55 protein-coding genes and 1 riboswitch (2 of these 56 running past the window's edge) are annotated in these 56,364 nt (G+C 58.5%); of the genes, 39 read left to right on the forward strand and 16 right to left on the reverse strand.

What is annotated here, in order from left to right; genetic code table 11:
- The 4 genes in view from fabZ to lpxB are tightly spaced (at most 3 nt apart) and all read left to right on the forward strand, a layout consistent with a single transcriptional unit that may run on beyond the window.
- On the forward strand, positions 1–234 hold the final stretch of the coding sequence (fabZ, locus tag N7578_RS15485) for a 3-hydroxyacyl-ACP dehydratase FabZ (RefSeq protein WP_311111178.1). Its footprint begins 234 nt before the window's first position; 234 of the gene's 468 nt are visible here — the last part of the coding sequence; its start codon lies beyond the left edge, outside the window; its stop codon occupies positions 232–234.
- On the forward strand, positions 231–1,046 hold the full coding sequence (lpxA, locus tag N7578_RS15490) for an acyl-ACP--UDP-N-acetylglucosamine O-acyltransferase (protein ID WP_311111179.1): 816 nt from the start codon (positions 231–233) through the stop codon (positions 1,044–1,046). Before fabZ ends, lpxA begins: the two co-directional genes overlap by 4 nt.
- 3 nt (positions 1,047–1,049) lie before the next feature.
- A complete protein-coding gene (locus tag N7578_RS15495; RefSeq protein WP_311111180.1) occupies positions 1,050–1,913 on the forward strand; it encodes an LpxI family protein in 864 nt (287 codons plus the stop codon).
- Positions 1,913–3,094 carry a lipid-A-disaccharide synthase gene (gene lpxB, locus N7578_RS15500; RefSeq protein ID WP_311111181.1) on the forward strand — a complete coding sequence of 394 codons (1,182 nt, stop codon included), beginning with the start codon at positions 1,913–1,915 and terminating at the stop codon, positions 3,092–3,094. Before N7578_RS15495 ends, lpxB begins: the two co-directional genes overlap by 1 nt.
- Positions 3,095–3,223: 129 nt before the next feature.
- Here the strand turns inward: lpxB and gltA are convergent, their stop codons facing one another.
- Entirely contained in the window at positions 3,224–4,513 is a 1,290-nt protein-coding gene (gene gltA / locus N7578_RS15505; RefSeq protein WP_138795469.1) for a citrate synthase, read from the reverse strand.
- 306 nt (positions 4,514–4,819) lie between these two features.
- On the opposite strand from gltA, the gene N7578_RS15510 reads away from it, so the two are divergent.
- Positions 4,820–7,240, forward strand: coding sequence for a ComEC/Rec2 family competence protein (locus tag N7578_RS15510; protein WP_311111182.1), 2,421 nt, complete (start codon positions 4,820–4,822; stop codon positions 7,238–7,240).
- A gap of 19 nt (positions 7,241–7,259) precedes the next feature.
- Here the strand turns inward: N7578_RS15510 and N7578_RS15515 are convergent, their stop codons facing one another.
- A complete protein-coding gene (locus N7578_RS15515) occupies positions 7,260–7,937 on the reverse strand; it encodes a glutathione S-transferase family protein (protein WP_311111183.1) in 678 nt (225 codons plus the stop codon).
- Between the two features lie 329 nt (positions 7,938–8,266).
- Positions 8,267–8,989, reverse strand: a complete 723-nt coding sequence (gene lexA, locus N7578_RS15520) for a transcriptional repressor LexA (protein ID WP_311111184.1) — start codon at positions 8,987–8,989, stop codon at positions 8,267–8,269.
- A gap of 212 nt (positions 8,990–9,201) precedes the next feature.
- Here lexA and N7578_RS15525 point away from each other — a divergent pair, with 212 nt between their 5' ends.
- From N7578_RS15525 to lipA, 11 genes are all read left to right on the forward strand, one after another.
- Positions 9,202–10,083 (forward strand): VOC family protein, encoded by an 882-nt coding sequence (locus tag N7578_RS15525; protein WP_311111185.1) that lies wholly within the window; start codon positions 9,202–9,204, stop codon positions 10,081–10,083.
- A complete protein-coding gene (kdsA, locus tag N7578_RS15530) occupies positions 10,083–10,928 on the forward strand; it encodes a 3-deoxy-8-phosphooctulonate synthase (RefSeq protein ID WP_311111186.1) in 846 nt (281 codons plus the stop codon). The genes N7578_RS15525 and kdsA overlap by 1 nt, the downstream gene beginning before the upstream one ends.
- A 150-nt stretch (positions 10,929–11,078) precedes the next feature.
- Positions 11,079–12,353, forward strand: a complete 1,275-nt coding sequence (eno, locus tag N7578_RS15535) for a phosphopyruvate hydratase (protein ID WP_311111187.1) — start codon at positions 11,079–11,081, stop codon at positions 12,351–12,353.
- 306 nt (positions 12,354–12,659) lie between these two features.
- Positions 12,660–12,977 (forward strand): septum formation initiator family protein, encoded by a 318-nt coding sequence (locus N7578_RS15540; protein WP_311111188.1) that lies wholly within the window; start codon positions 12,660–12,662, stop codon positions 12,975–12,977.
- Positions 12,978–13,130: 153 nt separating this feature from the next.
- Positions 13,131–14,174: a pyruvate dehydrogenase (acetyl-transferring) E1 component subunit alpha gene (gene pdhA / locus N7578_RS15545; RefSeq protein WP_311111189.1), complete on the forward strand. Its 1,044-nt coding sequence runs from the start codon at positions 13,131–13,133 to the stop codon at positions 14,172–14,174.
- A 17-nt stretch (positions 14,175–14,191) separates the two neighbouring features.
- Positions 14,192–15,580: a pyruvate dehydrogenase complex E1 component subunit beta gene (locus N7578_RS15550; RefSeq protein ID WP_311111190.1), complete on the forward strand. Its 1,389-nt coding sequence runs from the start codon at positions 14,192–14,194 to the stop codon at positions 15,578–15,580.
- 14 nt (positions 15,581–15,594) lie between these two features.
- Positions 15,595–16,953, forward strand: coding sequence for a pyruvate dehydrogenase complex dihydrolipoamide acetyltransferase (locus N7578_RS15555; RefSeq protein ID WP_311111191.1), 1,359 nt, complete (start codon positions 15,595–15,597; stop codon positions 16,951–16,953).
- Between the two features lie 61 nt (positions 16,954–17,014).
- Complete coding sequence (locus N7578_RS15560) at positions 17,015–17,662, forward strand: SGNH/GDSL hydrolase family protein (RefSeq protein ID WP_311111192.1); 648 nt, start codon at positions 17,015–17,017, stop codon at positions 17,660–17,662.
- 64 nt (positions 17,663–17,726) lie between these two features.
- Complete coding sequence (lpdA, locus tag N7578_RS15565; RefSeq protein WP_311111193.1) at positions 17,727–19,172, forward strand: dihydrolipoyl dehydrogenase; 1,446 nt, start codon at positions 17,727–17,729, stop codon at positions 19,170–19,172.
- 81 nt (positions 19,173–19,253) lie between these two features.
- On the forward strand, positions 19,254–19,502 hold the full coding sequence (locus N7578_RS15570) for a GlsB/YeaQ/YmgE family stress response membrane protein (protein ID WP_138795454.1): 249 nt from the start codon (positions 19,254–19,256) through the stop codon (positions 19,500–19,502).
- Positions 19,503–19,642: 140 nt separating this feature from the next.
- A complete protein-coding gene (lipA, locus tag N7578_RS15575) occupies positions 19,643–20,614 on the forward strand; it encodes a lipoyl synthase (protein WP_311111194.1) in 972 nt (323 codons plus the stop codon).
- 278 nt (positions 20,615–20,892) lie between these two features.
- On the opposite strand, the gene N7578_RS15580 is transcribed toward lipA, so the two are convergent.
- The 3 genes from N7578_RS15580 to N7578_RS15590 all read right to left on the reverse strand — a co-directional run bounded on the left by N7578_RS15580 (position 20,893) and on the right by N7578_RS15590 (position 22,947).
- Positions 20,893–21,825 (reverse strand): DMT family transporter, encoded by a 933-nt coding sequence (locus tag N7578_RS15580; RefSeq protein ID WP_311111195.1) that lies wholly within the window; start codon positions 21,823–21,825, stop codon positions 20,893–20,895.
- A 94-nt stretch (positions 21,826–21,919) separates the two neighbouring features.
- Positions 21,920–22,660: an AraC family transcriptional regulator gene (locus N7578_RS15585; protein ID WP_311111196.1), complete on the reverse strand. Its 741-nt coding sequence runs from the start codon at positions 22,658–22,660 to the stop codon at positions 21,920–21,922.
- Between the two features lie 110 nt (positions 22,661–22,770).
- Positions 22,771–22,947: a hypothetical protein gene (locus N7578_RS15590; protein ID WP_311111197.1), complete on the reverse strand. Its 177-nt coding sequence runs from the start codon at positions 22,945–22,947 to the stop codon at positions 22,771–22,773.
- Positions 22,948–23,182: 235 nt separating this feature from the next.
- Here N7578_RS15590 and N7578_RS15595 point away from each other — a divergent pair, with 235 nt between their 5' ends.
- A complete protein-coding gene (locus tag N7578_RS15595; protein ID WP_311111198.1) occupies positions 23,183–23,755 on the forward strand; it encodes an AAA family ATPase in 573 nt (190 codons plus the stop codon).
- Positions 23,756–23,764: 9 nt separating this feature from the next.
- Complete coding sequence (locus tag N7578_RS15600; protein WP_311111199.1) at positions 23,765–24,220, forward strand: type II toxin-antitoxin system RatA family toxin; 456 nt, start codon at positions 23,765–23,767, stop codon at positions 24,218–24,220.
- On the opposite strand, the gene N7578_RS15605 is transcribed toward N7578_RS15600, so the two are convergent.
- Positions 24,202–24,711 carry a CinA family protein gene (locus tag N7578_RS15605; protein WP_311111200.1) on the reverse strand — a complete coding sequence of 170 codons (510 nt, stop codon included), beginning with the start codon at positions 24,709–24,711 and terminating at the stop codon, positions 24,202–24,204. The two genes, N7578_RS15600 and N7578_RS15605, sit on opposite strands and share 19 nt — an antisense overlap.
- On the reverse strand, positions 24,708–25,895 hold the full coding sequence (locus tag N7578_RS15610; protein ID WP_311111201.1) for a bifunctional 2-C-methyl-D-erythritol 4-phosphate cytidylyltransferase/2-C-methyl-D-erythritol 2,4-cyclodiphosphate synthase: 1,188 nt from the start codon (positions 25,893–25,895) through the stop codon (positions 24,708–24,710). Before N7578_RS15610 ends, N7578_RS15605 begins: the two co-directional genes overlap by 4 nt.
- 275 nt (positions 25,896–26,170) lie before the next feature.
- Between N7578_RS15610 and dusB the strand changes: the two genes are divergently transcribed.
- The 9 genes from dusB (at position 26,171) to N7578_RS15655 (ending at position 38,277) form a co-directional block, all read left to right on the forward strand.
- Entirely contained in the window at positions 26,171–27,187 is a 1,017-nt protein-coding gene (gene dusB, locus N7578_RS15615; RefSeq protein WP_311111202.1) for a tRNA dihydrouridine synthase DusB, read from the forward strand.
- A complete protein-coding gene (locus tag N7578_RS15620) occupies positions 27,184–28,332 on the forward strand; it encodes a nitrogen regulation protein NR(II) (RefSeq protein WP_311111203.1) in 1,149 nt (382 codons plus the stop codon). Before dusB ends, N7578_RS15620 begins: the two co-directional genes overlap by 4 nt.
- Positions 28,329–29,780 carry a nitrogen regulation protein NR(I) gene (gene ntrC, locus N7578_RS15625; RefSeq protein WP_311111204.1) on the forward strand — a complete coding sequence of 484 codons (1,452 nt, stop codon included), beginning with the start codon at positions 28,329–28,331 and terminating at the stop codon, positions 29,778–29,780. Before N7578_RS15620 ends, ntrC begins: the two co-directional genes overlap by 4 nt.
- Positions 29,781–29,932: 152 nt before the next feature.
- Complete coding sequence (locus tag N7578_RS15630; protein WP_311111205.1) at positions 29,933–32,197, forward strand: PAS domain-containing sensor histidine kinase; 2,265 nt, start codon at positions 29,933–29,935, stop codon at positions 32,195–32,197.
- Positions 32,187–33,551: a sigma-54 dependent transcriptional regulator gene (locus N7578_RS15635; protein ID WP_311111206.1), complete on the forward strand. Its 1,365-nt coding sequence runs from the start codon at positions 32,187–32,189 to the stop codon at positions 33,549–33,551. Before N7578_RS15630 ends, N7578_RS15635 begins: the two co-directional genes overlap by 11 nt.
- Before the next feature lie 50 nt (positions 33,552–33,601).
- Complete coding sequence (trkA, locus tag N7578_RS15640) at positions 33,602–34,978, forward strand: Trk system potassium transporter TrkA (protein ID WP_311111207.1); 1,377 nt, start codon at positions 33,602–33,604, stop codon at positions 34,976–34,978.
- 185 nt (positions 34,979–35,163) lie between these two features.
- Positions 35,164–35,406 (forward strand): RNA chaperone Hfq, encoded by a 243-nt coding sequence (hfq, locus tag N7578_RS15645; protein WP_037155370.1) that lies wholly within the window; start codon positions 35,164–35,166, stop codon positions 35,404–35,406.
- A gap of 193 nt (positions 35,407–35,599) precedes the next feature.
- Positions 35,600–36,934, forward strand: coding sequence for a GTPase HflX (gene hflX / locus N7578_RS15650; RefSeq protein ID WP_311112524.1), 1,335 nt, complete (start codon positions 35,600–35,602; stop codon positions 36,932–36,934).
- 161 nt (positions 36,935–37,095) lie between these two features.
- Complete coding sequence (locus N7578_RS15655; protein WP_311111208.1) at positions 37,096–38,277, forward strand: GGDEF domain-containing protein; 1,182 nt, start codon at positions 37,096–37,098, stop codon at positions 38,275–38,277.
- A gap of 14 nt (positions 38,278–38,291) precedes the next feature.
- Here the strand turns inward: N7578_RS15655 and mazG are convergent, their stop codons facing one another.
- On the reverse strand, positions 38,292–39,128 hold the full coding sequence (gene mazG / locus N7578_RS15660) for a nucleoside triphosphate pyrophosphohydrolase (RefSeq protein ID WP_311112525.1): 837 nt from the start codon (positions 39,126–39,128) through the stop codon (positions 38,292–38,294).
- 22 nt (positions 39,129–39,150) lie between these two features.
- Entirely contained in the window at positions 39,151–39,738 is a 588-nt protein-coding gene (locus tag N7578_RS15665; protein WP_311111209.1) for a nucleoside deaminase, read from the reverse strand.
- A 249-nt stretch (positions 39,739–39,987) separates the two neighbouring features.
- Between N7578_RS15665 and cysG the strand changes: the two genes are divergently transcribed.
- The 6 genes from cysG (at position 39,988) to N7578_RS15695 (ending at position 45,592) form a co-directional block, all read left to right on the forward strand.
- Entirely contained in the window at positions 39,988–41,451 is a 1,464-nt protein-coding gene (cysG, locus tag N7578_RS15670) for a siroheme synthase CysG (RefSeq protein ID WP_311111210.1), read from the forward strand.
- The gene (locus N7578_RS15675; protein ID WP_311111211.1) at positions 41,444–41,758 is read left to right on the forward strand and encodes a DUF2849 domain-containing protein; all 315 of its coding nucleotides are present in this window, start codon (positions 41,444–41,446) and stop codon (positions 41,756–41,758) included. The genes cysG and N7578_RS15675 overlap by 8 nt, the downstream gene beginning before the upstream one ends.
- A gap of 8 nt (positions 41,759–41,766) precedes the next feature.
- Positions 41,767–43,437, forward strand: a complete 1,671-nt coding sequence (locus N7578_RS15680) for a nitrite/sulfite reductase (RefSeq protein ID WP_311111212.1) — start codon at positions 41,767–41,769, stop codon at positions 43,435–43,437.
- Positions 43,438–43,450: 13 nt separating this feature from the next.
- Positions 43,451–43,957: a DUF934 domain-containing protein gene (locus tag N7578_RS15685; protein WP_311111213.1), complete on the forward strand. Its 507-nt coding sequence runs from the start codon at positions 43,451–43,453 to the stop codon at positions 43,955–43,957.
- 149 nt (positions 43,958–44,106) lie between these two features.
- Positions 44,107–44,919: a ferredoxin--NADP reductase gene (locus tag N7578_RS15690; protein WP_311111214.1), complete on the forward strand. Its 813-nt coding sequence runs from the start codon at positions 44,107–44,109 to the stop codon at positions 44,917–44,919.
- Between the two features lie 214 nt (positions 44,920–45,133).
- Positions 45,134–45,592: a hypothetical protein gene (locus N7578_RS15695; RefSeq protein WP_311111215.1), complete on the forward strand. Its 459-nt coding sequence runs from the start codon at positions 45,134–45,136 to the stop codon at positions 45,590–45,592.
- Positions 45,593–45,623: 31 nt separating this feature from the next.
- Here the strand turns inward: N7578_RS15695 and N7578_RS15700 are convergent, their stop codons facing one another.
- The 5 genes from N7578_RS15700 to N7578_RS15720 all read right to left on the reverse strand — a co-directional run bounded on the left by N7578_RS15700 (position 45,624) and on the right by N7578_RS15720 (position 51,910).
- A complete protein-coding gene (locus N7578_RS15700) occupies positions 45,624–46,763 on the reverse strand; it encodes a GGDEF domain-containing protein (RefSeq protein ID WP_311111216.1) in 1,140 nt (379 codons plus the stop codon).
- A 201-nt stretch (positions 46,764–46,964) separates the two neighbouring features.
- Entirely contained in the window at positions 46,965–49,829 is a 2,865-nt protein-coding gene (gene gcvP / locus N7578_RS15705) for an aminomethyl-transferring glycine dehydrogenase (RefSeq protein WP_311111217.1), read from the reverse strand.
- Entirely contained in the window at positions 49,829–50,191 is a 363-nt protein-coding gene (gene gcvH, locus N7578_RS15710) for a glycine cleavage system protein GcvH (protein ID WP_311111218.1), read from the reverse strand. Before gcvH ends, gcvP begins: the two co-directional genes overlap by 1 nt.
- A 30-nt stretch (positions 50,192–50,221) precedes the next feature.
- Positions 50,222–51,361: a glycine cleavage system aminomethyltransferase GcvT gene (gene gcvT, locus N7578_RS15715; RefSeq protein WP_311111219.1), complete on the reverse strand. Its 1,140-nt coding sequence runs from the start codon at positions 51,359–51,361 to the stop codon at positions 50,222–50,224.
- A 150-nt stretch (positions 51,362–51,511) separates the two neighbouring features.
- Positions 51,512–51,599, reverse strand: a riboswitch (glycine riboswitch).
- Between the two features lie 125 nt (positions 51,600–51,724).
- Entirely contained in the window at positions 51,725–51,910 is a 186-nt protein-coding gene (locus N7578_RS15720) for a DUF3008 family protein (RefSeq protein WP_311111220.1), read from the reverse strand.
- 175 nt (positions 51,911–52,085) lie between these two features.
- On the opposite strand from N7578_RS15720, the gene N7578_RS15725 reads away from it, so the two are divergent.
- On the forward strand, positions 52,086–52,469 hold the full coding sequence (locus N7578_RS15725) for a hypothetical protein (protein ID WP_311112526.1): 384 nt from the start codon (positions 52,086–52,088) through the stop codon (positions 52,467–52,469).
- An 89-nt stretch (positions 52,470–52,558) separates the two neighbouring features.
- Positions 52,559–53,542 (forward strand): copper chaperone PCu(A)C, encoded by a 984-nt coding sequence (locus N7578_RS15730; RefSeq protein ID WP_311111221.1) that lies wholly within the window; start codon positions 52,559–52,561, stop codon positions 53,540–53,542.
- 184 nt (positions 53,543–53,726) lie between these two features.
- Here the strand turns inward: N7578_RS15730 and N7578_RS15735 are convergent, their stop codons facing one another.
- The gene (locus N7578_RS15735; protein ID WP_311111222.1) at positions 53,727–54,005 is read right to left on the reverse strand and encodes a hypothetical protein; all 279 of its coding nucleotides are present in this window, start codon (positions 54,003–54,005) and stop codon (positions 53,727–53,729) included.
- A gap of 224 nt (positions 54,006–54,229) precedes the next feature.
- On the opposite strand from N7578_RS15735, the gene crcB reads away from it, so the two are divergent.
- The 4 genes from crcB to N7578_RS15755 all read left to right on the forward strand — a co-directional run.
- On the forward strand, positions 54,230–54,607 hold the full coding sequence (crcB, locus tag N7578_RS15740; protein WP_311111223.1) for a fluoride efflux transporter CrcB: 378 nt from the start codon (positions 54,230–54,232) through the stop codon (positions 54,605–54,607).
- Between the two features lie 65 nt (positions 54,608–54,672).
- Positions 54,673–55,665, forward strand: coding sequence for an RluA family pseudouridine synthase (locus N7578_RS15745; protein WP_311111224.1), 993 nt, complete (start codon positions 54,673–54,675; stop codon positions 55,663–55,665).
- Entirely contained in the window at positions 55,662–56,318 is a 657-nt protein-coding gene (locus N7578_RS15750; protein WP_311111225.1) for an HAD family hydrolase, read from the forward strand. The genes N7578_RS15745 and N7578_RS15750 overlap by 4 nt, the downstream gene beginning before the upstream one ends.
- 30 nt (positions 56,319–56,348) lie before the next feature.
- On the forward strand, positions 56,349–56,364 hold the 5' portion of the coding sequence (locus tag N7578_RS15755) for an ATP12 family chaperone protein (protein ID WP_311111226.1). It continues 779 nt past the right edge of the window; 16 of the gene's 795 nt are visible here — the first part of the coding sequence; the start codon lies at positions 56,349–56,351; its stop codon lies off the right edge, out of view.

The raw sequence follows: 56,364 nt of genomic DNA on the forward strand, positions 1-56,364 counted from the left end.
GGCGCAATCTGTGCCCGCAATCAGGGTGATGGGGGCTATCTCGTCTATTTCATGACGATCGACAATGCCCGGTTCCGCAAGCCTGTCGTTCCGGGCGATCGTCTGGAAATTCATGTCGTGAAGCAGCGCCAGCGTGGTAATGTATGGAAGTTCCATTGCGAGGCGAAAGTCGACGGCGCACTGGTTGCCGAGGCGGATGTCGGCGCGATGATGATCCCTGAGGATCAGCAATGAGCAAGATCGCGGCTTCGGCCACAATTCATCCAAGCGCGGTTGTCGAAGACGGCGCCGTGATCGGAGAAAATGTTTCCATCGGTCCTTTCAGCTATGTCGGACCGAAAGTGACTTTGCGCGATGGCGTCAAGCTGCTGAACCACGCTGTCGTAACCGGCAACACGGTGATCGGTGAGAACTCGGTCGTTTATCCCATGGCCGTCATTGGCGGCCCGCCGCAGGCAATCCGCCATGACGGTTCTGAAACGACGCTGACAATCGGCGCGCGCTGCACGATGCGCGAAGGCGTGACGATGAATGCCGGCAGCTCGGATGGCGGAAGCAAGACCGTCGTTGGCGATGACAATCTGTTCCTTGCCAATTCGCATGTCGCGCATGATTGTATTCTTGGTGACCACATTGTTCTGTCGAACAATGTCATGCTGGCCGGTCACGTTGTCGTCGGAGATCGTGCTATTCTCGGTGGCGGTTGCGCCGTGCACCAGTTCACGCGCATCGGCCGTCAGGCGTTTATCGGCGGGCTCTCCGCCGTCAATTACGATGTCATCCCTTACGGCATGCTGAATGGCAATCCGGGTATTCTCGGTGGCCTCAACGTTGTTGGCATGACGCGCGCGGGCATTGAACGGGCGGATATCCACAAGGTACGCCGTATCTTCAAGCAGGTCTTCGAAAACGAAGGCGCAATCCGCGTCAATGCGGCCGCCATCGAACGCGCAGACTACGCCGATTGCCCGCAGGCGCTTGAGGTTCTCGACTTCATCCTCGCAGCGACCGACCGGCCTATTTCTTCGCCGAACCGGGGCAAGTAAGCCGTGGAGAACCGCGGGCGCCTCGCCATCATTGCGGGCAGCGGGCAGTTGCCGCTGTACGTGGCTGGCGCGGCGCGCGACATGGGCGAAAACCCGTTCGTTGTCCGCCTGCGTGATGATTCGAATCTTGATTGGCAGGGCTTCGACAGCGCCGTCATCAGTGTCGGCGATGTCGCAGGCCTTGGCAGGTTGCTCAAGGAGAAGGGCATAGATCGTGTCGTTCTCTCCGGCGCCGTGGCGCGCCGCCCTGAATGGCGTGAAATTCGCCCTGCTGCGAAGATATTGCTTCGGCTGCCGTCAATCGTCCGGACGTTGTTGTCCGGCGGTGATGACACCGTGCTGCAGATGGTCATCAAGATCATCGAAACGCTGGGTGCGCGGGTAATCGGTGCGCACGAGATCGCGCCCGGTCTTCTCGCCACCACTGGTCCGTTTGGTCTTCACAAACCGCAGGAAGAAGACCTGCGCGATATCCGCAAGGCGGCTAAGGCTGCGCTTGCGCTCGGCACCCTCGATGTCGGGCAAGGTGCCGTCTCCGTGGGCGGACGAATCGTGGCGCTGGAGGGCGTTGAAGGGACGGACGCGATGCTCGGACGAGTTGCTACGCTTCGGGCCGAAGGACGCATTTCTGCCCGTCGCAAGGGCGTTCTCGTCAAGCTCTGCAAACCGCAGCAGGACATCAGGGCCGATTTGCCGACCATCGGTATCGAGACGGTCCAGAATGCCGCGAGAGCAGGCCTTGCGGGCATTGCGGTCGAAGCGGGCAGGGCGCTTGTTCTCGATCGGGATGCCATGTTGAAAGCAGCCGATGCACACGGCATTTTCGTTTGCGGCATCGATACGTCACTTGATGGGGATATGATCTGATGGCTGAAACGCTGAAGGTTGCCGTGATCGCCGGTGAAGTATCCGGCGATCTTCTTGGGGCGGACCTGATACGGGCGCTGAAGACACAATATGCGGGCGAGGTCCAGCTTGTCGGCGTGGGGGGAGAAGCGCTGGAGGCGGAGGGCCTGGCGTCGTTTTTCGACTATTCGGAACTCTCCATCATGGGGTTCACGCAGGTTCTGAAGAAGCTGCCGAAACTCATCGCGCGGATAAAACAGACGGCGCTCGGGATTATTGCGGAAAAGCCCGATGTTCTGCTCATCATCGATAGCCCGGATTTCACCCATCGTGTCGCCAGGAAGGTACGGCAGGCGTTACCGGATCTGCCGGTGGTCAATTATGTTTGCCCCAGTGTCTGGGCCTGGAAGGAATACCGGGCCAAAGCGATGCTGTCCTATGTCGATCACGTTCTCGCATTATTGCCGTTCGAGCCGGATGCGATGAAACGGCTGGGCGGACCGCCCACGACCTTTGTCGGCCATCGCCTGAGCGTCGATCCGGATTTGCTGGCGGTGCGAAAAAAGCGGGCCGAGCGCGCTTTGCCAGAGGCTGGCGAAGCTCGCACAATTCTCCTGTTGCCCGGCTCAAGGTCGACGGAAACGACGCGGCTGATGGAGCCTTTTCAGGAGGCGGCGAAGGCGTTTGTGGAGCGTAACGGACCAGCGCGTTTTGTCTTGCCGACAGTATCCCGCCAGGAAAAGCGTATTCGTGAAATGGCAGCAGGCTGGCCGGAAAACATCAGGCCGGAAATCGGTGTTGGCGCTGATTTCAAATGGCAGGCCTTTGCCGAAGCTGACGCGGCCATCGCTGCCTCGGGCACGGTCATTCTTGAGCTTGCGCTGGCGACGGTTCCGACCATCTCCGTCTACAAGACCGACTGGATTTTCACCATGCTCAGCAAGCGCGTCAAAACCTGGACGGGAGCATTGCCGAATCTTATCGCCGATTATGTGGTAGTACCTGAGTATTTCAACGAGGTTGTCCGCGCCGGCTCCATGTTGCGCTGGGCCGAGCGTCTTTCGTCGGACACGCTTCAGCGGCGTGCGATGCTGGAAGGGTACGCGGTGGTGCAGGAGCGTTTGCACACCGACGTGCCTCCGGGTGAAACCGGCGCTCGCATTCTCCTCGAAGTGGCACGCAAGCGCGGTCAACGCGGATAGGATTGCGATAGAGCGGGTACCGGGCTTTCCAATATCGCGCCGCGCATACGTCCAGTTCTGAAACTCTTCAATGAAAAAAAGGCCGGCGGGTTTCCCCGTCGGCCTTTTTGGTGGGCTGGTTGCCGGCGCTTAGCGCTTGGAAACCGGAACATAGTCGCGCTTGCCTGCGCCCGTGTAGAGCTGGCGCGGACGGCCGATGCGCTGCTGCGGATCTTCGATCATCTCGTTCCACTGTGCGATCCAGCCGACGGTACGGGCAAGAGCGAACAGAACAGTGAACATGGTCGTGGGGAAGCCGAGAGCCTTCAGCGTAATGCCGGAGTAGAAGTCGACGTTCGGATACAGTTTCTTTTCGACGAAGTACGGATCGGAAAGAGCGATCTTTTCCAGTTCCAGCGCGACCTGCATGATCGGATCGTCGGAGTTGCCGGTTGCTTCCAGCACTTCGTACATCGTCTTCTGCATGATCTTGGCGCGCGGGTCGTAGTTCTTGTAGACGCGGTGGCCAAAGCCCATCAGGCGGAACGGATCGTTCTTGTCCTTGGCGCGGGCGATGTACTCAGGAATGCGGTCAACCGAACCGATTTCGTTGAGCATGTTGAGCGCAGCTTCGTTCGCGCCGCCATGTGCCGGACCCCAGAGGCAGGCGATGCCAGCAGCGATACAGGCGAACGGGTTTGCACCCGAAGAACCGGCAAGACGCACCGTCGAGGTGGAAGCGTTCTGCTCGTGATCGGCGTGCAGGATGAAGATGCGATCCATGGCGCGGGCCAGAACCGGATCGACCTTGTACTCTTCGCACGGTACGGCAAAGCACATGTGCAGGAAGTTGGAGGCGTAATCCAGATCGTTCTTGGGGTAAACGAAGGGCTGGCCGATGTGGTACTTGTAGGCCATCGCGGCGATCGTCGGCATCTTGGCGATCATGCGCAGCGAAGCGACCATGCGCTGGTGCGGATCGGTGATGTCGGTCGAGTCGTGGTAGAAGGCGGAAAGCGCGCCGACGGTACCGCACATGACGGCCATCGGGTGTGCGTCGCGACGGTAGCCGGTGAAGAATCGGCTCATCTGCTCATGCACCATGGTGTGGCGCGTAACGCGGGTGTCGAAGTCCTTCTTCTGCGCAGAGGTAGGCAGTTCGCCGTAGAGCAGCAGGTAGCAGGTTTCGAGGAAGTCGCCCTGTTCGGCGAGCTGCTCGATCGGATAGCCCCGGTGAAGCAGAACGCCTTCGTCGCCGTCGATGTAGGTGATCTTGGATTCACAGGAGGCGGTGGACGTGAAACCAGGGTCGTAGGTGAAAGACCCTGTGTGTTTGTACAGCGTGCCGATATCGACGACGTTTGGTCCGATCGTGCCTTCCCGTACCGGGAGTTCGACCTGTTTATCGCCAAGTGTCACTGTAGCGCTTTTTTCCGTCATACTGATCCTCCGAAAACATGCGGGTGGGGGCGCTGGGACGCGCCCCGCGGTTAAGCGTCTGATGATTAGCTATATGATCCTTGCGCCGATGCCAAGCTATTCAAAGGTCAAATTGTGCATTGCGATAAGCCTGTTGCGCGCCTTCGTGAAGTTCGGTGAAGAGCCGATTAAATATCGGTCAACGGCCGGTTAAAGGAAAGGATTGCAATCCTCGGCATTGAATTGCAAACTTCTTTTTGGTCCGGCAGGGGGCAGCGCGGATTGGTCAGTCAAGGGGAAAGGCAGCATTTCAGTCATGCTGAAACGATGCAGGGTTCTTTACCCGGCACGGCTGAAATTATATGGCCCTTGCGAAGGTCCTCCGACACCATTGAGGCCAATGTGGCCACGTCTCTTGCGCCTCAGACGCACCGGCGCACGATCTCGCAGGTTCTGGCCGCCTCCGTGCCGCATGAGCGTGCCTTCGGCCACGATTTTCTTTTCATTCCGGTGTTTGTCGGGGCCGGAGCAGTTTTATGGTTTTCTCTGGAAAAGACGCCGCCATCGTCTGTCTTGTCTGTCCTTTTCCTGATGACGGTTGGGCTGGCGCTGTTATTTCGATATCGCAGTGGTCTTGCGGCGACGGTTTTTGCGGCAGCCGCATTCATGTTGCTCGGTATGGGCCTCGCAGACATTGAAACGCGGCGTGCGGGAACGATCATGCTGGATACGCCGGTGGTGACGACGATAACCGGCACGATCGGGCGACGCGAAGTCGATGCGCGCGGACAATGGCGCTACATCATCGACGTATCGGCGACGCAGGAGCCACGATTGTCGCGTCCTCCGGAGCGCGTTTCGATTCTGTCACGCGGCGGGGCGGAGGGAATTGCCGTTGGCGATATCATCCAGGGGAAGGCGCGCCTTTCGCCTCCATCCGGGCCAGCCTTGCCCGGACTGAACGATTTCGCCTTCGCATCCTATTTTCGCGGTATTGGCGCAACGGGCTTTTTTTATGCGGCGCCGAAAGCATTATCATCGACGCCAGAGGGTGTGAACGAACGGGGGAGCTGGCTGCAGCAGGCCGACCGCTGGCTTTATCTGCTCAGAAGCGCGATAGCCGACCGGATCCGCTCGGTCATTGGTGGGGATGCCGGAGCCTTTGCTGCATCCATTGTCACCGACGAAAGACATGCGATATCCGCAGCCACCATGGAGGCTTTGCGCGTCTCCGGGCTTGCCCATATCGTCGCCATATCCGGTCTGAACATGGCTCTGGCATCCGGAATATTTTTTGTTGGCCTGCGCATCGGCTTCAGCCTGTTTCCCGCCTTTGCGCAGCGGTGGCCGGTCAAGAAGATCGCTGCCTTCATGGCGCTGCTGATGACACTTGCTTATTACCTTATTTCGGGTTTCGCCGTTTCAGCAGAGCGGGCCTGGCTGATGATGTCGGTGATGCTCATCGCGATTCTTTTCGACAAGCCGTCGCTTAGCTTGCGCAATGTTGCTCTGTCCGCGTTCATCATTCTGGCGGTATCGCCTTCAGAGGTGATGGGGCCGAGTTTTCAGATGTCGTTTGCCGCTACCATAGCGCTGGTATCTGCCTATGCCTTCTGGAGCCGGTGGAGAGTGGACCGGGAACGCCTTTTTGTCGGAGCAAAACCGGCTTGGATGAGCGTTGTCGCCGCGGCGGCGACGGTCGTCGGTGGCGTGGTTGTCACGTCACTGATTGGTGGTCTGTCGACGGCTGTCTATTCCATCGAGCATTTTCATCGTGTCACCACCTACGGACTTGCCGCAAATCTAGCTGCGATGCCCGTCATGTCGCTGATCGTAATGCCGTTTGCGCTGATAGGCATGCTGCTCATGCCGTTCGGGCTCGACGCGCCGTTTCTGAAAGTCATGGGGTACGGCATGGCCCTTGTGATCGAAATCGCCAACGGCGTCGCCTCATGGGGCGGAAGCGCTGCCATTGGCCGTCAGCAAGGCTGGTTTCTGATAATAGCGACGGCGGGATTTCTCCTGCTTGCACTTCTGCGTACGCGTCTTGCTTTGGCGGGTGTTCCGTTTGTTGTCGTGGCTATTGCCATGACGATTGCCGAGTACCATCGACCGAAGCCGGATCTGTTGATCTTTGAGGATGGCGGCTTGGTGGCGCTGGTTGAAGACAATGCCGTCGCGGCAACGAAAGCGAGGCCGACCGGATTTGTATACGAACAGTGGAAGCGAGCCCTGCTTCTGCCCGACAGGACCGTATCGCCGAAATTCCTGCCACTAAGCGAAAATGCAGGCTCTTCAGGGAATAGCCGCCGTCTGAGCGAGGAAGAAAGGTCGGAGGCGTTTAGAGATATTGCTGCAGCTGTAGCACATAGAGGCGAAGGCTTTACGTGCCAGAGAGGCATCTGGTGCGCAGTTCATAGTGGAAAAGGACAGCGCATCGTCGTGCTGGAAGATCCAACCCTTGCCGGAGGAAGTTGCGACATTGCCGACATCATCGTCACGTCGCGAGGGACGTCGTTTCAGGACTGCCGTTCCGGCGCCATTCTTTTCAGTCAGAACATCCTGCGTCGGTTAGGTTCGGTCGAAATCACGCTGGGCGAGGGGAACAGCAGGCCAATTGCGAACCTGCGTAGCGCCATGGCCGGAACAGACCGACCATGGAGCGAGCATCGTTTTTATGAATGGAAAAGCCGGGCGTTCCACCGCGCTACATCGCAAACCATCGAGAAGCTGATGGCCGCTCGATGATTGCTGCCGGAGTGTCTGTTCATGCCTTAGCGCGAAGATCGGCGGTTATGGTGGCAATTTCACCAATTTCCTGCTCATGCGGCTCGTCGCGCCAGATTTCCGTCACGCCAGCCGCATACCACTCGCGCATGGTGGGAAGTGCCAGAAGGCGTTCGCAATAGGTCTTCGCGGCGGGTGAGAGATCAACGCCATAAGACTGAAAACGGAATGCGACGGGGCAGAAAAAAGCGTCGACTGCCGTAAATTTCGCGCCGGCCAGATAGGGGCCGCCAAAACGGGAAAGTCCTTCGCTCCAGAGCGCATCGATACGGCTGATATCTGCTGCAAGGGCGGCGTTTCCGGTCTTCAGCGTTGCGCGTATCCCGACGCACATGGGATAAAGATTACGAAGCGTGGAAAACCCCGCATGCATTTCGCTTGCAGCCGAACGGGACCATGCGCGTGCAACACTGTCTGCCGCCCACACGCCATCATGTCTTTCGGCAAGATATTCGACGATTGCCAGCGATTCCCAGACGGTTGTCTCGCCATCGACAAGGCACGGCACCTTGCCCGTCGGAGAAAATGTCGTGAACGGCACGTCCTGTCCAAATGGAACGAGCTTTTCATTGAAGTCGATACCGAGCGTCCGCATCAACACCCACGGCCTCAATGACCATGAAGAGTAGTTCTTGTTGGCGATAAAAAGATCGTACATGGCGTTTCTCCCGATATGACTGGCGCTTATTAGAACGAACGAGAGCACCTCGAATATCGAAAATAATCCATGGCTCCCATAAGCTGTATTGATGGATATCGTGGTGATGTTCGTAAAATCGCGTCCTACACGATCCATCGCCAGATCGAAACTTGCTCAATGCCCGGCTCTTCGTCGCCGCGGATCGATATGGGCCAATCGGGCAGATATTCGCCTGGATGGCAGGACATGACGGGCCTGATTGCGCAAACGCAAAAAGTCACGCTCCCCGACAGATCAAATCCGGGAGCGCTGTTTTGAAACTGGTCTTCGCCCTGAAGCCCAAGCCGTCAGTGATAACGTCGGATGAGCCCCACCAGCTTGCCCTGGATTTTCACCCGGTCAGGTCCGAAGATGCGCGTTTCATAGGCCGGGTTTGCAGCCTCAAGAGCGATGGAGGCACCCTTGCGTCGGAAGCGCTTGAGTGTCGCTTCTTCGTCGTCGACCAGCGCCACGACGATATCGCCCGGGTTAGCCGTGCTGCCATCGCGGATAATGACCGTATCGCCGTCGAAAATCCCGGCCTCGATCATCGAGTCGCCCTTGACCTCCAGCGCATAGTGTTCACCTGAACCAAGCATGTCGACAGGCACAGCCACATCGTGCGTATTGTTCTGGATCGCTGAAATCGGCACACCGGCCGCGATACGCCCCATTACCGGAACGTTGACGGCACCGGCGAGATCGTTGCTGGCGGGCTTAAGCGACGGGGCTGGTTCCGGCGCCTTCGGTTTCCCGAGACTTCCTTCGATAATGCTAGGCGAGAAACCGCGCTGCGGCTTCAGCCCGGGCGAATAAGCCTCCGGCAGCTTGATGACTTCGAGCGCACGCGCTCTGTTCGGTAGCCGGCGAATGAATCCGCGCTCCTCAAGGGCCGTTATCAGCCTGTGAATGCCGGATTTGGAAGCAAGATCGAGTGCATCCTTCATCTCATCGAAGGATGGCGGCACGCCGGATTCCTTCATTCGCTCATGAATGAAGAGAAGCAGTTCCTGTTGTTTGCGCGTCAGCATGAGGAAACACCCTTGAGAATCGCATTGAAAAGTTGCGAAACAAATACAGAACGAACACTATATGTTCCATATGTGTTCTGCAATCCCCTAAAATTTCGTGAAGTGGCGATGCGTTGTGTTGATGATTTGCCAGCAATGCCCTGAACGTGCTTTGTTTCGTCTCGTGGACGTGGGGCATGCCGCCTGCCACGTGAGAGAGGGGCTAGTGTGTGATGGCAAAACCTTGTGATGTCGACCATCTTGTTCTGCCGGTCGACGGTCTGGAAACGGCCGTGAGGCGGCTGGCGAGCCTCGGCTTTACCGTTGCACCCACGGCACTTCACCCCTTTGGCACACACAACGCCTGCATCTTTTTCAAGGACGGCACCTATCTCGAGCCGTTAGCCGTTGCTGATCCGGATAAGTATTCGGCGTCGATAAACGCTGGAAACACGTTTGCCGGCAGGGACCGCTTTTTTCGGCAAGTTAATGGCGATAATGGTTTTTCGGCGCTCGTCGCCAGGACGGATGACGCGCTGGCGGATCATCAGCGCTTCGTTGACGCGGGAGTTTCGGCTGGCGATGTTGTCGATTTTTCGCGACCGGTGACATTGCCGGATGGGTCGCAGAGCGAAGCGGCGTTCCGGCTGGCCTTTGCCGCGACAGGCAAGGCGTCCGATTTCTTTTTCTTTGCCTGCCAGCGGGTCAAGGCTCTGCCCGGCGATCGATCAGCCCTCGAAAGCCACGCGAATGGCGTGATCGGCCTCAGTGAAGTCCATCTGATTTCACCTGATCCGGCGGCGGTAACAGCTCTGATCGAGGCGGTTTTTCATGTTGCCGGAAGAGTGTCTCCAGGTGGAGGTATTGTGTTTGAGGCCGGAAATGTCGCCATATGTGTTGCGTCAGACCCCGCATCGCCGGAAGCCTTTCCTAAGGCCGGATCTGACGAAGGAAATGGCCTGTGCGGCGCGGCGATCGTATTTTCGTCGGCGGATATCGCCGTGACAGAAGCCGTGCTTGCTGCTAATGGCGTTCCCCATATGAGAGAGGGTGCCCGTCTGATGGTGCCCGCAGCACCCGGTCAGGGCGTCGCATTCGCCTTCGAGGAACAATGATGAGCGTTACCAATAATCTCAAAGTTACCGCCGGAGACGGCGCCACCAAGGTTTCCTTCTGCAACACGGAACGTTTTGCGCTGATTGCCGGCCCCTGCCAGATGGAGAGCCGCGACCATGCCTTCATGATCGCTGGCGTTCTGAAGGAGCTGTGTGAAAAACTCGGGATCGGTCTGGTCTATAAATCCTCCTTCGACAAGGCAAATCGTACTTCTCTGTCGGGCAAGCGCGGTATCGGCCTCGACAACGCCATGGAAATCTTTGCCGATCTGAAAAAGGAATTCGGCTTTCCGGTTCTGACGGACATCCATACCGAAGAGCAGTGCGCCGTTGTTTCCGAGGTCGTGGATGTGCTTCAGATCCCAGCCTTCCTCAGCCGCCAGACGGATCTTCTGGTGGCGGCCGCCAGGACCGGCCGCGTCATCAACGTCAAGAAGGGTCAGTTTCTGGCGCCGTGGGACATGAAGAACGTTCTGGCCAAGTTGAACGATACGGGCAATCCCAACGTGCTTCTTTGCGAGCGCGGCGCATCCTTCGGTTACAACACGCTGGTGTCCGACATGCGTTCGCTGCCAATCATGGCCTCGCTGGGCGCGCCCGTTGTTTTTGACGCCACGCATTCCGTGCAACAGCCGGGGGGGCAGGGCGGCTCCTCGGGCGGGCAGCGTGAATTCGTGGAAACGCTGGCGCGTGCTGCGGTCGCCGTCGGTGTGGCTGGTCTGTTCATCGAAACCCATGAAGATCCCGACAATGCCCCGTCCGATGGCCCGAATATGGTTCATCTGAAGGACATGCCGAAGCTTCTGGAAAAGCTTCTCGCATTCGACGCAATCGCCAAGGGCTGAGCTACGGATCGTTCTGCCCGGCGCGATTCGCCGCAATCGATTTAAATGGCGGACGGGTCGTTTCTGCCGCCCGCCGTCATTGTAATTTCTTCGCCATCGTCTAAGACATGCGACTGAACACACATCTGTTCCATTCCCAAGGGAGAGACCATGACTGCCATTACCGATATCATCGCGCGCGAAATTCTCGACAGCCGCGGCAATCCGACCGTTGAAGTCGATGTTTATCTCGAAGACGGCTCCATGGGCCGTGCGGCCGTCCCATCGGGCGCGTCGACCGGTGCGCATGAAGCTGTAGAGCTTCGCGATGGTGGCAAGCGTTATCTCGGCAAGGGCGTTGAAAAGGCTGTCGAAGCCGTCAACACGGAAATCTTCGATGCTCTCGGCGGTTTTGACGCTGAAAGCCAGATCCACATCGACAAGACGCTGATCGCGCTGGACGGTACGCCGAACAAGTCGCGTCTCGGCGCCAACGCCATTCTGGGCGTTTCTCTCGCTGTTGCCAAGGCTGCCGCCGAAACCACCGGCCTGCCGCTTTACCGTTACGTCGGTGGCCCGAATGCCCACGTTCTGCCGGTTCCGATGATGAACATCATCAACGGCGGCGCGCATGCCGACAACCCGATCGATTTTCAGGAATTCATGATCATGCCGGTCGGCGCGGAAGACATCCGTGACGCCGTGCGTATCGGTTCGGAAATCTTCCACGTCCTCAAGAAGGAACTGGCGGCACAGGGCCACAACACCAACGTTGGTGACGAGGGTGGTTTTGCTCCGGGCCTCAAGAGCGCGCCGGAAGCACTCGATTTCATCATGAAGTCTGTCGAGAAGGCTGGTTACAGACCGGGCGACGATGTTTTCCTCGCTCTCGACTGTGCGTCGACCGAGTTCTTCAAGAACGGCAAATACGAGATGGAAGGCGAAGGCCGCACGCTGGAGCCGGAAGCCATGGCGGATTACCTCGCCGAACTGGTTGGCAAATATCCGATCATCTCCATCGAAGACGGTATGGCAGAAGACGACTGGGACGGCTGGAAGTACCTGACGGACAAGGTCGGCTCCAAGGTGCAGCTGGTCGGCGACGATCTTTTCGTCACAAACTCCGCGCGTCTTCGCGATGGTATCAAGATGGGCGTTGCCAACTCCATCCTCGTCAAGGTCAACCAGATCGGGTCACTGACGGAAACGCTCGACGCCGTTGAAACGGCTCACAAGGCCCGTTACACCGCCGTTATGTCGCACCGTTCCGGCGAAACCGAGGATTCGACCATTGCCGATTTGGCTGTCGCGACGAACTGCGGTCAGATCAAGACCGGATCGCTGTCGCGTTCGGACCGTCTTGCAAAGTACAACCAGCTTATCCGCATCGAGGAAATGCTGGGTCCGCAGGCCGTTTACGCCGGCCGCTCGATCCTGCGCGGCTAATTTGTTTTCGATCTTTTGATAAGCAGCCCGCCCTTCGGCGGGCTGTTTTGTTTTTGGAGCAGGCGCGGCCAGCCACCTTTTCACATAAGGTCTTTCGAGGGCGCTTTACTTCCCGTTACCGTGGGCACGGCCAAGGTCATTGCGACTAAATCCATGGTCGCCAAAGTTTCTAATCCTGATCTTTCCGTCCGGAATCTCGTGGTTTTTTTGTGCTTTGCAACCGGTGAATTTTTAAGGTCAACGGATAGTTAAACAATCCGCCGTAGTCTTGGAATCATGTTACGCGTTTGAAGGCTTCTATCCGGCATGTGGACCAGACATCACAAAAAGAGACGATTCGGCCGCCTTGTTGTTCCGGCAATCACCATCGCTTTTCTTTCTTATTTCGGGTATCATTCCATTCATGGCGATTTTGGCCTTCAGGCAACGGAACGGCTGGAACGTCAGCGTCTGGCGCGGACGACGGAACTTGCCAGGCTGACGGAAGCGCGCGTTGCGCTGGAGCGGCAAGTGGAACTGCTGAGCGATGGTTCTCTTGAGCGTGACATGATAGACGAGATTTCGAGATATCAGCTCAATATGTCCCGTTCGGACGAAATCGTGATCATGAACGGATATTTCTGATTAACCGTAATGCGGTTAATTCGTCTTTTATGATTTATTCACAGCGCGTTAGCGTGAATATGTGCCATGCGTTTAAAGCATTGCTGCATGGCGCTTTCTTGAATATGGTACGGCCCACTCTATCCATTCTAATGGCAACTCAGGGAGGGATGAATGGCGCCGCGAAAATCCGCGTCCGTATCCGGCCGAAAGACCACGGCGAAAGCCGCCAGCGAATTTACCGGCAAGAACAGCCCGGACTTCTCTAAGGAGGAGGAGCTTCACGCGTATCGCGAGATGCTGCTGATCCGTCGTTTTGAAGAAAAGGCCGGCCAGCTTTATGGCATGGGCTTCATCGGCGGTTTCTGTCACCTTTACATTGGTCAGGAAGCTGTCGTCGTCGGCATGCAGATGGCGCAGAAGGAAGGCGATCAGGTCATTACCGCGTATCGCGATCACGGCCACATGCTGGCCTGCGGCATGAGCGCCCGTGGCGTCATGGCCGAGCTGACCGGCCGCAAGGGCGGTCTGTCCAAGGGCAAGGGCGGCTCCATGCACATGTTCTCGAAAGAGAAGCATTTCTATGGTGGCCACGGCATCGTCGGTGCGCAGGTTTCTCTCGGAACCGGCCTTGCTTTCGCCAACAGGTATCGCGGCAACGACAATGTGTCTGTCACCTATTTCGGCGATGGCGCTGCGAACCAGGGTCAGGTCTACGAGAGCTTCAATATGGCTGCTCTCTGGAAACTGCCGATCATCTATATCGTCGAAAACAACCGTTATGCCATGGGCACGTCCACGGCTCGCGCCACGGCGCAGTCGAACTACTCGCTGCGTGGCCAGTCCTTCGGCATTCCTGGTATCCAGGTTGACGGCATGGACGTTCGCGCCGTGAAGGCTGCGGCCGATCAGGCGCTGGAACACTGCCGTTCCGGCAAGGGTCCGATCATTCTCGAAATGCTGACCTACCGTTACCGTGGTCACTCCATGTCCGACCCGGCAAAGTACCGTTCCAAGGACGAAGTGCAGAAGATGCGCTCCGAACACGACCCCATCGAGCAGGTGAAGGCACGCCTTCTGGAGCAGGGCTGGGCGAGCGAAGATGAACTCAAGGCAATCGACAAGGATGTCCGTGACATCGTGGCCGACAGCGCCGACTTCGCCCAGAACGACCCAGAGCCGGATGCATCTGAGCTTTACACCGACATTCTGCTCTGATCGGGAAAGGGAAAACAATGCCAGTAGAAATTCTTATGCCCGCCCTTTCCCCCACCATGGAGGAAGGCACGCTTTCCAAGTGGCTTAAAAAGGAAGGCGACAAGGTAACGTCCGGCGACGTGATCGCCGAGATCGAAACCGACAAGGCAACCATGGAAGTGGAAGCCGTTGATGAAGGCGTTATCGGCAAGCTGCTCATCGACGCAGGTACTGAAGGCGTCAAGGTCAACACGGCAATTGCCATCCTGATCCAGGAAGGCGAAAGCGCCGACGACATTTCCGCCCCTGCCAAGAAGGAAGAGCCGAAGGCTGAAGCGCCTGCTGCCGCTGCTTCCGAGCCGGCTGCTGCAACCGAAGCCGCCAAGGTTCCTGCTACGCCGAAGATCGAAGTTGCTGCCGATCCGGATATTCCGGCTGGCACCGAATTCGTGACTCAGACGGTGCGTGAAGCGCTGCGCGATGCGATGGCCGAAGAAATGCGCTCCGACGAAAAAGTGTTCGTCATGGGCGAAGAAGTTGCCGAATATCAGGGCGCCTACAAGGTCACCCAGGGTCTTCTGCAGGAATTCGGTTCGGCTCGCGTGATCGACACGCCGATCACCGAGCACGGCTTTGCCGGTATCGGCGTCGGCGCAGCAATGACGGGCCTCAAGCCTATCGTTGAATTCATGACCTTCAACTTCGCGATGCAGGCAATCGACCAGATCGTCAACTCCGCTGCCAAGACGCTTTATATGTCTGGCGGTCAGATGGGCGCTCCTATGGTCTTCCGCGGTCCCTCGGGCGCGGCTGCCCGTGTGGCGGCTCAGCACTCGCAGTGCTATGCCGCCTGGTACAGCCATATTCCGGGCCTCAAGGTCGTCATGCCGTACACGGCAGCCGACGCCAAGGGTCTTCTGAAGGCTGCTATCCGCGATCCGAATCCGGTCATCTTCCTTGAGAATGAAATTCTCTACGGTCAGCAGTTCGAAGTTCCGAAGCTCGATGATTTCGTCCTGCCGATCGGCAAGGCACGCATTCACCGCAAGGGCAAGGATGCCACGATCGTTTCCTTCGGTATCGGCATGACCTATGCGGTCAAGGCTGTTGCCGAACTCGAAAAGCTCGGCATCGACGCTGAACTGATCGACCTGCGCACAATCCGTCCGATGGACCTGCCGACGGTTATCGAATCGGTCAAGAAGACCGGCCGTCTGGTTACCGTCGAGGAAGGTTTCCCGCAGTCATCGGTCGGTGACTTCATCTCCAACCAGGTTCAGCGCGCTGCATTCGACTACCTCGATGCGCCGATCCTGACGGTTGCCGGCAAGGACGTTCCGATGCCTTACGCGGCAAACCTCGAGAAGCTGGCTCTGCCGAACGTCGATGAAGTCGTTCAGGCCGTCAAAACCGTCTGCTACAAGTAAGGGGAGGCGTTTCGATGCCTATCAACATTACCATGCCTGCCCTTTCCCCAACCATGGAAGAGGGCAACCTCGCTAAGTGGCTGGTGAAGGAAGGCGACAAGGTTGCGCCCGGCGACGTGATCGCAGAGATCGAAACCGACAAGGCGACCATGGAAGTGGAAGCCGTTGACGAAGGTACGGTTGCAAAGCTCGTCGTTCCCGCCGGTACGGATGGGGTCAAGGTCAACGCCCTGATCGCAATTCTGGCGGGCGAAGATGAAGACGTTGCTGCTGCTGCAAAGGGTGGCGATGCCGCCCCTGCAAAGGCTGAGGCACCGAAGGCGGAGGCCGCAAAGGCTGAACCTGTTCCGGCCAAGGCTGAGAAACCGGTTGCCGATCAGGCCGCAGCGCCGTCCACGCCTGCACCGGTCGCAAAATCCGGCGAGCGGATTTTTGCATCGCCGCTGGCACGCCGTCTGGCCAAGGAAGCTGGCCTCGATCTCGGTAATGTCACCGGTTCGGGACCACATGGCCGCGTCGTCAAGACCGACGTTGAAAAGGCTGTTGCCTCCGGTGGTGCAAAGGCTGCTCCGGCAGCTGCCGCGGCATCTGCGGGCGCTGCTGCTCCGGCACTTGCCAAGGGTCCGTCCGACGAAAACGTGCTCAAGCTGTTTGCAGAAGGCTCGTATGAGCTTCTTCCGCACGATGGCATGCGCAAGACGATTGCTTTGCGCCTCACGGAATCGACGCAGACGGTACCGTCCTACACCGTTTCGATGGAGTGCGAACTCGATACGATGCTGAAGCTGCGTGCCGAGATCAATGCTTCGGCGCCGGTAAAGAAGACGGAGAAGGGCGATGTTCCGGCCTTCAAGCTGTCCGTCAACGACTTCATCATCAAGGCGATGGCTCTTGCGCTGCGCGACGTTCCTATGGCGAATGCCTCTTGGACCTCGACGGCTCGCGTTCTGCACAAGCACGCTGACGTCGGCGTCGCCGTGTCGATCCCGGACGGTCTCATCACGCCAATCGTGCGCAAGGCCGAGGAAAAGGCTCTGTCGGTCATCTCGAACGAGGTCAAGGATCTCGCCAAGCGTGCCCGTGACAAGAAGCTGAAGCCGGAAGAATACCAGGGCGGCACCACATCGGTGTCCAACCTCGGCATGTTCGGCGTGTCCTCGTTCACCTCGATCGTCAATCTGCCGCAGGCTTCGATCGTCTCGATCGGCGCTGGCGTCGAGAAGCCGGTCGTCCGCAATGGCAAGATCGAAGTCGGTACGGTCATGACCGCAACCTTCGCCTTCGATCACCGGGTCATCGACGGCGCTCTCGGTGCGGAACTTGCGTCCGCCTTCAAGCGCTATATCGAAAACCCGATGTCGATGCTGGTCTAATGAAAACGGTCGAGCCGGAAGCTGTTGACAGCCTTCGGCTCTTCTCGTTCGGGAGACGGATGTGACGAAAACCGTTCTTTGCTACGGCGACAGCCTGACGTGGGGATATGACGCCGGAAACCTCGGTCGTCATGCCTTCGAGGACCGCTGGCCGAGCGTGCTGCAAAAGGCGCTGGGTGGCAATGTTAATGTCATCGCCGAAGGGCTGAACGGTCGCACCACCGCTTACGACGATCATCTCGCGGATTGCGACCGCAATGGCGCAAAGCTCCTGCCGACGATCCTGCATAGCCATGCGCCACTCGATCTCGTCATCATCATGCTTGGCACGAACGACCTGAAGCGGGGCATCGGTTCCGGTTCTGCGGTCGGCGCGGTCAAGGGTATGGAACGGCTGGTCAGCCTGGTCCGGCATCATGCATGGTCCTTCGATGATCAGGAGCAGCCGGAAATCCTTGTCGTTTCTCCGCCGCATATCTGCGAGACGGGCAACGAGATATTTGCTGCCATGTACGCGGGCGCCATCGAGCAATCGCAGATGATGGGCTCGCTCTATCGCGATCTGGCGGATGACAAGGGATGCGCTTTCTTTGATGCGGCATCCGTCGCGGTGACGACGCCATTGGATGGCGTTCATCTGGATGCCGAAAATACGCGTGCGCTCGGGCGCGGGCTGGAGCCCGTGGTGCGCATGCTGCTTGGAATTTGAAGATAGATTCGATTGACGCAGCGGCGCGGAAGCCGCCGTCAAAAAGATAAAGGCAGGAAACACAATGGCTCAATCATATGACGTCATCATCATCGGTTCGGGTCCCGGCGGTTATGTTACCGCTATTCGTGCCGCTCAGCTGGGTCTGAAGACGGCCATCGTCGAGCGCGAGCACCTGGGCGGCATCTGCCTCAACTGGGGCTGCATTCCCACCAAGGCGCTGCTTCGCTCTGCTGAAGTCCTCGACAATGCCAGCCATGCCAAGAATTATGGCCTGAAGCTCGAAGGCACGATCACGCCTGACGTCAAGGAAGTCGTGGCGCGGTCACGCGGCGTTTCCGCTCGCCTGAACGGCGGCGTTGCCTTCCTGATGAAGAAGAACAAGATCGACGTCATCTGGGGCGAAGCCAAGCTCACCAAGCCGAACGAGATCGTTGTCGGAAAGTCCTCCAAACCGGTCGTCGAGCCGCAGAACCCGGTTCCGAAGGGCGTTCTGGGTGAGGGCACCTACACCGCCAAGCACATCATCGTCGCCACTGGCGCACGTCCGCGTGCACTGCCGGGCATCGAGCCGGACGGCAAGCTGATCTGGACCTATTTCGAAGCCATGAAGCCGGATTTCCTGCCAAAGTCTCTGGTCGTCATGGGTTCCGGCGCCATCGGTATCGAATTCGCATCCTTCTATCGCTCCATGGGCGTGGACGTCACGGTTGTTGAACTGATGGCCAACGTCATGCCGGTGGAAGACGCGGAAATCTCCGCATTCGCCCGCAAGCAGCTTGAAAAGCGCGGCCTCAAGATCATCACCGAAGCCAAGGTTTCCAAGGTCGAGAAGGGTGCCAACTCCATCACCGCCCATGTCGAGACCAAGGACGGCAAGGTCCAGCAGATCACGGCAGACCGTCTGATTTCGGCTGTGGGCGTTCAGGGCAACATCGAAAATCTCGGTCTGGAAGCGCTTGGCGTCAAGACGGATCGCGGCTGCATCGTCATCGACGGTTATGGCAAGACCAACGTGCCCGGCCTCTACGCGATCGGCGACGTCGCTGGTCCGCCGATGCTGGCACACAAGGCCGAGCACGAAGGCGTCATCTGCGTTGAAAAGATTGCAGGTCTGCCTAACGTTCACCCGATGGACAAGAACAAGATCCCGGGCTGCACCTATTGCAACCCGCAGGTCGCTTCCGTTGGTCTGACCGAAGCCAAGGCAAAAGAACAGGGCCGCGAAATCCGCGTTGGCCGTTATTCCTTCGCAGCCAACGGCAAGGCGATTGCGCTCGGCGAAGATCAGGGCATGGTCAAGACCATCTTCGACAAGAAGACCGGCGAACTGCTCGGCGCGCACATGGTTGGCGCGGAAGTCACCGAACTTATCCAGGGCTTTGTCGTTGCGATGAACCTTGAGACGACCGAAGAAGAGCTGATGCACACCATCTTCCCGCATCCGACCCTTTCCGAAATGATGAAGGAAAGTGTTCTGGACGCCTACGGACGTGTGCTGAACGCATAATAGAGACACGGTGCCCGGCATTGCCTGACGATGCCGGGTATCCCATATGTCTGATTGGAAATTCTTTCAGGGAGCGTGGGAATGGAAAGTGTTGGCTGGATAGCCGCAATCATCATCGGCGGATTGGCGGGATGGCTCGCCGGCAAGCTCATGGATATGCGTTTCGGCATCATCATGAACATCATTCTCGGCATCGTCGGTTCGGTTGTTGCGGTCGCAGTGCTGCGCACCTTCGATGTGTTTGTGCAGGATAGCCGGCTCGGTTATTTCGTCACGTCCTTCATTGGCGCAAGCCTGCTGTTGTTCCTGGCGAAACTCGTCCGGCGCTGAAAGCTCAGGGAAGAAACGTTCAGGTTTTCGATAACCGAACGCTGTAGAATCCAGATTTCATACAGTTCCAGATGAAAATGCTTACACTTTTTCTGGAATTGTTCTAAAGGGCCGCAGTAAGCGACAGAAGCAGGTTTCTTATGGTCACTATTCTCGACAGGACATCCTCGGACGAAAAGCGCGTTCGTCACCCGGAAAAGGCGCACCGCCCCGATACCGAGGTTCAGCGCAAGCCGGAGTGGATCCGTGTCAAGGCTCCGACCTCGAAGGGTTATCACGAGACGCGTGAGCTCGTTCGCTCGCACAAGCTGGTAACGGTGTGCGAGGAAGCCGGCTGTCCAAACATCGGCGAATGCTGGGACAAGAAGCACGCGACCTTCATGATTATGGGTGAGATCTGCACCCGAGCCTGCGCCTTCTGTAACGTGTCTACCGGCAAGCCAAACCCGTTGGATATGTCCGAGCCGGAAAACGTCGCAAAGGCCGTCAAGCAGATGGGCCTTTCGCACGTCGTCATAACCTCGGTCGACCGCGACGATCTGGCAGACGGCGGTGCAGAACACTTCGAGAAGGTCATCTGGGCGATCCGTGCTGCTTCGCCGAACACGACGATTGAAATCCTGACCCCGGACTTCCTCAAGAAGCCGGGTGCGCTGGAGCGTGTCGTGGCTGCCAAGCCTGACGTCTTCAACCACAACATGGAAACGGTTCCGGGCAATTACCTGACGGTTCGTCCGGGCGCACGTTATTTCCACTCCGTCCGCCTGTTGCAGCGTGTGAAGGAATTGGACCCGACCATGTTCACCAAGTCGGGCATCATGGTTGGTCTTGGCGAAGAGCGCAACGAAGTGCTGCAGCTGATGGACGATCTGCGCAGCGCCGATGTCGACTTCCTGACCATCGGCCAATACCTGCAGCCGACCCGCAAGCACCACAAGGTCGAGAAGTTCGTCACGCCGGAAGAGTTCAAGTCCTACGAGACCATTGCCTACACCAAGGGCTTCCTGATGGTGTCGTCGAGCCCGCTGACCCGCTCCTCGCATCACGCCGGCGACGATTTCGAGCGCCTGCGCGCCAACCGCGAAAAGAAGCTTCTGGCAGCCGCCGAGTAAGCACCAGACATCGCCAGCGTTCTCCACGCTGGCGATTTTGTTTTGGGCGCCGGTCCAAGCGCCAACGAATTCCCCAACCGGCAACCTCGGTTTCCTGTCATTCCGGCCTTGAACCGGAATAGAGCGGCGGCGCGTCTGCGGCGCGAAAGAGGTCGCCAGCGATCAGGGACCTGATCATGCTGGAGCCTCGTGACGAGGGACAGGGCCACGGCCATACAGCGCCGAGTGGAAGAAGAGCGGTCATGACCATGCCGCCGAACGCAACACATCCTCCAAAATTACCCATGCGCCTTCGCCGGTCGATGCGCCTGCATGCACAGCAGTACGCTGAGCACGACGGAAACAATTGCCGCACTTTCGATCAGCGTCGGACCGCGTTGTTCCCAGACAAAACCATAGAGCAGGGCGAACAGCGTTTCGAACAGGATCATCTGGCCGACCATCGTCAGCGGCAGAAGGCGGCTCATGCGGTTCCAGAAGGCATTGCCGAGGATCGACGCCGAAATACCGAGCGCGATGGCGACGGAGGTGAATTGCAGCCAGTCCTCACTGCTATGCGCCGTCACGGCAAAACCAAAGGCGGGAATGGCAAGGGCCAGCGCTAGCCCGCCTGTAACCACGCCCGTCATCAGGTTCCATTCGTCGGCGCTCACATCATGCAAACGCGTAAGCCAGCGCGCATTGCCAACGGCGAAAGCTGTCCATGACGCCAACGCACCGAGTGCGCAGGCAAGGCCGATAATTTTGTTGATGTCGAGTGGTCCCTGACCTTCGTTCAGCGATTGCCAGGAGATGCCGATTATTCCGATGGCACCAAGCAGCAACGAAGGCCACAGGCGCTTGAGGGAAACGGCGCCATGATCCCTGCTGCCGATGATCGTGACCGCCACGGGCAGGAAGCCGATGATGATCGAGGTGAAGGCAACGCCGCTCAGCTGCACGGCTGTCGAGATGAAAACGTAATAGACGATGTTGCCGATCAGGCTCAGCCAGGCAAGCGCGATCCATTCCTGCGTGCCGAAGCGGGAAGCGACACGCCGGATTTTTGGCCCGATCAGGACAAGCGCGATAATGCCATAGGTCAGGTATCGCGCCGTCGAGAGCTGAAGCGGCGTAAATCCTGCCGGAATGAGTTTGGGCGCGAGAAAGATGCCGCCCCATAATGCGCCTGCGAGCATGCCGTAAAAGACGCCTAGACCTGTCTTGTTCATGTCATTTCAATTCCGCATTCATGATCGCGGCGGTGTGACATGATCTGTGGCGGCTGTCTTGACAAAAACTCCTGCGAGACGTGTGGGGCTGCCGTCAGTGAGCGTCGTTCTGATGAGTGCGGCGGTAGGCGGCCGGTGTCTGCCCCATCGTGTTGCGCATGGCGCGCGTCAACGCCGTCTGATCGGAAAAACCGGCCTTTAAGGCGATTTCCGCGATCGGCATCGCCGTTTCCCGCAACATCCGGCAGACTTTTTCCATCCTAAGAGCGGCCAGCCATTGATGCGGTGAGGTTTCGAACTCCTCGATGAACAGTGCATGAAGGCGGCTGTCGCTGATATCGACATGCTTCGCCATCGTCTCCACTGTCCACGGGTGAAAGGGATCAACGGAAACGATCGCCCGCAAGGCTTCGAGGCGGGAGCGGACCGCCGGTTTTTCGCGGGAGAAGCTGTCGATCAGCAGCGGTGCCCACAGCCCGGTCGTTTCTTTCTCCAGTCCCTCGGCCGTCATGCAATGACGCATCCAGCTGACAAGCTGTCTGGTCGTTTTACTGACGTCGAAATAGGGGGAGGTGGAGAACCTGTCGAGAATGCTTTCGCTGACTGCGTTTTCATCGACATCGATCACCAGCGAGTGATTGATCGCAGTTGCTTCCTGCGTGTGAAGTCTACCACTTTCGATAAAGACACCACGCGCCGAAGACAGCTCGTTTTCCCGCCCGGCCACGTCCATGCGCAGGCTTCCGGAAACGGGCAACACGATCTGGACGAAGCCGTGGCGTTCGCTCGGCCTTTCCTTCGTGTAGGTCCTCAAATCTACGACTGGCGTTTTCATCGAACCGATATCCCGGTGCAAAAGCAAATGGCCGCATGATGAAGCGGCCATTTTCATTTTGCTATTGTCGCACACGCCGGCCGACAGAGCCAGCGTGCGAAGTAAAAGGTTCAAACTTCACTTTTGACCGTCGATTCGCCACGCTTGCGCTTGCGAAGCACGGGCTTGTTCTCGCGTGCCTCACACTTGGCGACGTCGATGAGGTATGCCAGTACCGGCATGCCGTTCATCGAAGCAAGCTGCTTGGCGGATTCGAGAAGATTGATGATATTGGAGAAATCGTCCATCGGCTCACTCGGTAGCTCAAAGCATTTTGTTGTGTTGTGACTTTAAGGTGAATACGAACCGGCCAATTGGGAGTTTCCGGCGCATTTGCACCTCATGGGTGTAATCTCGATTGCGACTAAATAGCAATCCCTGTCTACACGTTGCAATAGTCAATTTTCCGAGACTGCCATGCTCGTAGGGCATGCATGTCGCATGTGAGGGTAAGCATCCCTCTGTAGCTGGAGAAAAGAAGCGATGCCGAACTACCTCAGGCGTGTTGAAGATGCCGCAGCAATCGTCGCACAGGCAAGGCGCGTCATGGTCGTCGGTTGCTCTGGCAGCGGTAAAACCACATTGTCCCGCAAGTTGGCGTCGCATCTGGATGTCAGCTACTTTTCCATCGACCGCGACGTTCGCTGGCTTGAGAACTGGAGCCAGCGCGACAGGCAGGAGCAACACCGGATCTTGAAGGATATCGTCGCGCAGGATCGCTGGGTGCTGGATGGCAGCAACCCGTCGACGTTCGATCTGAGGTTGCCCCGCACGGATATCGTTATCTGGATACGACTGCCGCGTTTGTCATGTCTGGCTGGCGTAGCGCGACGTGTGACGAGATATTACGGAACGGTCCGGCCGGACATGGCGGAAGGCTGCAGAGAGCCCATACCGGATCGTGAATTCTTGACCTACATCTGGACCTTCGAGAAACGGCATGCTCCGATTTTCAACCAAAATTTCGATCTCCATGGACCCGAAGTACCGGTGTACCAGATCAAAAGTCGAAAACAGACACGCCAGCTTCTTGATCTTCTGCGCATCGAGGATTAACTGCGGCCCATGCCTCAGTTCGAAACGCATCGCCACGTAAAACACTCGCCTGACAGGATGTATGCCCTTGTCGCCGATGTGGAGAAATACCCGCAATTCCTGCCGCTGTGCGAGGGGCTGACGATTCGCTCCCGCAAGGAGCGCGATGGCAAGACGCTGCTGGTTGCCGATATGACGGTGGGCTACAAGGCCATCCGCGAGACGTTCACAACGCAGGTGCTGCTTAATCCGGGCGAACGTGCCATCGACGTGAAGTATATCGACGGCCCGTTCCGTTATCTGGAAAACCGCTGGCGCTTCGAGGCGGCGGAGGATGGCGGATGCTCCGTCCACTTCTTCATCGATTACGAGTTCAAGAGCAGGATTCTGGGGGCGGTGATGGGCTCGATGTTCGATCGTGCCTTCCGCATGTTCACGGAAGCCTTCGAGACACGCGCCGACAAGATTTACTCCGCGCCAGCCTGAGACAGCAAGATCAGCATCTCCAGCGCGGTCGCGACGGTCGCAAGACGAATGTCCGTTCGGCCGATGTCGCCGTAACGCATTTCATGATGAACGATTGCGCCATTGCGCCGCCTTGCTGCCAGATGCACGAGGCCGACCGGTTTTTCCGCGGAGCCGCCACCCGGTCCTGCTATGCCCGTTACGGCCACCGCGAAATCTGCGCGGGACCGAAACAGGGCGCCATGCGCCATCTGCAACGCCGTCTCTTTTGAAACGGCGCCAAAATCCGCGATCGTCCGCGCACCAACGCCCAGCATGTCGACCTTTGCCGCGTTGGTGTAGGTGACGAAGCCGCGATCCACCACCGCCGATGATCCCGCAATCTCCGTCAGCGCTCCGGCAATAAGTCCACCTGTGCAGCTTTCGGCCGTCGCAATCATATGCCCGCGTGCTGAAAACTCCTCAATGATTTGCCGCGCCAGCGTTTCGATCTCTGCAGGAAACAGGCTCATGCCGGCCGGCCCGTATACACCACGGTCGCCGTTGCGATCGCGGCAATGCCTTCCCGGCGACCGACGAAGCCAATCGTCTCGTTGGTGGTCGCCTTCACGGAGCAGCGCTCCAGCGCGATGCCGAGGATTTCTGACAGCATTTCCCGCATGGCCTGCCGGTGCGGGCCGATGCGTGGCGCTTCCGCGATCAGCGAGACATCGGCGTTCATGATGGTGCCGCCGTTACCGCGCACCACCCTGGCGGCGTGTTCGAGGAAGATTCGCGAGGCTGCGCCTTTCCATTGCGGATCAGACGGCGGGAAGTGGTCGCCGATATCGCCAGCACCGCAGGTGGCGAGAAGCGCGTCGGTCAATGCGTGCAGTGCCACGTCGGCATCCGAGTGGCCTTTCAGCTTCTGGTCGTGTTCGATGAAGACGCCGCAGAGCGTCACGCCATCTCCGGCTTCCAGCTGGTGAACATCGTAACCATTGCCGGTGCGCACATCCGGCAATCCGTGTGAGAGCTTTTCGTCGGCCATGGCAATATCCCGTTTCAGTGTGAGTTTTACGTTGTCGACCGAACCTTCGGTCAGCGTGACCTTGATGCCCGCCCACTCGGCGATGGAGGCGTCGTCGGTGAAATCCGTGCGGTTGGAGGCTGCGGCTGCCCGGTGCGCCTCGACAATATCCGTATAGCGGAAGCTTTGCGGTGTCTGTGCTGCGTAAAGTCCCTGCCTGGAGACAGTCTCAACAACAGCGCCTTGCCCACCGCGCTTCAGTGTGTCCGTGACCGCGAGCGCCGGTAGAACAGCGGTTGCGCTATTATCGAGAAGGGTCGCGATTCGGTCGAGGACGTCCAGCGAGATGAACGGGCGCACGGCATCATGGATCATCACATGCGTCACACCCGCAGCGGCCAGCGCTTCCAGGCCGGCAAGAACGGACTGTTGGCGCGTCGCGCCACCATGCAGTGTGACGATCTGCCCGTCTGCGGACAGCCTTGCAGCGATGGGTGCGAACAAGGCCTCGTCGTCCGGATGAATGACAACCGCAATCTTGGCCGAACGTTCCCAGCCTAAAAAAGTGGAAAGCGTGTGTTCGATCACCGGCCTGCCGCCGATCAGGCGATATTGTTTCGGCCCTTCTTCCGGAGATCCGGCTCTTTCACCGCGTCCGGCGGCGACAACGACAATACCGATTTTCATTATGCTTTCCTGCATTGGTCATATGCTACTGGCGCAACTCTCGATGGTTGACAGTCACGCTCTAGCGCTCCAAAAACCGAAAGACCAGCCCGGCCACATGCGCACATGACGTACGCCGTTTCCAGAGGGAACATTTTCCTCTCGAACAATTTGCACAAATTGCCATCGTCAGCAAAACAGGCGGGCAAGCAACGGCAAATAAAACGTGCATGCCAGTAAAAATGCTTGGCAAAAGCATAAACACTGTCTAAAAATAATGCACGAAATCGCCCTGCATGAAAGATCATCAATTGCACCTTCCGGAGTTGTCAGACCCGTTTAGCATCGGCTCCGTTACGATCCGTAACCGCGCCGTGCTGGCGCCCATGTCGGGTGTAACGGATTTGCCGTTCCGGCAGCTCGCCTGGCGTTTTGGCGCGGGTCTTGTCGTCACTGAAATGGTGGCAAGCCGTGAGCTGGTGGCGAACAAGGGGGAGTCCTGGGCTCGCCTGAAAAATGCGGGCATGGTTCCGCATGTGGTGCAGCTGGCAGGGCGCGAAGCGCACTTCATGGCCGAAGCGGCAAAAATCGCGGCGGATAACGGAGCGGGTATCGTCGATATCAACATGGGCTGTCCTGCCAAGAAAGTGACGGGCGGATATTCCGGCTCAGCTTTGATGCGCGATCCGGACCACGCCCTTTCGCTGATCGAAGCAACGGTGAATGCCGTCGATATTCCCGTGACGTTGAAAATGCGGCTTGGCTGGGATGAAAACTCCATCAATGCGCCTGACATTGCCCGGCGTGCGGAAGCGGCCGGTGTTCAGTTGGTAACGATCCACGGACGCACCCGCATGCAGTTTTACGAAGGTCGTGCCGACTGGAATGCGATCCGCGCCGTTCGTGATGCGATAGCGGTGCCATTGATTGCAAATGGCGATGTTGAAACCGCTGAGGATGCGCGGGAGATTCTACGGCGCTCAGGCGCGGATGCCGTAATGGTCGGGCGTGGCGCACAGGGGCAGCCCTGGCTTCCGGCCATGCTGGCCGGGCATGCCGCACCGCAGCGGAACGACATCGCGGACATCGTTCTAGAACATTACGAGATGATGCTGGAATTTTATGGAAGGGAAGCCGGTTTCCGGCATGCCCGCAAACATCTGGGCTGGTATCTCGATCGCTTCGCGCCGCAGATTGCCGCCAGAGACAAGGTTACAATCATGACATCGGGTGATACGGCGCAGGTGGCGGATCTTCTTCGCGCCGCTCTTTGCGAAGGCGCGGCAAGCGAAGCCGCAAGGAAGGCGGCATGAGCGCTGAAAAACCAACGCCGGCAGATGCCAATACGCTTGCCATGGCCGTTCTCAACGCCGTCCAAAATCCGGTTATTCTGGTGGACGCGGAAGGGTTCATCGCCTTCGCCAACTGGGAAGCGGAAGCGTTTTTCGGGGCGAGCGCATCCCATCTTGCCCGCTACCGTGTCTCCACCTTCATTCCGTTCGGCAGCCCGCTGCTGGCGCTGATCGATCAGGTGCGCGAACGCCGTGCACCGGTCAATGAATACCGTGTGGACTTGAGTTCGCCACGGCTCGGCCAGGACAAGCTGGTCGATCTCTATGTCGCACCGGTTGTCAGCGAACCTGGTTCGGTCGTCGTCGTCTTCCAGGAGCGTTCCATGGCCGACAAGATCGACCGGCAGCTGACACATCGTGCAGCTGCCCGTTCCGTCACCGGTCTTGCATCCATGCTGGCGCATGAGATCAAGAACCCGCTTTCGGGCATTCGTGGTGCGGCCCAGCTTCTGGAAACCTCGGTCGAGGATGAAGACCGCGCATTGACGCGACTGATCTGCGACGAGACGGACCGCATCGTCTCGCTGGTTGACCGTATGGAGGTTTTCTCCGACGAGCGGCCTGTGGATCGCATGCCCATCAACATCCATTCGGTGCTGGATCACGTCAAGGCGATTGCCAAGGCCGGTTTTGCGCGCAATATCAAAGTTTCGGAAAATTACGATCCGTCGCTGCCGCCGGTCTATGCCAATCGCGATCAGCTTGTGCAGGTGTTTCTCAATCTGGTGAAGAATGCTGCCGAGGCCGTGGGCAACCAGCCGGATGGCGAAATCGTTCTGACGACCGCCTACCGGCCCGGAATGCGTCTTTCGGTTGCCGGCAGTCGCGAACGTATCTCCCTGCCGCTCGAATTCTGCGTTCACGACAATGGTCCCGGCGTTCCGGCCGACCTGTTGCCGCATCTGTTCGATCCCTTCATCACGACCAAAACGAATGGTTCGGGCCTTGGTCTGGCGCTCGTCGCCAAGCTGATCGGTGCCCACGGCGGCATTGTCGAATGCGACAGCCAGAACCACAGAACGACTTTCCGCGTATTGATGCCCGTCTCGCCGGAAGTGGCGCTGGACGATGGCATTTTGCCGAACACGACAGGAAATAACTCATGACAGCAACGATTCTCGTCGCCGATGATGATGCGGCCATCCGCACCGTGCTCAATCAGGCGCTCAGCCGCGCCGGTTACGATGTGCGTATCACGTCCAATGCGGCCACGCTCTGGCGCTGGGTATCAGCAGGTGAGGGCGATCTCGTCATCACCGATGTCGTGATGCCGGATGAGAATGCGTTCGATCTTTTGCCGCGCATCAAGAAGGCCCGTCCGGAGCTTCCGGTTCTGGTCATGAGCGCCCAGAACACCTTCATGACCGCGATCAAGGCGTCGGAGAAGGGTGCTTATGATTACCTGCCGAAGCCCTTCGATCTGACCGAGCTGATCGCCATCATCGGCCGTGCCCTGTCTGAACCGAAGCGCAAGCCCGCCAAGCTGGACGACGACATGCAGGACGGCATGCCTCTGGTAGGTCGTTCCGCGGCGATGCAGGAAATCTACCGCGTTCTTGCGCGCCTGATGCAGACCGATCTGACGCTGATGATCACCGGCGAGTCTGGCACCGGCAAGGAGCTTGTTGCGCGCGCGCTCCATGATTACGGCAAGCGTCGCAACGGTCCGTTCGTTGCGATCAACATGGCGGCCATTCCGCGTGACCTGATCGAATCTGAACTTTTCGGCCACGAGAAAGGCGCCTTCACTGGAGCGCAGAACCGTTCGACCGGCCGCTTTGAGCAGGCAGAAGGTGGAACGCTGTTCCTGGACGAAATCGGCGATATGCCGATGGATGCCCAGACCCGACTGCTGCGCGTGCTGCAGCAGGGCGAATACACGACGGTCGGGGGACGCACGCCGATCCGCACGGATGTTCGCATCGTCGCTGCAACCAACAAGGATCTGAAAACCTCGATCAATCAGGGGCTGTTCCGCGAAGATCTCTATTATCGCCTGAATGTCGTGCCTCTACGACTGCCGCCGCTGCGTGACCGCGCCGAGGATATTCCCGATCTCGTCCGTCATTTCATCCAGCAGGGTGAGAAGGAAGGTCTGGAAGGCAAGCGTTTCGAGAATGAAGCGCTGGAGGTGATGAAGGCTTACGCATGGCCGGGTAACGTCCGCGAGCTGGAAAACCTTATCCGCCGCCTGATGGCGCTTTATCCCCAGGAAGTCATCACCCGCGAGATCATCGAGCAGGAATTGCAGTCGGACGTTCCCGATAGCCCCCTCGACAAGATGGCGGTTCGCAACGGCTCTCTGACAATTTCGCAGGCCGTCGAAGAAAACATGCGGGATTATTTCGCCGGGTTCGGCGACAACCTGCCGCCGCCCGGTCTGTATGACCGTGTGCTGCGGGAAATGGAATATCCGCTGATTCTGGCGGCTCTCACGGCAACGCGTGGCAACCAGATCAAGGCCGCCGATCTTCTTGGCCTGAACCGTAACACCCTGCGCAAGAAGATTCGCGAGCTCGGCGTTTCGGTCTACCGCAGTTCGCGGCCCGCCTGACAATATTGACAACCCCAGGATTGCCGTTGCATTTTCGCCACATTATGTTGCTTGGAAAACACTAGGGGCGTGGAGAGATTCGTTCTCCCCGATTGATGTTTTTCAAGACAATGATGTGAGACGCTGGCTGGTCCGGCAACTGGGAGACGTGAATGCGGAAAACCGCCGCAGACAAAACCGCTGCTGACGATATGGCGGGGATGGTGGTCGCAGATCGTAGAATGTCGTTTGCCTTGCCGGGGCTGGTTCTCGCTGGCATTGCGCTGGTGTGCGCGATCCTCACGCTGTTCGTCCTGTTGGGGCTGACGCCGATTGCGCCGACTTCCAATGTCGTGATCGCCTCCGTCGTCATAAATTCGATCTTCGTCATCGGCCTCATGTATCTCATTGGCCGGGAAATCAACCGGCTGCTGAAGGCGCGTAAGAAGGGCAGGGCAGCTGCCCGGCTTCACGTCCGCATCGTCGTCCTGTTTTCCATCGTTGCGATCACGCCAGCCGTTCTGGTGGCGATCTTCGCCAGTCTGACGCTGAATGTCGGCCTTGACCGCTGGTTTGCGCTGCGGACGCAGTCCATCGTCGATTCCTCCAGCAACATTGCTCAGGCGTACATGATGGAGAATGCAGGCTATCTTCAGGGGCAGACCCTCTCGATGGCGACCGATCTCGACCGTAACCGTGCGCTATTCTATCTTGATCGTACGGGGTTCCTTGACCTGATGACCCGTCAGGCCAAAGGCCGCGGCCTGCTTGGCGCTTTTCTCGTTCAGGATGATGGCGATGCGGTTGCGCAGGCCGATATCAAGACGGAGAAGCCTCTGCCAGCCATTCCGCAGGATGCGCTTCAGAAGGCTGCAGCGGGCCAGCCAACCCTCATTCCGCCGGGGATCACCAACCTCGTCGGCGCGATCATCAAGCTCGAGGGTATCGACGGCACCTTCCTTTACACCGTTCGCGCCGTCGACCCCAAGGTCATGGCTGCGATGCGGCTGATGGAGGAAAACCGCGCCGAATACAAGGCGATGGAAGCGGGCCGTGCTCCATTGCAGATCGCATTTGCCATTCTCTATCTGGGCTTTGCACTTATCGTGCTTCTGGCCGCAATTTGGACAGCCATCGCGGTAGCGGACCGGATCGTTCGGCCGATCCGCCTGCTGATCGGCGCGGCGGACAGCGTTGCCACAGGCAACATGCATGTGCTCGTGCCGGTGCGCGCAATCGACGGCGACGTCGGTCGCCTCTCGCGCACCTTCAACAAGATGGTGTCGGAACTGCGCAGCCAGCAGGGGCAGATCATCGAAGCGAAGGACGATATCGACAACCGTCGCCGTTTCATTGAAGCCGTGTTGTCAGCTGTCACGGCCGCCGTCATCGGTGTGGATGAAAACCGCAGGATCACCATCGTCAATCCGTCAGCGGAGGAATTCCTGGCGCTTGGGTCGGATAAGCTGATCGGTGCGCAACTGTCTGAAATCGCACCCGAGATCGAGCAGGTCGTCACTGAGGCGACCGTCTGGTCGAGAGGCGATTTCCGCAAACAGATCAACATCATGCGCCGTGGCAAGGAGCGTACGCTGAACGTTCAGGTCACGCGTGAGGATGCTCGCGATTCCGGTGATTCCTACGTCATAACGCTGGACGACATCACGGATCTCGTCATCGCCCAACGCTCGACGGCCTGGTCGGATGTGGCTCGACGTATCGCGCATGAAATCAAGAACCCGCTCACGCCGATCCAGCTCTCCGCCGAGCGTATCAAGCGTCGGTTCGGCAAACAGATTGACGATGAAGCAGATCGCGCCATCTTCGACCAGTGTACGGATACGATCGTGCGGCAGGTCGGTGATATCGGCCGCATGGTCGATGAGTTTTCGGCCTTCGCGCGTATGCCGAAGCCGACCAAGGAACGGTCAGACCTGCGCGCCATTCTGAAGGATGCCGCCTTCCTGCGGGAAATCAGTGCCGCCGACACGAAGTTCAGCACCGAACTGGGCGATCTGCCGCTGGAGGGCATGTTCGATGCCCGCATGCTGGGACAGGCCTTCGGTAATCTCATCAAGAATGCGACGGAAGCCATCGAGGCGATTGAAGGCGACAAGCGACCGGGCAAGATACTGGTGCGTGCGTCTTTCGATGAGGCCAACGCGCGGTTCGTGGCGGACATCATCGACAATGGCCGTGGCCTGCCGGTTGAAAACCGACACCGCATTCTCGAGCCCTATATGACGATGCGCGACAAGGGCACGGGCCTTGGCCTCGCCATCGTCAAGAAGATCATTGAGGAACATGGCGGGTATCTGGAACTGCACGATGCCCCGCCGGAATTCGACCATGGCCATGGTGCCATGATCAGAGTGCTGCTGCCCTATATCGAGGCGGCTGGCAGCGAAAATAACAAGGAAGCAGCATATGGCGTCTGATATTCTGGTCGTGGACGACGAGGCGGACATTCGTGAGATCGTGGCGGGCATCCTCTCCGACGAGGGTCACGAAACCCGCATGGCTTTTGACAGTGACAGCGCACTGGCGGCGATTTCGGAACGCGTACCGCGACTGATCTTTCTCGACATCTGGATGCAGGGCTCCAAGCTCGATGGTCTGGCTTTGCTGGACGAGATCAAGAGCCGTCACCCCGACATTCCGGTGGTCATGATTTCCGGCCACGGCAACATCGAAACAGCCGTCAACGCCATCAAGCGTGGCGCTTTTGACTTTATTGAAAAGCCCTTCAAGGCCGACCGTCTGATCCTGATCGCCGAACGCGCACTCGAAAACTCCAAGCTCAAGCGCGAGGTTCAGGAACTGAAGAAGCGCACGGGCGATGCGAGTGAACTGATCGGTGCGTCGCTTGCCGTGTCGCAGCTTCGCCAGACCATCGACCGTGTTGCGCCCACCAACAGCCGCATCATGATTCTTGGCCCCTCCGGCTCCGGCAAGGAGCTTGTGGCGCGGATGATCCACAAGAAGTCTTCGCGTGCGAATGGTCCCTTCGTGGCCCTCAACGCCGCGACGATCACGCCGGATCGCATGGAAATTGCGCTGTTCGGTACCGAAGGATTGCCGGGTCAGCCGCGCAAGGTCGGCGCGCTGGAAGAAGCCCACCGCGGTGTTCTCTATCTTGATGAAGTAGGCGATATGCCGCGCGAGACGCAGAACAAGATTCTGCGCGTGCTGGTCGACCAGCAATTCGACCGCGTTGGCGGCGGAAAGCGTGTCAAGGTCGATGTCCGCATCATCTCGTCGACTGCCCACCATCTTGAAAGCCTGATTGCCGAAGGCCAGTTTAGGGAAGACCTCTATCATCGTCTGGCCGTCGTTCCGGTCAAGGTGCCGGCACTGTCGGAACGCCGCGAGGATATTCCCTTCCTCGTCGACATGTTTATGCGGCAGATATCCGAGCAGGCGGGCATCCGTCCGCGCAAGATCGCCGACGACGCCATGGCTGTACTGCAGACGCATGACTGGCCGGGCAATATCCGCCAGCTTCGCAACAACATCGAACGGTTGATGATCCTCAGCCGTCCGGAAGGTGGCGATGCGGCGATTTCCGCCGACATGCTGCCATCCGATATCGGTGACATGCTGCCGAAGATCGCAGCGCAAGGCGACCAGCACATCATGACCCTGCCGTTGCGCGAGGCCCGTGAAATGTTCGAGCGCGACTATCTCGTGGCGCAGATCAACCGCTTTGGCGGCAACATTTCGCGTACGGCGGAGTTCGTCGGCATGGAACGATCTGCACTTCATCGCAAATTGAAGTCACTCGGCGTATAACGCCGGGCCAACTGCATCGCGCCTCCCATTTTTTCGATCAGAGAAACGTCATGAAGGTCATTATTTGCGGTGCAGGACAGGTCGGTTACGGCATTGCCGAGCAATTGTCGCGCGAAGACAATGAGGTTTCGGTCATCGATACCGCCGCCCCACTGATTACGGCAATCACCGAAACGCTCGACGTTCGCGGTTATGTCGGCCATGGCGCGCATCCGGACATGCTGGCAAAGGCGGGCGCCGATCAGGCCGACATGATCATTGCGGTAACGCTGCATGACGAAATCAACATCGTCGCCTGCGAAGTGGCGCACGCATTGTTCAGCGTGCCCACCAAGATCGCCCGTATTCGCGACCAGAGTTATCTGAAGCCGGAATATGCCGATCTGTTCAGCCGTGAGAACATGTCGATCGACGTTACCATCTCGCCGGAAATCGAGGTCGGTAAGATGCTGTTGCGACGCATCGCGTTTCCTGGCGCAACGGACGTCGTGCGGTTTGCCGATGACAATATTTCGATGCTGGCGATCGAATGCATGGACGATTGCCCGGTCATCAATACGCCGCTGCAGCAGCTCTCCAGCCTCTTTCCCGACCTGATTGCCACCGTTGTTGCAATCTACCGTAACGGTATTCTCAAGGTCGTGAATTCCGCAGAACAATTGCGGGTGGGCGATCTCGCCTACGTCATCTGTCAGCGCCATCATGCGCGCCGCACCTTGAGTCTTTTCGGTCACGAAGAGCAGGAGGCGCAGCGTATCGTTATCGCGGGCGCGGGGAACATCGGGCAGTACGTCGCCCGCAAGATCGAGGAACTGCAGCCGAAAACGCGGGTCAAGATCATCGAATCCGATCGCGACAAGGCGATTGCCGCCTCTGAGCAGTTGAACAGTACCATCGTAATGCATGGTTCGGCGCTCGATCAGAAAATCCTGATGCAGGCCGATATTCAGGACGCAGACCTGATGATAACGCTCACCAACAATGACCAGACCAATATTCTGGCCTCGGTCATTGCCAAGCAGTTGGGCTGCAAATCGAACCTTGCGCTTCTCAACAGCACCTCTTTCCACGATGTGTCGCGGTCGCTAGGGCTTGACGCCTATATCAATCCGAGGGCCGTGACGATCTCGCGCGTGTTGCAGCATGTCCGTAAGGGGCGAATCCGCTCCGTCTATGCGGTGCAGCGCGGGGCGGGTGAGGTGATCGAGGCGGAGGCAATGGAGACGTCGCCGCTGGTGGGGCTTGCCTTCCGCGACATGGATATGCCGGACGGAATCCGCATCGGTTCGATCTATCGCGACGGCGTGGTCATCCGTCCGGATGGCAACACCAAAATCAAGGCGAAGGACCGTGTCGTGCTCTTTGCCGCGGCGGAAGCCGTTCGCGACGTGGAACAGCTTTTCCGCGTGTCGATACAATATTTCTGACTGTTTCGAATCAGCGCGATCATTCAATACTTGAGCATGTTCGGGTGTTTTCATCGTTGCGGAACAAGGCGCGATTTGATACCAGAGTTTTCTGGCCGGCCAAGCTGGGGACGAGACTTGGCCAGTTGATTATTGATTGATTATTTTCCGGTATCCCGACCGGCAAAAAAGAAAGAAGCGGCGCTATGGCGGAACGTTCTCAAAACCTTCAGGATCTCTTTCTCAACACCGTTCGCAAACAGAAGATCTCGTTGACGATTTTTCTCATCAACGGCGTCAAGCTGACGGGTGTTGTCACGTCGTTTGACAATTTCTGCGTCCTTCTGCGTCGCGACGGTCATTCGCAGCTCGTTTACAAGCACGCGATTTCCACCATCATGCCCGGCCAGCCGATGCAGATGTTCGAAAGCGAAGAAAACGCTGCCTGACGGTAACTCTCGTTTTCCGATAATCTCTTCATGGGAACGGGAACGTTTGTGATCTTGCCAAGTTTTGATTTATACACCGCCCGCATTGCTGCGGTCGGTGTTAACTGTGTTTCCGGATAAGGCTGAGCCCATTTCGACGCGCGACACCTCGAACGAATCGATTATTCCGGAGCTGGAGAAGCGCCGCGACGACATGCGCGCGGTTGTTCTTGTCCCGGTTCTCAAGCCGACGCGTGAAAATCGCGAGGCCGCTCAGGCGCTAGCAGCGCCGTCTCGCTCCGTCGAGGCCAAACTGGAAGAAGCAAAGGGTCTGGCACTCGCCATCGATCTCGAGGTGACGCAGGGGTTGATCGTGTCGGTCAATCAGCCGCGTCCGGCCACGCTTTTCGGGACAGGCAAGATTGAGGAAATCGGTCATCTGCTGGAAGAAACCAATTCCGGCCTGGTGATCATCGATCATCCGCTGACGCCGGTGCAGCAGCGCAATCTCGAGAAACAGTGGAACTCGAAGGTCATCGACCGCACGGGTCTCATTCTTGAAATTTTCGGCCGCCGCGCCTCCACCAAGGAAGGCACACTGCAGGTCGATCTTGCGCATCTGAACTATCAGAAGGGCCGTCTGGTCCGAAGCTGGACCCACCTTGAGCGTCAGCGCGGTGGTGCGGGCTTCATGGGTGGTCCGGGTGAAACGCAGATCGAAGCCGACCGTCGTTTGCTGCAGGAGCGCATCGTGCGGCTGGAGCGTGAGCTGGAGCAGGTCGTCCGCACCCGCCAGCTTCACCGCGCCAAGCGCCGCAAGGTGCCGCACCCGATTGTTGCGCTGGTCGGTTACACCAATGCCGGCAAATCCACGCTGTTCAACCGCATCACCGGTGCGGGTGTGCTTGCTGAAGACATGCTCTTCGCCACGCTCGATCCGACGCTGCGTCGCATGAAGCTGCCGCATGGCAGAACGGTCATCCTCTCAGATACGGTCGGTTTCATTTCCGACCTGCCGACTCACCTTGTTGCCGCCTTCCGCGCGACGCTGGAAGAGGTGCTGGAAGCCGACCTCGTTCTGCATGTGCGCGACATGGCCGATCCTGATAATGCCGCCCAGTCGGCCGATGTCCTGCGTATTCTCGGCGATCTCGGCATCGGTGAAAAGGAAGCGCAGGAGCGCATCATAGAGGTCTGGAACAAGGTCGACCGGCTGGAGCCGGAAGCCCATGACGCCATCCTGCAGCGGGCCGAAGGCCGCTCCGATATCCGTGCCGTTTCGGCGATCACGGGTGAAGGCGTCGATGCCCTGATGGACGAAATTTCCCGTCGTCTCTCCGGTGTGTTGACGGAAACCACTGTGACGCTGCCGGTCGACAAGCTGCCGCTGCTCTCATGGATCTACAACAACTCGATTGTCGATGGACGCGAGGACAATGAAGACGGTTCGGTGTCACTGGACGTCAGATTGTCTGAGGCGCAGGCTGCCGAACTGGATCGTAAGCTTGGTATATCATCCAAAGCGCAGCCGGAAGACTGGGAAAAATGAAGCGCCTTTGCGCTAAATCACGAAATTATAGAATTAGATACCTTGAATGAAGACTTTTGTGCATGGCTGATATGCGGGAAAGAGTGGCGTAGAGTAATAATTCTTAGCGTTTCCTAAGTCCGCCCGTGCGATATTGCCCGTCGTAAAAGACGAGCTATACGATGTCGCAACCATTAGATCTAGAAACCGTCCTCCTTCTGCATAAACTGTCGTTTTTCGTGGCGGCGATCTGTTTTCTCTATGCGCGCTCGCAATCGAAGGAGAGCGTCGGGCTGGGATTTCTGTCGATTGGCTTTTTGCTGGTCGCCTCAGCATCGACACTCGTTGGCATCGGTAAAATGTTTCCAAGCCTGAATTTCGGGTTCGTACTGACCGGTAATCTCGCGGGAATGGCCGGTTATGCGATTTTCTGGATCGGCATGTGCCGCATCAGCAGTCAGGGCAGCAGGCGGGGCGAGTGGTGGATTTTGCTTCTTCCCGTATGTGTCTGTGCGGCCATGGCGTTTAGTGGCTGGTATGAGAATATGGTGGCGCGCACCACCAGCTTCCAGTTAACGGCAGGATCGTTGCTCGCTGCTGCGGCGTATACGGTCATCGCCGACCGTAAACTGGAGCCGCTTCCCGTCCGTCGCCCGCTTGGCGCTGCCATCGCTCTGACTGCGATCCTCAGCGTCGTTGTCGTCATCGGCGTGCAATTCCCCACCATCGCCATCATCGCTCCCCGCAATGCCTTCTTCCTTTCGATCATCTGTCATTTCGCCATCGCTGTGTTCATTCTCGCGCTTGTCAAGGAACGGGCGGAGGAAGGCTTGCGGCGGCTGGCGGATCTTGACCTCCTGACCGGCGTTGCCAACCGGCGCTCTTTTTCAAACCGGATGCCCGACACGATGCGAGCGGGCGATGCGGTTGCCATGATCGACATAGACCACTTCAAGCGCGTTAACGACCGTTTCGGCCATTTGGCTGGCGACGAGGTGCTGGCGGCCGTTGCAGCCGGTCTTGGTGGACGTGTCGGCGTCAACGACCTTTTCGCGCGGTTCGGCGGCGAGGAGTTCGTGCTGTTCATGCCGGGCATCGGCAAGGAAGACGCGATGGCCTTCGTCGCAAAGCTGCGCGCCGAAGTCAGCGCCATCGTCCACGACCTCGACGAACACGCTGTCGCCGTAACGCTGAGCGCCGGGTTGGCGGTCTGTGAGGAGAAAAGCCTGTCAGCACAGGCCCTGATCAAGATGGCCGATACGGCGCTCTATGCCTCGAAGGCTGCGGGCCGCGATCGGCTGACATTTTACCGCCCGGAAGATTTCAACCGCATCGCCCCACAGGCCGTGCGCCAGGCGGGATAGGGTCACAGACCGGGTCAGCCTGCGAGCGAACGCTCAATGTGCTTGGCCGCTTGCCACAGATCTTCCATCCGCTCCAGCGTCGCCGCTTCCAGGGTTTCGCCATTGCTCACGAGCGATGTTTCGATGTGATTGAAACGTCTGCGGAACTTCGTATTGGTGCCGCGTAGTGCGTTTTCCGGGTCGGTCTTGACGTGACGGCCGATGTTGACGAGCGCGAAAATCAGATCGCCCAACTCGTCGGAGACTTTCTCCGGTTTTCCTTCCGCCAGTGCCTCGCGCAGCTCCGCGATCTCTTCTTCGATCTTGTCGAGGATCGGGGCTGGGTCCGACCAGTCGAAGCCGACGCGTGCGGCCTGCTCCTGCAGTTTCAGTGCCTCGGTCAGGGCAGGTTGGCTGCGCTGCACGCCGCCCAGAAAACCGGCCTTGAAATCCTCCGTGATGCCGCGTCTTGCGCGTCGTTCTGCGCGTTCCCGTTTCTCTTCCGCCTTGATCCTGTCCCACTGCAGCTTGACCGTATCCGGCGTGTCGGCATCCGAAACGTCGAAGACATGCGGGTGGCGACGGATCATTTTGGAGGTTACTGCGTGTACGACGTCGCCGAATGAAAACTCCCCCATCTCCTCGGCAATACGCGCATGGAAAACCACTTGCAGCAGCAGGTCGCCCAGTTCCTCGCAAAGATCGTCCATGTCCTCGCGCTCGATGGCGTCGGCGACTTCGTAAGCCTCTTCGATCGTGTAGGGCTTGATCGTTTCGAAGGTCTGCACGATGTCCCACGGGCAGCCGGTTTCCGGCTGGCGCAGGGCCTCCATGATCTCGATCAGACGGGAAATATCCTTCGAGGCTTCCATCGGCATGTCTTCGCTTCCCGGTTCAGTTGAGCGGAATGTTGTTGTCGGTCTTCGATGCCTGGTAGCTGTTCGAAAGATCGTCATAGGCGGCTTTGATGCGGGCCGTCTGCGCCTTCAGTTCGCGTTTCAGCGGGTCTGATTCGCTCTCCACTAGGTCGGAGATGAAATAGGAGTTCCAGAAGGCATTGTTGCGGCGGTATCCGCCGGGCTCCAGACCGAACACTTCCTTGAGGATTTTCAGGTCGTGCGGAATGGCGAAAGCGTCGCGTGAATCTTCGTGGCTGAAGAACGAGTAGAAATTGTCGAAACCGGCCCAGGTGATCGCCGACATGCACATGGTGCAGGGTTCGTGCGTCGACAGGAAGATCAGGTCCTTGGTGTTGAGCTTTTCGCCAAGTTCATAAAAGCGCTTGAGAGTGTGGACCTCACCATGCCAGAGCGGATTTTCCAGCTCGTTGTTGGTTTCGGCAATGACCAGAGACAGGTCGGACTTGCGCAGAATGGCGGCGCCGAAAACCTTGTTTCCCAGACTGACACCGCGCGCAGTCAGCGGTAATATGTCGTGTTCGATGACGTCGAGAAGGCGGGCGGCGATGGTGTTGCTGGCCACGGTGATTGTCCTTTGTGCCGACGGATAGGAGGCTGTCCCGACGCGGAGTTCCGACAGCAAACGATGTCTTCTTTTTTGATCCGGAACCGCTTTTGTCAAGGGATCGGGGCCTTGATTTGATGACGACGAAATCGCGCCCGGTTGGTTTTCCTCAAAAACCCTATGCGGCGAGAAATAAAAATCCAGCCAATGCAGCGGCTTGAATTTCTGTTTCTTCAATCGTTGAAGGAAATGCGGGATATATGTGTGATGCATAACCACACCAATTTTGCGCCAGCTGACCAACGGCTTTCCACCTTTCCCGCATTCTTTCGGGTTGAAGGCAGGACGGTTGCGGTTTTTGGCAATGGTGACGAGGCCTTCGCCAAGGTCCGCCTGCTGTTGAACACCAGCGCGCATATAGTCGCTTTTGCCGATCAGCCAGAGGATGCTTTCAAGCGTTATCTCGTCGAAAACAACGTGGATCATCGTCCGCTCACCTTTTCGGCTGAGCTGATCGATGGCGCAACGCTGGTATTTGCCGCAACCGGCGAGGAAAGCTTCGACCGTCAGATCGTGGCGGAGGCGCGGGGCAAGAAGATTCCGGCCAACGCCGTTGACCAGCCAGAGTTCTGCGATTTCTTTACGCCTGCTCTGGTGTCGCGCGCACCTGTCGCCGTCGCCATTGGTACGGAAGGCGCTGGCCCGGTCTTGGCGCAGATGATCCGGGCGCGCGTCGATCAGATGCTTGCACCCTCGCTCGGTAAACTCGCCCGCCTTGCAGTCGACTATCGAGGTGCGGCCGAGGAAAGCGTCCCCAAGGGTGCACTGCGCCGCAATTTCTGGCGTCGGTTCTTTTTCGGCCGGGTCGCGGATGCTATTGCGGTAGGCGATGAAGCCTCGGCCCGCCTTAGCGCGGAACGCTTGCTGCAATCTCCAGAGCGGAGCGAAGGTCATGTCTGGCTGGTGGGCGCAGGTCCGGGTGCGGAAGATCTTCTGACGTTGCGCGCTCAGCGCGTCCTGATGGAAGCCGATGTGATCGTTTATGACGCGCTCGTGCCGCAGGCCATCGTAGACATGGGGCGTCGCGACGCGGAACGGCTGTCTGTCGGCAAGCGCAAGGGCTGCCACACAAAATCACAGGATGAGATCAACCGTCTGCTCGTTCGTCTGGGGCAGGACGGCAAACGCGTCGTGCGCCTCAAATCCGGCGATCCGCTGGTTTACGGCCGCGCCGGTGAGGAAATGGCGGCGCTGCGCCACGCCGGTATCGGTTACGAGATAGTTCCGGGCATCACCTCCGCCTTTGCGGCGGCCGCCGATTTTGAGTTGCCGCTGACATTGCGAGGCGTCGCCTCGTCGCTGATCTTCACCACCGGTCACGACCTGACCGGCGATGTGCTGCCCGACTGGGCAAGACTGGCCGTTTCAGGTGCGACCATTGCCGTTTACATGGGCCGCAGCGTTGCCGCCTCGGTTGCGACCCGCCTGATGGATGCCGGTCTTGGGATCGAAACGACGGTGGCCGTGATCGAAAACGCCAGCCGTGCCGATCGCAGGCTACTGCATGGAACTTTGAAGGATTTGCCCGATCTGGAACATCGTGATGAATTGACCGGACCGGTCATGGTCATCATCGGCGATGCGGTCGCTGGCGCCAATTTTGACAGGTCGGAGGCTCTTGCCCTTTCTGCGAGAACCGTCGGCCTCAATCGGGAGTATGAGAATGGCTGAGAAGGTTTTGACCGCCAACCGTCTGGACGATGGCATTGCCGTCTGGCTCGACGCGAATGGAGAGTGGACGGAAAACCTCCAGAACTCTCTCGTGGCGCGCCATGCGGAAGCCGTTGCCTCGCTGGAGGAAATCGGCAAGCGCGACTTTTCCGCCAACAAGGTCGTTGACGTCAATCTTGTCGATGTTGTCGAGGAAAATGGTCGCCTGTGGCCGACCCGTCTGAGGGAACGCATCCGCGCAGCCGGCCCCACCGTTCAATACGCAACCGGCTTCAAGCCGGCCGATGCAGCATTTATCGCAGTCTGAGGAATACGATGTACCGTTACGACGAGTTCGACCACGCTTTCGTTCAGGGCCGTGTTGAGCAGTTCCGCGATCAGGTGGCCCGCCGCCTGTCCGGGGAACTTGCCGAGGATGCCTTCAAGCCGCTGCGCCTGATGAATGGTGTTTATCTGCAGCTGCACGCCTACATGCTGCGCGTCGCCATTCCTTACGGTACGCTGAACTCGAAGCAGATGCGCATGCTGGCGCACATCGCTCGCAAATATGACCGTGGATACGGCCATTTCACAACGCGCCAGAACATCCAGTACAACTGGCCGCGTCTGGCCGATACGCCGGATATTCTCTCCGAGCTGGCGAGTGTCGAAATGCACGCGCTACAGACATCCGGTAACTGCATTCGTAACGTCACCGCAGATCATTTTGCCGGTGCGGCTGCCGATGAAGTTGCCGATCCGCGGCCCTACGCGGAAATCCTGCGTCAGTGGTCTTCGGTACACCCGGAATTTTCATTCCTGCCGCGTAAGTTCAAGATCGCCGTGACAGGCGCAGAGCGTGACCGCGCCGCCATTCAGGTCCACGATATCGGTCTGCATCTGAAAAAGAACGACAAGGGCGAGATCGGCTTTGCCGTTTACGTCGGCGGCGGGCAGGGCCGTACGCCGATGATCGCCAAGAAGATCCGCGATTTCCTGCCGGAAGAGGACCTGCTATCCTACACCACCGCAATCATGCGGGTTTATAACCTGCATGGCCGTCGCGACAACAAGTACAAGGCGCGCATCAAGATCCTCGTGCACGAGACGGGCGCCGAAGAACTGGCCCGTCAGGTCGAGGTCGAGTTTGCCGAACTGAAGAACGGCGAACTCAAGCTGCCCGACGCCGATATCGCTGCGATCACCACCTATTTCGCGCCGCCGGAGCTGAAGGACCGTCCAGAAGGCTGGGAGAGCCTCGCCCGCTGGAAGCGCGCAGATGAAGGTTTCGCACGCTGGGTCGAGCAGAACGTCGCGCCGCACCAGCATCCTGACTATGGCATGGTTACGATCTCGCTGAAGCCCATCGGTGGCATTCCGGGCGATGCATCGGATGCGCAGATGGATCTGGTGGCTGATATTGCCGAAGAATATGCCTTCGACGAAATCCGCATCAGTCACGAGCAGAACATCATCCTGCCGCACGTGGCGCTGGCCGATCTGGAACCGGTCTACCGTGCGCTTGCTGGCGCGGATCTGGCAACCGCCAATGCCGGTCTTATTACCGATATCATTGCCTGTCCCGGCTTGGACTACTGCGCTCTCGCAAACGCGCGCTCTATTCCGGTCGCGCAGGAGCTTTCGCTGCGTTTCGGCGCACCGGAACGTCAGGCTGAAATCGGCGAGTTGAAGATCAAGATCTCCGGCTGCATCAATGCCTGCGGTCACCACCATGTCGGCCATATCGGCCTGCTTGGCGTGGAAAAGAAGGGCGCTGAACTCTACCAGATCACGCTTGGCGGTTCAGGGGATGAAAACACCTCGATCGGCGAAATCATCGGTCGCGGTTTCGAGCCGGAAAAAGTGACGGACGCGGTGGAAACCATCGTCGATACCTATCTCGGCCTTCGCACCTCGAAAGAGGAAACTTTCCTCGAAGCCTATCGCCGTGTCGGGCCGCAGCCGTTCAAGGACGCGCTCTATGGCTCTGCGGCCGAAGCCGCGTGAGGAGAATGTGACGATGACAAAGATCTGGAACGAGAGCGGTTTCGTCGAGAACGATCCGTGGGTGATCGAAACGGAAGAAGTCAAGGCCGAAGAAGGGCAAAAAGCTCTTCTGCCGCTTGATGCCTTTCTGACGCGGGTAGGTGAAAGCAACGATATTGGTCTGGGCGTATTGATCGCGCCCGCCGACGACGTGACGAAACTTGAGCCTTATCTCGATCGCATCGGCCTCGTCGCGGTGAGCTTTCCGGCCTTCAATGACGGTCGTGGTTTCAGCCACGCGTCACTCCTGCGCATCCGTCTCGGCTTCACCGGCGAGGTGAGGGCGGTTGGCGACGTACTGATCGACCAGGTGCCCCTGATGTTGCGCACCGGCTTTACCAGCTTCGCGGTGACGAACGAAACGGCCATCCGCCGCCTGTCGGAAAATCGCCTTCCGGCGATCGACGTCTATTACCAGCCGACGGCCCGTGCCGCGACCGGAAACGAAACCTATAGCTGGCGACGCCGCATTGCCGTGTGATACATCGTGTTGGAAATATGAGTTTGAGATACATATTTCCTGGATGCATGGCAGTATTGGCATTCTCATGCCTTCAAAACCGGGCAGAAATGGTATAATTGCCCGGTCGGAGAATGTCGCTTATCGAATGAGAATGGACGGAACCTGAAATGAACGCGCCTGCCAAGACGGAAGATTTCGCGATCAAGATACCGGACGGTGTTTATGCCGAGACGGTTCTTTCGGTGGAGCATTACACCGATCACCTGTTCCGATTCCGCATGACGCGGCCGGCCGGTTTCCGTTTCCGTTCGGGCGAGTTTGCCATGATCGGCCTGATGGTCGGCGAAAAGCCGATCTACCGCGCTTACTCCATCGCCAGCCCGGCTTGGGATGAAGAACTGGAATTCTTCTCGATCAAGGTTCCCGATGGTCCTTTGACCTCGCACCTGCAGGCAATCAAGCCCGGCGACACGGTTCTGATGCGCAAGAAGCCGACAGGCACGCTGGTTCTCGACGCGCTAACCCCGGGCAAGCGCCTTTACATGCTCTCCACCGGTACCGGCATTGCGCCGTTCGCAAGCCTGATCCGTGACCCGGAAACCTACGAAAAATTCGATGAGGTCATTCTGACCCATACCTGCCGCGATGTGGCCGAACTGAAATACGGTTTCGATCTGGTCGAAGAAATCAAGAACCATGAGTTCCTGAATGAAATCGTCGGCGACAAGCTGAAGCTCTACTCCACTGTGACCCGTGAAGATTACGCCTTCACCGGCCGCATCACCGACCTCATCGAAAACGGCAAGGTGTTCGCCGATCTCGGTGTGCCTGCTTTCGATCCGGCGATCGACCGCGGCATGATCTGCGGTTCCTCTGCCATGCTGAAGGACACCAAGGCGCTGCTCGAAAAGGCTGGCCTGACGGAAGGCGCCAACAACAAACCGGCCGAATTCGTGATCGAACGCGCTTTCGTCGGTTAAGCAGATCCCACAGATAGAAAATTTTGAAGGAGGCCTTTGGGCCTCCTTTTTTGTTCCCCAAGACCGGCGTTCCATTCCAACGCTGTTTGACGGACTGGAACATGATGCGGTGATGGTGCGTTAGGGTTTGATCGAAACAAACCGACGAAGCCTTACCATGCTCAAGACAAGCACAGTCAGCGCCGCATTCATTGCTCTCGGAACGACCCTTTGGATGGCAATGCCTTCCCATGCAGATGAAGCCAGTTTCCTCTCCTCGCTTGAGGGAAAGTGGACGGGCAAGGGAACGGTCGTCACGCGCATCGGTGCGCCAGCCATCTCCGTGAATTGCACATTGAACTCCGATGCCAGGCGGGCAGCCTTGAGCATGTCTGGAACCTGCCGCGGCCTTGTCGTGGTGAACCGGGCCATAGCCGCGGATTTGACAGCCAGCGGCGCACGCTACAGCGGGACTTACACCGGCCCGTCAGGTCGACCGTCGGCGCTTTCGGGTAATCGCCGCGGAAATGCAATCAACCTGACGGTACGCTGGAACCGCGATATCAATGGCGATCGGGTGGCTGCCATGACCATCGAGAAGGTTGGCGCGAATGGCCTGCGATTGCGCACCACTGACAAGGACGGCAAGACAGGCAAGACGGTGGTGACAAGCGATATCCGGTTGGTGCGCTAGAGCCGATCTGACAGGAAAACGACTCTCGTCTTCACGCGCCCGTCGCGTCGGCAACCATCGTCCTGTTACGCCCGGTATTCTTGGCGCGGTAGAGGGCGGCATCCGCCCGTGCGTAAGCGGATGAAAAACTTTCGCCCGCCTCGATCGCCGCTACGCCGAAGCTCGCGGTAATGGGTTGATCGCTCCGGCAATCGGAAAACAGTGCTGGAACTCCTTCGCGGATCGTTTCGACAAGATTCAATGCCTTTTCCATATTCGTTTGCGGGAGGAAGAGTGCGAACTCTTCGCCGCCCATTCGCGCGGCCAGATTTTTCTCTCCCGCCAGGCCGTGAATATGATCGGCAAAACGCCGTATCACCATATCGCCCGCAGTATGCCCGAAACGGTCGTTGACGCCTTTGAAGTGATCTATATCGGTGATGACCACGATACCGCGTCCAGCACAACGCGAGGTGATTTTCGAGCTGACGCTTTCCTCAAAACCGCGGCGGTTTAGAATCCCCGTCAGGTAATCGTGCCGCGCCTGACGTTGCAGTTCCGCTGCCAGATCTGCCGAAACGATCAGGAGCGTCAGAATTCCCGTCGCGATCATGCCGGTCGGCGTACCGATGGACAATACGACGATGAAGCTCGCGTCAGTGATTTCTCCGCCCGGTCGAGCCAGCCAGGCAGCAACGGCAACGCTTGAGATATAAAGCCCGTAAATCGTCATAAGTCGCCGGACAGTGAGCGCGGTGCCCTTCGCATCCCGTAGGGCGTAAACGATCATACCAACGAATGCGGCGTCGGCGATGGCCGTTACCATTCTCGAAACCATGCGCCATTCGCTGATATTGAGAGCCCAGACCACGAGGATAACGATGGTCGAAACGATCCAGACGACCGCAGCACCGAAGTTGCTGCGTCCCGCGCGCAGATGAAAACCCCATGCAAGCCATGCGAAGCTGGCGATGGACGCATGGCATGCGAGCATCGCTGTGAGGTATTGCTGCTCCGGCATCAGGCCGCCGACGATGCGCAGCCCATGGCCTACGGCCGATGACATGAAGGACAGCGCCCAGATCATCGCGTGCTGCTTCAGCCCGAACTGACGCCACGCGATAAGAAGCGCGAAGCCGAATAGCAGGCTGACGACAACGATACTCAGCGATGTGACGACGGTGGAAAGCATAAGCCGGAGTGCCGGGTTGTAGAAGGAAAAACGCCGTGGGCGAGGCGCTCTTATATCGTCAGACCGAGGCGAATGACAATCCGCCTTCGTTACCAATACATTCCGGTGTCTTTTCCGTTTCCACTATCAGGTCATGGAAGGCACTTGATTGAAAAAAAGGCCCGGATCGCTCCGGGCCTTTCGATGGGAATACTGTCAACCTCACTCTGCCGCTTCGGCGTAAGCCTCCATCGGCGGGCAGGTGCAGATCAGGTTGCGGTCACCATAGACGTTATCAATACGGTTGACCGGCGACCAGTACTTGTCGATGCGGAAGGCACCGGGCGGGAAGCAACCCTTTTCTCGGCTGTAGGGACGATCCCATTCGCCGACCAGATCCTCGACCGTGTGCGGGGCATTCTTCAACGGGTTGTTGAGCTTGTCGCTGCGACCTTCCTCGATGTCGCGGGCCTCCTCGCGGATCGCCAGCATGGCGTCGCAGAAGCGGTCGATTTCCGCCTTGGTTTCAGATTCCGTCGGCTCGATCATCAGCGTGCCGGCAACCGGCCAACTCATGGTCGGAGCGTGGAAACCGCAGTCGATCAGACGCTTTGCAACGTCGTCCACCGTCACGCCGCAGCTATCCGCCAACGGCCTGGTATCGATAATGCACTCATGTGCGACGCGACCGGCTTCCGACTTGTAGAGCACGTCATAAGCGCCCTTCAGCCGTGCAGCGATGTAGTTGGCGTTGAGGATCGCCACCTTGGTCGCCTGCGTCAGACCTTCGCCACCCATCATCAGGCAGTAGCTCCAGGAGATCGGCAGGATCGACGGAGAGCCGAAAGGAGCGGCCGAAACTGCACCCTCGCGTCCGTCCGTCGCCGGATGACCGGGAAGGAACGGTGCCAGATGCGCCTTGACCCCGATCGGGCCCATGCCGGGACCACCGCCGCCATGCGGGATGCAGAAGGTCTTGTGCAAGTTGAGATGGCTGACGTCAGAACCGATATCGCCGGGACGGGCAAGGCCGACCATCGCGTTCATGTTCGCGCCGTCCAGGTAGACCTGGCCGCCGTGCTGGTGGGTAATGTCGCAGATCTCGCGAACCGTCTCCTCGAACACGCCGTGCGTGGAAGGATAGGTGATCATGCAGCACGAGAGGTTTTCCGCATACTGCTCTGCTTTTGCTCGGAAATCATCGATATCGATGTCGCCGTTTTCGCGGACCTTGACCGGTACCACGCGCATGCCGACCATTTGCGCCGAGGCAGGATTGGTGCCGTGCGCAGAGGTAGGAATAAGGCAGACATCGCGGTGCGTGCCGCCATTTGCGAGGTGATAGTTGCGGATGGTCAGAAGCCCGGCATATTCACCCTGCGCACCGGAATTCGGCTGCATGGAGAAGGCATCGTAGCCCGTGACCTGGCAAAGCTTCTCGGAAAGATCGTCGATCATTTCCTTGTAGCCGAGCGCCTGATTGGCCGGAACGAAGGGATGTATGTCGGAAAATTCCGGCCAAGTTATCGGCAGCATTTCCGCCGTCGCGTTCAGCTTCATGGTGCAGGAACCGAGCGGGATCATGGAGCGGTCAAGCGCCAGATCGCGGTCCGAAAGGCGGCGGATGTAACGGGTCATCTCGCTTTCGGCACGGTTCATGTGGAAGATCGGGTGCGTCATGTAAGCACTTGTACGCAATAGATCTTTTGGGAGTCTGTATTCCGGTTCGAAATCCGAAATGGAGAAGTTGCCGCCAAAGGCGCGCCAGACGGCTTCCAGCGTTGCCGGGCGGGTGCGTTCGTCAAGGCTCATGCCGATCCTGGTAGCGCCGACCTTGCGCAGGTTGACACCTTCCGCCACGGCCGAACGCAGGATGACGCCCTGCATGTGGCCGACATCGACGGTGATGGTGTCGAAGAAGGTTTCCGGCTCGATCTTGTAGCCGAGCTTCTCCAGCCCCTTGGCCATCAGTACGGCCTTCTGGTGGGTCTGTTGGGCAATGGCCTTGATGCCCTGCGGGCCGTGGAACACGCCATACATCGAGGCCATGACGGCCAGCAGCACCTGTGCGGTGCAGATGTTCGACGTCGCCTTTTCGCGACGGATGTGCTGTTCGCGGGTCTGCAGCGACAGGCGATAGGCGCGGTTACCGCGCGCATCGACCGAGACGCCGACTAGGCGACCGGGCATAGAGCGCTTGTGCGCATCCTTTACGGCCATATATGCCGCATGCGGACCACCGTAACCAACCGGAACGCCGAAGCGCTGCGAAGAGCCGATGGCGATATCCGCGCCCATTTCACCGGGCGACTTCAGCAGCGTCAGAGCCAGCAGGTCGGCGGCAACGGCGGCGATGGCGCCGGTCTGGTGCAGACGGGCGATCAAGCCGGAGAAGTCGCTGACATGGCCGTGCGTACCGGGATACTGGAAGATCGCGCCGAACACGTCCACGGGGTCGAGATCGGTGAACGGGTTGCCGACGATGACTTTCCAGCCGAGCGGTGCTGCGCGTGTTTCGATCAGCGCAATGGTCTGCGGGTGGCAGTTGGCGTCTACGAAGAAGGCGGTCGCCTTGGACTTCGCAACGCGCTGGCACATTGCCATGGCTTCGGCAGCAGCGGTCGCCTCATCGAGGAGCGATGCGTTGGCAACGTCGAGGCCTGTCAGGTCACAAACCATCGTCTGGAAGTTCAGCAGCGCTTCGAGACGTCCCTGGGAAATTTCCGGCTGATAGGGCGTGTAGGCCGTGTACCAGGCCGGGTTTTCCAGAATGTTGCGCTGGATGACCGGGGGCGTGATGGTGCCGTAATAGCCCTGACCGATCAGCGAGGTCAGGACGAGGTTCTTGTTGGCCGTTTCGCGCAGGCGGTCGAGAGCTTCCCGCTCGGTCAGAGCATCGCCCCAGGTGAGCGGCGTCTTCTGGCGGATGGAAGCTGGTACGGTCGCGTCGATCAGGGCGTCGAGGCTCTTGTAGCCGACAACCTTGAGCATATCGGCCATTTCCGACGGCGACGGCCCGATGTGACGCCGGTTGGCGAAATCATAGGGCTGGTAGTCGGTAAAATGGAATTCGGTGGGCGTCGTCATTACGCGATCAGCTCCTTGTAGGCTGCCTCATCGAGCAGCGCATCGGCATCCGCAACGTTGGCAAGCTTCAGCTTGAAGAACCAGCCGGCGCCCTGCGGATCGGAGTTGACGAGGGAAGGATCGTCAACGATTGCCTGATTGATTTCGGTGATTTCGCCGTCGAGCGGACAATAGACGTCGGATGCCGCCTTGACGCTTTCAACAGTTGAGGCTTCGCCGTTCTTGGAGAAGGTTGCGCCGACTTCCGGCAGCTCGACGAATACGAGGTCGCCGAGCTGTTCGGCGGCATGGCTGGTGATGCCCACGGTGGCGACATCGCCTTCGATCTTCAGCCATTCGTGTTCTTCGGTAAATTTCAGCATCTGGTAATCTCCGGGAGTTTTGAAGAAAGATTATCGTTTGTAGGTGGGCGTGATGAAGGGCAGGGCAGCAACGGCCACCGGCAGATATTTGCCGCGCACTTCCGCAAAAACGGCCTTGCCGGGAACGGCATAGTCGGTCGGTACATAACCCATCGCGACCGGGCCTTCGACCGAGGGGCCAAAGCCGCCGGAGGTCACTTCACCGATTTCGGTCTTGCCTTCCGCATCGGCAAACAGCTTGGAATGGCTGCGCACCGGCGCTTTGCCTTCTGGCTTCAGGCCGACGCGGCGACGCGTGGTGCCGCTCGTCAGTTCGCCCAGAATGCGCTCCGCGCCGGGGAACCCGCCTTCACGGTCGCCGCCGAGGCGGCGCACCTTCTGGATCGCCCATTCCAGCGATGCCTCGATCGGCGAGGTCGTCGTGTCGATGTCGTTGCCGTAAAGGCACAAGCCCGCTTCGAGACGCAGGCTGTCACGTGCGCCGAGGCCAATCGGATAACAATCAGGATGCTCAAGCAGCGCCTTTGCGATCTCTTCCGCCTTGTCAGCACGCACGGAAATCTCGAAGCCGTCTTCACCGGAATAGCCGGAGCGGGAGACGATGCAGGCAACGTCATGCAGCGGCACTTCCTGCACATCCATGAACTTCATTTCGGAAACGCCGGCCCAGAGTTCTGCCAGAACTTCTTCCGCACGCGGCCCCTGAAGGGCGATCAGCGCGCGATCGTCCAGAAGCGTGATCTCGCAGGCGTCGCTCATATGCGCCTTCATGTGCGCCACATCGGCGTCCTTGCAGGCCGCGTTGACGACAACGAAGAGATGGTCACCGCGATTGGTGATCATCAGGTCATCAAGGATGCAGCCGTTCTCGTCGGTAAAGAAACCGTAGCGTTGACGGCCTTCCTTGAGGCCAAGGACATCGACCGGTACCAGCTTTTCCAGCGCCAGCGCCGCATCGGCATTGTTGCCGGACTTGGCTTTCACGATGACCTGTCCCATGTGGGACACGTCGAAAAGACCGGCCGCTGTGCGGGTCTGGATATGTTCCTTCATGACGCCTGCAGGGTACTGTACAGGCATGTCGTAACCGGCGAATGGAACCATGCGGGCGCCAAGCGACAGGTGCAACGAATGAAGCGGGGTAACTTTAAGAGCGGCGGTATCGTCCAAGGACGCCTCCAGGGTTGCGCGGAAAACGCGCGGGCTCAGGTCTTGACGCAAAAGCGCCGGTTTCAAGAGCCCCCTCTGTCCTTGTCGCCTGAGATTGTTATCCCTTCGGCGAGCCGTCCTTGTGAAAGGTGGCTTCTCTCCAGAGTTCCGTCATCGTCGCTGGTCCTTTTGCCTGAGAGTTTCCGGGGCGGTTGCTCCTTCGGCACCGCACTCAAGCGGTTTCTCCCAACGATGATGCGACGCTCATTATCTGCGAAGGCCCGTTCTTGGCAAGGACCAAATGCCGCATCTGAACAGATTCTTGCTTCATCTGCGCCATCGCTCAAAAAAACGGCGAAAGCCTTGCCGCTGAAGGGGTAACGGTCAGCCGTTCTTGCGTTCCGGCAATCCTTTCCGTTTTGTCGACGCCAGATCTTCAAGCTCTCTTTCTGTCATAGACTTAGCCATTTCTTTTGAAGCACCTTGTAAACGTGATTTGCTGATGTCACCACGTTTCGCGGCCAGGGCTGCACCTGCCGCTTTCTGCTGAGCCTTGGATTTCGCCGGCATTGCTCTGCCTCCTCCAGAAAGAGTTACGCTACCGGGAAAATGCTCCCCTGCGACGATTGTTCCCATGCCGGATGGTCGCTTGCGGCAATTTTCCCCTTTGCTCCCGGTCGAAAAGCGCTGTATCGCCTTGATGATGACACGGGGATGGAACGTTCGGCTGACGACGACGGAAAAGGTGTTGCGCATCGTCTGCGCCGCGCTGATGCTGTCGCTCGGCTTCGCCCATAAGCCGTTTGCCGCCCCCCCGCCACAGCCGGTTCTGGATGAAGCCTACAGGATGCCGGATGGCACCTTCGCCGAAATCTGCTTCGGGCATGACGATGAAGGCAGCGCCGTCGGTCATGCCCCCGGTGATGCGGGCCATTCCGGCGACGCCATTCTGTTCTGTGAAGCCTGCCTTCTCGCTTCGTCCATTCTCATTCCCTGTCCTGATGCGGAAAGCTGGCTGAAGACGGATTTCGTCTGGCTTGAAAACCGGCTCTCCGCAGAATGGCGTTTCCTTGGTCTGCGAAGCCTGGAGAAGCCGAAGGCGCGTGGCCCGCCGATCCTCGCCTCCTGACATTTGCAACAATATCAGAAACGCCGCCACGTTGCGGCATGAGGTGACTGCGCGTAGCCTTCACGTGGCGGCAGTCGGAGGACGTAAAAATGACGACATACAAGATCATCGCCTGCACCGCGCTTGTCGCTGCAACATCGACCGCACAGGCATTTGCGCATGCCTCGTTCGTCGATGGTTCCGCAGAGCAGGAAAGCACCATCGTTGCAGCGCTTCAGGTGCCGCATGGCTGCGAGGGTGGCCTTGCCACGACAGAGGTGCGCATGGTGCTGCCGGAGGGGTTCATTGCCGCCAAACCGCAACCCAAGGCCGGATGGGAGCTGGAAGTCATCAAGGGTGACTACCAGAAGACCTACGAGAACCATGGCAAGGAGATCAAAAGCGGCCCCGTGGAAATTCGCTGGAAGGGCGGCGAACTGCCCGACGCATTCTACGATACCTTCAATGTGCAGGGTAAGGTTTCCGGCGTGGAGGCCGGTAGCGATCTAGCCTTCAGGGTCACGCAGCTTTGCGGCGACAAGGGCAAGGTTGCCTGGGACCAAGTGGCTGCCGCGGGCATCGATCCGCACTCGCTGAAAAATCCGGCACCTGTCATCCGCGTTGCCGCGAAGACCGAGGGCGAGGGACATCACGATCACGCAGCCATGGCAGCGTCCGATATTGTGAGGATTGGCAGTCTGGAGCTTTCCGGCAGTGTCTCGAAGGCCATGTTGCCTGGTCAGCCGGTCGGCGGCGGTTACGTGACCATCAAGAACACCGGCACGACGGACGACAAGCTGGTCGCGGTTGAAACCTCTGCGGCAGGCCGTTCGGAAATCCACGAGATGGCCATGGTCAACGACGTCATGAAGATGCGCAAGCTTGACGACGGCATCGCCATCCCCGCCGGTCAGACGATCGAGCTGAAACCCGGCGGCCTGCATTTCATGTTCTTTAACGTGAAGAAGGCCTTTGCCGTTGGTGACAGAATCCCGCTGACCCTGACCTTCGAAAAGGCGGGCAAGGTCGAACTGATCATGAATGTGGGTGCGGCCAACCAAGCCGGAGACAAGAGCGGCCACCAGCATAACTGAATGTGAAGATGGCTACCGGAACGCAGAACTTTTCCGGTAGCCAGATTTTCAACCGTTGTTCTTGCAAAGCTGCACTCAGAAGCTGAATGTTTGCCGAAACTACGAGGCGATGCTGACAGCAACCTGAACGCGCGGAAATCTCACGTTGCAGCTGTGCTACCCAAAGGTCGCCCTGACAGGAGTGTCATTCCACGTTTTCGTCATAGGCCTTCTCGGCTTCCGCAAGCGTCACCTGCGGTTCCTGGCGCTGGCTGGCAACGGTCAGGAAATAGAGCGTAAGAGCAGGCGGCTTGATAACCGTCATCAAACCCTTGAGTTGAAAGTCGTCTCCCTGTACGGCCTTTCGCGCCAACTCCTCGATGGCATGTTCGACTTCGGTCTTGCGTGGCACTTTCTGCAGGGGCTTGTGCGCTTCCAGCGCATAAGCCGCTGTATTGGCCGAAACTGAAAGAAGCTGTGTCATTCACCCACTGGCCCCTGTTGCCGAGTTTATGAAAGTTTTAAGACTAGCAGCGAGCTCTTGCCGCAAGGCTAAATAATCAGCTCGTTTTTTAATCGAATTTTTACGAAGTCAGGGCTTCGCCGGTTGCGGTTTTTCCAGTCTGGAGACTTTCGCTGTCGCGGGTCATGCTCTAAAAAAACGTCACCCTTCCTTCAGGCTTACTTCTCAGACCGGAGACAATATCCATGTTGAATCTCGCTCTCGTCGCCACGGGTGGCGCCATCGGCTCGGTTCTTCGCTACCTCGTCGGTGTCTGGAGCGTGCGCATCGCAGGAACAACCTTCCCCTGGGGTACGCTGGTTGTGAATGTGGTCGGGTCGTTCCTGATCGGCTTTCTCTTCGAGTTCATTGCGCGCCGCATGAATGCATCTATGGAAATGCGCCTTTTCATCGTGACGGGCGTGCTCGGTGGCTTTACGACATTTTCTTCCTTTTCTCTGGATGCCGCTGCCTTGTTCGAGCGCGGCGCGTTCAGTCTCTCAGCGGTTTATGTCATTGCCACGCTGGTTGTTTCGATGGTTGCCGTTTTTGCCGGGCTGGCCTTGGGCCGCAGTTTGCTCTAAAGGCTTGGTCCAAATAGCGCGCCGATGATGTGAGCGCGCGATCAGACAGAAAGACTGGAATTTTTATGGCAGGTATCGAGCATATCAAGGTCGAGGCCGATGAGGCCGGTATGCGCCTCGATCGATGGTTCAAGATACATTATCCGGGCCTCGGTTTTGGCCAGCTGCAGAAGTTGCTGCGATCCGGACAGGTGCGCGTCGATGGCGGCCGTGTCAAGACCGACGCACGCGTTCAGCCGGGGCAGATGGTGCGCGTTCCACCGATGGAGTCCGATGCGAAGATCAAGACTGGTCCGATCGGTTCCAAGGACTTGAAGCATTCCGAAGACGGCGATCTTCTGAAGCGCATGTTGCTGCATGAAGACGACAAGGTGTTCGTCTTCAACAAGCCTGCCGGTATTGCCGTGCAGGGCGGTTCCGGCGTGACCCGTCACATTGATGGCCTGCTGGAAGCCTGGACGAACCAGAAAGGCGAGAAGCCGCGCCTGGTGCACCGTCTCGACCGCGATACCTCCGGCGTGCTGGTGGTTGCCCGCACCCGTGGCGCTGCGCAGAAATTGACGGCCGCTTTCCGCGAGCGAGACACCAAGAAGACCTACTGGTCGCTGGTAAAGGGCGTTCCACGCAAGCATCAGGACAAGATCTCGACCTGGCTTGTCAAGGAACAGACGGAAGACGGCGACCGCATGCGCATCGCGAAACACGGCGAGGACGGGGCGGACCACGCCATTTCCTATTACCGTGTCATCGATACGGCGGCACAGAACCTCGCCTGGCTGGAGATGGAACCCTACACCGGTCGCACGCACCAGCTTCGTGTTCATGCCTTGCATATGGGCCATCCGATCATCGGCGACCCCAAATATTACATCGACGATCCGAACTGGGATTTCCCGGGCGGCATTCAGAAACGCCTGCATCTGCATGCGCGACATATAGATATACCGCACCCCTCGGGTGGACGGCTCCGCGTCAGCGCACCTCTGCCGCCGCATATGGTGCAGAGCTGGAACCTGCTCGGTTTCGATCAGGCCGATGGCGACAGGGACGATGAATGAAACTCGTGCTTTTTGATTGCGACGGGACGCTGGTGGACAGCGCAAGGCTGATCCACGAGGTCATGGCGCGTACATTCGTGCATTTCGGCTACGATCGTCCGGACATTTCCGAGACGAAGGCAATCATTGGCCTTACCCTCGATATCGCCATTGCCCGCATGCAGGGCAAGCCGCATGTCGATGAAGAGGCGACGGCGATGACGGCGCATTACAAGTCGATCTTTCAGGAAACGCGCGCCGAGGCGGGTTTTCAAGAGCCGCTCTTTGACGGCATCGCCCCGATGATCGACCGGCTGGCAGGCCGTGACGACGTATTGATGGGGGCTGTCACGGGCAAATCCCGCCGCGGCCTCAATCTCATCATGGATACGCACGGGTTGCGTAAGCATTTCATCGTGTCGCGCACGGCGGACGATTGCCCGTCCAAGCCGCATCCGGGCATGGTCACGGAATGCTGCCATGAAACCGGCATGGTTCCGGCAGACACTATCGTCGTTGGCGATGCGATCTATGACATGCAGATGGCCAAGGCTGCGGGCGCGACAGCGATTGGCGTCGCCTGGGGTTACGCCTCGGTTGACGACCTCTGGAAGGCCGGCGCGGATGCCGTGGTCAGCCATCCCAACGAAATTCCGGCCTATGTTCCCGGTTAAGCCGATGCTACCGACCAAGAAGGACGTGTAATGCGCGATCTCCTGA

It is taken from the genome of Agrobacterium tumefaciens (assembly GCF_031801495.1).
GTDB classification, from domain to species: domain Bacteria; phylum Pseudomonadota; class Alphaproteobacteria; order Rhizobiales; family Rhizobiaceae; genus Agrobacterium; species Agrobacterium tumefaciens_K.

What these genes read in the sequence shown, in the direction of transcription:
- lpxA (WP_311111179.1), top strand. Translation starts at nt 231, where the DNA reads ATGAGCAAGATCGCGGCTTCGGCCACAATTCATCCAAGCGCGGTTGTC.
- lpxB (WP_311111181.1), top strand. Translation starts at nt 1,913, where the DNA reads ATGGCTGAAACGCTGAAGGTTGCCGTGATCGCCGGTGAAGTATCCGGC.
- gltA (WP_138795469.1), bottom strand. Translation starts at nt 4,513, where the DNA reads ATGACGGAAAAAAGCGCTACAGTGACACTTGGCGATAAACAGGTCGAA.
- N7578_RS15510 (WP_311111182.1), top strand. Translation starts at nt 4,820, where the DNA reads ATGCAGGGTTCTTTACCCGGCACGGCTGAAATTATATGGCCCTTGCGA.
- N7578_RS15515 (WP_311111183.1), bottom strand. Translation starts at nt 7,937, where the DNA reads ATGTACGATCTTTTTATCGCCAACAAGAACTACTCTTCATGGTCATTG.
- lexA (WP_311111184.1), bottom strand. Translation starts at nt 8,989, where the DNA reads ATGCTGACGCGCAAACAACAGGAACTGCTTCTCTTCATTCATGAGCGA.
- N7578_RS15525 (WP_311111185.1), top strand. Translation starts at nt 9,202, where the DNA reads ATGGCAAAACCTTGTGATGTCGACCATCTTGTTCTGCCGGTCGACGGT.
- kdsA (WP_311111186.1), top strand. Translation starts at nt 10,083, where the DNA reads ATGAGCGTTACCAATAATCTCAAAGTTACCGCCGGAGACGGCGCCACC.
- eno (WP_311111187.1), top strand. Translation starts at nt 11,079, where the DNA reads ATGACTGCCATTACCGATATCATCGCGCGCGAAATTCTCGACAGCCGC.
- N7578_RS15540 (WP_311111188.1), top strand. Translation starts at nt 12,660, where the DNA reads ATGTGGACCAGACATCACAAAAAGAGACGATTCGGCCGCCTTGTTGTT.
- pdhA (WP_311111189.1), top strand. Translation starts at nt 13,131, where the DNA reads ATGGCGCCGCGAAAATCCGCGTCCGTATCCGGCCGAAAGACCACGGCG.
- N7578_RS15550 (WP_311111190.1), top strand. Translation starts at nt 14,192, where the DNA reads ATGCCAGTAGAAATTCTTATGCCCGCCCTTTCCCCCACCATGGAGGAA.
- N7578_RS15555 (WP_311111191.1), top strand. Translation starts at nt 15,595, where the DNA reads ATGCCTATCAACATTACCATGCCTGCCCTTTCCCCAACCATGGAAGAG.
- lpdA (WP_311111193.1), top strand. Translation starts at nt 17,727, where the DNA reads ATGGCTCAATCATATGACGTCATCATCATCGGTTCGGGTCCCGGCGGT.
- N7578_RS15570 (WP_138795454.1), top strand. Translation starts at nt 19,254, where the DNA reads ATGGAAAGTGTTGGCTGGATAGCCGCAATCATCATCGGCGGATTGGCG.
- lipA (WP_311111194.1), top strand. Translation starts at nt 19,643, where the DNA reads ATGGTCACTATTCTCGACAGGACATCCTCGGACGAAAAGCGCGTTCGT.
- N7578_RS15580 (WP_311111195.1), bottom strand. Translation starts at nt 21,825, where the DNA reads ATGAACAAGACAGGTCTAGGCGTCTTTTACGGCATGCTCGCAGGCGCA.
- N7578_RS15585 (WP_311111196.1), bottom strand. Translation starts at nt 22,660, where the DNA reads ATGAAAACGCCAGTCGTAGATTTGAGGACCTACACGAAGGAAAGGCCG.
- N7578_RS15590 (WP_311111197.1), bottom strand. Translation starts at nt 22,947, where the DNA reads ATGGACGATTTCTCCAATATCATCAATCTTCTCGAATCCGCCAAGCAG.
- N7578_RS15595 (WP_311111198.1), top strand. Translation starts at nt 23,183, where the DNA reads ATGCCGAACTACCTCAGGCGTGTTGAAGATGCCGCAGCAATCGTCGCA.
- N7578_RS15600 (WP_311111199.1), top strand. Translation starts at nt 23,765, where the DNA reads ATGCCTCAGTTCGAAACGCATCGCCACGTAAAACACTCGCCTGACAGG.
- N7578_RS15605 (WP_311111200.1), bottom strand. Translation starts at nt 24,711, where the DNA reads ATGAGCCTGTTTCCTGCAGAGATCGAAACGCTGGCGCGGCAAATCATT.
- N7578_RS15610 (WP_311111201.1), bottom strand. Translation starts at nt 25,895, where the DNA reads ATGAAAATCGGTATTGTCGTTGTCGCCGCCGGACGCGGTGAAAGAGCC.
- dusB (WP_311111202.1), top strand. Translation starts at nt 26,171, where the DNA reads ATGAAAGATCATCAATTGCACCTTCCGGAGTTGTCAGACCCGTTTAGC.
- N7578_RS15620 (WP_311111203.1), top strand. Translation starts at nt 27,184, where the DNA reads ATGAGCGCTGAAAAACCAACGCCGGCAGATGCCAATACGCTTGCCATG.
- ntrC (WP_311111204.1), top strand. Translation starts at nt 28,329, where the DNA reads ATGACAGCAACGATTCTCGTCGCCGATGATGATGCGGCCATCCGCACC.
- N7578_RS15630 (WP_311111205.1), top strand. Translation starts at nt 29,933, where the DNA reads ATGCGGAAAACCGCCGCAGACAAAACCGCTGCTGACGATATGGCGGGG.
- N7578_RS15635 (WP_311111206.1), top strand. Translation starts at nt 32,187, where the DNA reads ATGGCGTCTGATATTCTGGTCGTGGACGACGAGGCGGACATTCGTGAG.
- trkA (WP_311111207.1), top strand. Translation starts at nt 33,602, where the DNA reads ATGAAGGTCATTATTTGCGGTGCAGGACAGGTCGGTTACGGCATTGCC.
- hfq (WP_037155370.1), top strand. Translation starts at nt 35,164, where the DNA reads ATGGCGGAACGTTCTCAAAACCTTCAGGATCTCTTTCTCAACACCGTT.
- hflX (WP_311112524.1), top strand. Translation starts at nt 35,600, where the DNA reads ATGCGCGCGGTTGTTCTTGTCCCGGTTCTCAAGCCGACGCGTGAAAAT.
- N7578_RS15655 (WP_311111208.1), top strand. Translation starts at nt 37,096, where the DNA reads ATGTCGCAACCATTAGATCTAGAAACCGTCCTCCTTCTGCATAAACTG.
- mazG (WP_311112525.1), bottom strand. Translation starts at nt 39,128, where the DNA reads ATGGAAGCCTCGAAGGATATTTCCCGTCTGATCGAGATCATGGAGGCC.
- cysG (WP_311111210.1), top strand. Translation starts at nt 39,988, where the DNA reads ATGCATAACCACACCAATTTTGCGCCAGCTGACCAACGGCTTTCCACC.
- N7578_RS15675 (WP_311111211.1), top strand. Translation starts at nt 41,444, where the DNA reads ATGGCTGAGAAGGTTTTGACCGCCAACCGTCTGGACGATGGCATTGCC.
- N7578_RS15680 (WP_311111212.1), top strand. Translation starts at nt 41,767, where the DNA reads ATGTACCGTTACGACGAGTTCGACCACGCTTTCGTTCAGGGCCGTGTT.
- N7578_RS15685 (WP_311111213.1), top strand. Translation starts at nt 43,451, where the DNA reads ATGACAAAGATCTGGAACGAGAGCGGTTTCGTCGAGAACGATCCGTGG.
- N7578_RS15690 (WP_311111214.1), top strand. Translation starts at nt 44,107, where the DNA reads ATGAACGCGCCTGCCAAGACGGAAGATTTCGCGATCAAGATACCGGAC.
- N7578_RS15695 (WP_311111215.1), top strand. Translation starts at nt 45,134, where the DNA reads ATGGCAATGCCTTCCCATGCAGATGAAGCCAGTTTCCTCTCCTCGCTT.
- N7578_RS15700 (WP_311111216.1), bottom strand. Translation starts at nt 46,763, where the DNA reads ATGCTTTCCACCGTCGTCACATCGCTGAGTATCGTTGTCGTCAGCCTG.
- gcvP (WP_311111217.1), bottom strand. Translation starts at nt 49,829, where the DNA reads ATGACGACGCCCACCGAATTCCATTTTACCGACTACCAGCCCTATGAT.
- gcvH (WP_311111218.1), bottom strand. Translation starts at nt 50,191, where the DNA reads ATGCTGAAATTTACCGAAGAACACGAATGGCTGAAGATCGAAGGCGAT.
- N7578_RS15720 (WP_311111220.1), bottom strand. Translation starts at nt 51,910, where the DNA reads ATGCCGGCGAAATCCAAGGCTCAGCAGAAAGCGGCAGGTGCAGCCCTG.
- N7578_RS15730 (WP_311111221.1), top strand. Translation starts at nt 52,559, where the DNA reads ATGACGACATACAAGATCATCGCCTGCACCGCGCTTGTCGCTGCAACA.
- N7578_RS15735 (WP_311111222.1), bottom strand. Translation starts at nt 54,005, where the DNA reads ATGACACAGCTTCTTTCAGTTTCGGCCAATACAGCGGCTTATGCGCTG.
- crcB (WP_311111223.1), top strand. Translation starts at nt 54,230, where the DNA reads ATGTTGAATCTCGCTCTCGTCGCCACGGGTGGCGCCATCGGCTCGGTT.
- N7578_RS15745 (WP_311111224.1), top strand. Translation starts at nt 54,673, where the DNA reads ATGGCAGGTATCGAGCATATCAAGGTCGAGGCCGATGAGGCCGGTATG.
- N7578_RS15750 (WP_311111225.1), top strand. Translation starts at nt 55,662, where the DNA reads ATGAAACTCGTGCTTTTTGATTGCGACGGGACGCTGGTGGACAGCGCA.